48 protein-coding genes (2 of these 48 only partly in view) are annotated in these 57671 nt (G+C 39.7%); 36 read left to right on the top strand and 12 right to left on the bottom strand.

The genetic code is table 11. The features are described 5' to 3' along the window. From bsdcttw_RS23930 to bsdcttw_RS23915, 4 genes are all read right to left on the bottom strand, one after another. A protein-coding gene (locus bsdcttw_RS23930; protein ID WP_185257264.1) for an ABC transporter permease crosses the window boundary here: on the bottom strand, positions 1-913 show its start. 2378 nt of this gene lie to the left of the window's left edge; only the first 913 of its 3291 coding nucleotides appear in the window; it begins with the start codon at positions 911-913; its stop codon lies beyond the left edge, outside the window. Positions 914-1462: 549 nt separating this feature from the next. Next, the gene (locus bsdcttw_RS23925; protein WP_185257263.1) at positions 1463-2701 is read right to left on the bottom strand and encodes an MFS transporter; all 1239 of its coding nucleotides are present in this window, start codon (positions 2699-2701) and stop codon (positions 1463-1465) included. 141 nt (positions 2702-2842) lie between these two features. Beyond that, complete coding sequence (locus bsdcttw_RS23920; RefSeq protein WP_330602332.1) at positions 2843-3346, bottom strand: MarR family transcriptional regulator; 504 nt, start codon at positions 3344-3346, stop codon at positions 2843-2845. A 60-nt stretch (positions 3347-3406) separates the two neighbouring features. Beyond that, positions 3407-5035 (bottom strand): putative polysaccharide biosynthesis protein, encoded by a 1629-nt coding sequence (locus bsdcttw_RS23915; protein ID WP_185257262.1) that lies wholly within the window; start codon positions 5033-5035, stop codon positions 3407-3409. A 229-nt stretch (positions 5036-5264) separates the two neighbouring features. Here bsdcttw_RS23915 and bsdcttw_RS23910 point away from each other — a divergent pair, with 229 nt between their 5' ends. Both bsdcttw_RS23910 and bsdcttw_RS23905 read left to right on the top strand, forming a co-directional pair. Beyond that, on the top strand, positions 5265-6119 hold the full coding sequence (locus bsdcttw_RS23910; RefSeq protein ID WP_185257261.1) for a hypothetical protein: 855 nt from the start codon (positions 5265-5267) through the stop codon (positions 6117-6119). Positions 6120-6284: 165 nt separating this feature from the next. Next, positions 6285-7085 carry a helix-turn-helix domain-containing protein gene (locus tag bsdcttw_RS23905; RefSeq protein WP_185257260.1) on the top strand — a complete coding sequence of 267 codons (801 nt, stop codon included), beginning with the start codon at positions 6285-6287 and terminating at the stop codon, positions 7083-7085. A gap of 52 nt (positions 7086-7137) precedes the next feature. Here bsdcttw_RS23905 and bsdcttw_RS23900 read toward each other — a convergent pair whose 3' ends face one another. Continuing rightward, entirely contained in the window at positions 7138-7959 is an 822-nt protein-coding gene (locus bsdcttw_RS23900; RefSeq protein ID WP_185257259.1) for an AraC family transcriptional regulator, read from the bottom strand. Positions 7960-8109: 150 nt separating this feature from the next. Here bsdcttw_RS23900 and bsdcttw_RS23895 point away from each other — a divergent pair, with 150 nt between their 5' ends. Then, complete coding sequence (locus bsdcttw_RS23895; RefSeq protein WP_185257258.1) at positions 8110-9420, top strand: alpha-L-fucosidase; 1311 nt, start codon at positions 8110-8112, stop codon at positions 9418-9420. Positions 9421-9542: 122 nt separating this feature from the next. Continuing rightward, on the top strand, positions 9543-10100 hold the full coding sequence (locus bsdcttw_RS23890) for a GNAT family N-acetyltransferase (RefSeq protein WP_185257257.1): 558 nt from the start codon (positions 9543-9545) through the stop codon (positions 10098-10100). 97 nt (positions 10101-10197) lie between these two features. Here the strand turns inward: bsdcttw_RS23890 and bsdcttw_RS23885 are convergent, their stop codons facing one another. Both bsdcttw_RS23885 and bsdcttw_RS23880 read right to left on the bottom strand, forming a co-directional pair. Beyond that, positions 10198-10659, bottom strand: coding sequence for an ImmA/IrrE family metallo-endopeptidase (locus bsdcttw_RS23885; RefSeq protein ID WP_185257256.1), 462 nt, complete (start codon positions 10657-10659; stop codon positions 10198-10200). A gap of 18 nt (positions 10660-10677) precedes the next feature. Continuing rightward, on the bottom strand, positions 10678-11001 hold the full coding sequence (locus bsdcttw_RS23880; RefSeq protein ID WP_185257255.1) for a helix-turn-helix domain-containing protein: 324 nt from the start codon (positions 10999-11001) through the stop codon (positions 10678-10680). A 383-nt stretch (positions 11002-11384) separates the two neighbouring features. Here bsdcttw_RS23880 and bsdcttw_RS23875 point away from each other — a divergent pair, with 383 nt between their 5' ends. The 20 genes from bsdcttw_RS23875 (at position 11385) to bsdcttw_RS23780 (ending at position 27812) form a co-directional block, all read left to right on the top strand. Continuing rightward, complete coding sequence (locus tag bsdcttw_RS23875) at positions 11385-11849, top strand: hypothetical protein (RefSeq protein WP_207726464.1); 465 nt, start codon at positions 11385-11387, stop codon at positions 11847-11849. Beyond that, positions 11834-12244, top strand: a complete 411-nt coding sequence (locus tag bsdcttw_RS23870) for a phage tail terminator family protein (protein ID WP_185257253.1) — start codon at positions 11834-11836, stop codon at positions 12242-12244. The genes bsdcttw_RS23875 and bsdcttw_RS23870 overlap by 16 nt, the downstream gene beginning before the upstream one ends. Position 12245: 1 nt before the next feature. Next, the gene (locus bsdcttw_RS23865; protein ID WP_185257252.1) at positions 12246-13289 is read left to right on the top strand and encodes a phage tail sheath C-terminal domain-containing protein; all 1044 of its coding nucleotides are present in this window, start codon (positions 12246-12248) and stop codon (positions 13287-13289) included. 17 nt (positions 13290-13306) lie between these two features. Then, entirely contained in the window at positions 13307-13783 is a 477-nt protein-coding gene (locus tag bsdcttw_RS23860) for a phage tail tube protein (RefSeq protein WP_185257251.1), read from the top strand. 133 nt (positions 13784-13916) lie between these two features. Then, positions 13917-14318 carry a phage tail assembly chaperone gene (locus tag bsdcttw_RS23855; protein ID WP_185257250.1) on the top strand — a complete coding sequence of 134 codons (402 nt, stop codon included), beginning with the start codon at positions 13917-13919 and terminating at the stop codon, positions 14316-14318. Between the two features lie 184 nt (positions 14319-14502). Then, positions 14503-16437, top strand: a complete 1935-nt coding sequence (locus tag bsdcttw_RS23850) for a tape measure protein (RefSeq protein ID WP_185257249.1) — start codon at positions 14503-14505, stop codon at positions 16435-16437. Continuing rightward, positions 16437-17111, top strand: coding sequence for a LysM peptidoglycan-binding domain-containing protein (locus bsdcttw_RS23845; RefSeq protein ID WP_185257248.1), 675 nt, complete (start codon positions 16437-16439; stop codon positions 17109-17111). The genes bsdcttw_RS23850 and bsdcttw_RS23845 overlap by 1 nt, the downstream gene beginning before the upstream one ends. After that, positions 17108-18049 (top strand): XkdQ/YqbQ family protein, encoded by a 942-nt coding sequence (locus tag bsdcttw_RS23840; RefSeq protein ID WP_185257247.1) that lies wholly within the window; start codon positions 17108-17110, stop codon positions 18047-18049. Before bsdcttw_RS23845 ends, bsdcttw_RS23840 begins: the two co-directional genes overlap by 4 nt. After that, positions 18046-18276: a DNA helicase gene (locus bsdcttw_RS23835; protein WP_185257246.1), complete on the top strand. Its 231-nt coding sequence runs from the start codon at positions 18046-18048 to the stop codon at positions 18274-18276. Before bsdcttw_RS23840 ends, bsdcttw_RS23835 begins: the two co-directional genes overlap by 4 nt. Next, a complete protein-coding gene (locus tag bsdcttw_RS23830; protein ID WP_185257245.1) occupies positions 18273-18668 on the top strand; it encodes a DUF2634 domain-containing protein in 396 nt (131 codons plus the stop codon). Before bsdcttw_RS23835 ends, bsdcttw_RS23830 begins: the two co-directional genes overlap by 4 nt. Continuing rightward, positions 18668-19723: a baseplate J/gp47 family protein gene (locus tag bsdcttw_RS23825; RefSeq protein WP_225903741.1), complete on the top strand. Its 1056-nt coding sequence runs from the start codon at positions 18668-18670 to the stop codon at positions 19721-19723. Before bsdcttw_RS23830 ends, bsdcttw_RS23825 begins: the two co-directional genes overlap by 1 nt. Before the next feature lies 1 nt (position 19724). Then, positions 19725-20252 carry a putative phage tail protein gene (locus bsdcttw_RS23820; protein WP_185257244.1) on the top strand — a complete coding sequence of 176 codons (528 nt, stop codon included), beginning with the start codon at positions 19725-19727 and terminating at the stop codon, positions 20250-20252. A 4-nt stretch (positions 20253-20256) separates the two neighbouring features. After that, positions 20257-22581: a pyocin knob domain-containing protein gene (locus tag bsdcttw_RS23815; RefSeq protein ID WP_185257243.1), complete on the top strand. Its 2325-nt coding sequence runs from the start codon at positions 20257-20259 to the stop codon at positions 22579-22581. A gap of 9 nt (positions 22582-22590) precedes the next feature. Beyond that, a complete protein-coding gene (locus bsdcttw_RS23810; RefSeq protein ID WP_185257242.1) occupies positions 22591-22932 on the top strand; it encodes a hypothetical protein in 342 nt (113 codons plus the stop codon). 3 nt (positions 22933-22935) lie between these two features. Continuing rightward, complete coding sequence (locus tag bsdcttw_RS23805) at positions 22936-23076, top strand: hypothetical protein (protein WP_185257241.1); 141 nt, start codon at positions 22936-22938, stop codon at positions 23074-23076. Positions 23077-23115: 39 nt separating this feature from the next. Then, a complete protein-coding gene (locus tag bsdcttw_RS23800; protein WP_185257240.1) occupies positions 23116-23427 on the top strand; it encodes a hypothetical protein in 312 nt (103 codons plus the stop codon). Between the two features lie 20 nt (positions 23428-23447). Next, a complete protein-coding gene (locus bsdcttw_RS23795) occupies positions 23448-23717 on the top strand; it encodes a phage holin family protein (protein ID WP_185257239.1) in 270 nt (89 codons plus the stop codon). A gap of 4 nt (positions 23718-23721) precedes the next feature. Further along, on the top strand, positions 23722-24435 hold the full coding sequence (locus bsdcttw_RS23790) for a glucosaminidase domain-containing protein (protein WP_185257238.1): 714 nt from the start codon (positions 23722-23724) through the stop codon (positions 24433-24435). A 136-nt stretch (positions 24436-24571) separates the two neighbouring features. Next, the gene (locus tag bsdcttw_RS23785) at positions 24572-25642 is read left to right on the top strand and encodes an N-acetylmuramoyl-L-alanine amidase (RefSeq protein WP_185257237.1); all 1071 of its coding nucleotides are present in this window, start codon (positions 24572-24574) and stop codon (positions 25640-25642) included. A gap of 241 nt (positions 25643-25883) precedes the next feature. After that, positions 25884-27812: a substrate-binding domain-containing protein gene (locus bsdcttw_RS23780; RefSeq protein ID WP_207726463.1), complete on the top strand. Its 1929-nt coding sequence runs from the start codon at positions 25884-25886 to the stop codon at positions 27810-27812. Between the two features lie 101 nt (positions 27813-27913). Here the strand turns inward: bsdcttw_RS23780 and bsdcttw_RS23775 are convergent, their stop codons facing one another. Further along, positions 27914-32809: a sugar-binding protein gene (locus tag bsdcttw_RS23775; protein WP_185257235.1), complete on the bottom strand. Its 4896-nt coding sequence runs from the start codon at positions 32807-32809 to the stop codon at positions 27914-27916. Between the two features lie 1025 nt (positions 32810-33834). Between bsdcttw_RS23775 and bsdcttw_RS23770 the strand changes: the two genes are divergently transcribed. From bsdcttw_RS23770 to bsdcttw_RS23755, 4 genes are all read left to right on the top strand, one after another. Beyond that, positions 33835-34929, top strand: coding sequence for a metallophosphoesterase family protein (locus bsdcttw_RS23770; RefSeq protein WP_207726462.1), 1095 nt, complete (start codon positions 33835-33837; stop codon positions 34927-34929). A gap of 12 nt (positions 34930-34941) precedes the next feature. Beyond that, positions 34942-37062 carry an ATP-binding protein gene (locus bsdcttw_RS23765; protein WP_185257233.1) on the top strand — a complete coding sequence of 707 codons (2121 nt, stop codon included), beginning with the start codon at positions 34942-34944 and terminating at the stop codon, positions 37060-37062. 83 nt (positions 37063-37145) lie between these two features. Beyond that, the gene (locus tag bsdcttw_RS23760; protein ID WP_185257232.1) at positions 37146-39542 is read left to right on the top strand and encodes a transglycosylase domain-containing protein; all 2397 of its coding nucleotides are present in this window, start codon (positions 37146-37148) and stop codon (positions 39540-39542) included. Positions 39543-39701: 159 nt separating this feature from the next. Beyond that, positions 39702-40523: a MerR family transcriptional regulator gene (locus bsdcttw_RS23755; protein ID WP_185257231.1), complete on the top strand. Its 822-nt coding sequence runs from the start codon at positions 39702-39704 to the stop codon at positions 40521-40523. Between the two features lie 1068 nt (positions 40524-41591). On the opposite strand, the gene bsdcttw_RS23745 is transcribed toward bsdcttw_RS23755, so the two are convergent. The 4 genes from bsdcttw_RS23745 to murC form a co-directional block, all read right to left on the bottom strand. After that, the gene (locus tag bsdcttw_RS23745; protein WP_185257229.1) at positions 41592-42761 is read right to left on the bottom strand and encodes a ribose-phosphate pyrophosphokinase; all 1170 of its coding nucleotides are present in this window, start codon (positions 42759-42761) and stop codon (positions 41592-41594) included. Positions 42762-42894: 133 nt separating this feature from the next. Further along, positions 42895-43881 (bottom strand): ATP-binding protein, encoded by a 987-nt coding sequence (locus bsdcttw_RS23740; RefSeq protein WP_185257228.1) that lies wholly within the window; start codon positions 43879-43881, stop codon positions 42895-42897. Positions 43882-43986: 105 nt separating this feature from the next. Next, entirely contained in the window at positions 43987-45225 is a 1239-nt protein-coding gene (locus tag bsdcttw_RS23735; protein ID WP_185257227.1) for a DnaD domain protein, read from the bottom strand. 289 nt (positions 45226-45514) lie between these two features. Then, positions 45515-46927: a UDP-N-acetylmuramate--L-alanine ligase gene (murC, locus tag bsdcttw_RS23730; RefSeq protein WP_185257226.1), complete on the bottom strand. Its 1413-nt coding sequence runs from the start codon at positions 46925-46927 to the stop codon at positions 45515-45517. A gap of 443 nt (positions 46928-47370) precedes the next feature. Here murC and bsdcttw_RS23725 point away from each other — a divergent pair, with 443 nt between their 5' ends. The 8 genes from bsdcttw_RS23725 to mfd form a co-directional block, all read left to right on the top strand. Beyond that, a complete protein-coding gene (locus bsdcttw_RS23725) occupies positions 47371-48645 on the top strand; it encodes a glucose-1-phosphate adenylyltransferase (protein ID WP_185257225.1) in 1275 nt (424 codons plus the stop codon). After that, positions 48642-49763, top strand: coding sequence for a glucose-1-phosphate adenylyltransferase subunit GlgD (gene glgD, locus bsdcttw_RS23720; protein WP_185257224.1), 1122 nt, complete (start codon positions 48642-48644; stop codon positions 49761-49763). The genes bsdcttw_RS23725 and glgD overlap by 4 nt, the downstream gene beginning before the upstream one ends. A 64-nt stretch (positions 49764-49827) precedes the next feature. After that, positions 49828-50109, top strand: a complete 282-nt coding sequence (spoVG, locus tag bsdcttw_RS23715) for a septation regulator SpoVG (RefSeq protein WP_033164022.1) — start codon at positions 49828-49830, stop codon at positions 50107-50109. Between the two features lie 307 nt (positions 50110-50416). Continuing rightward, positions 50417-51283 (top strand): transglutaminase domain-containing protein, encoded by an 867-nt coding sequence (locus bsdcttw_RS23710; RefSeq protein ID WP_185257223.1) that lies wholly within the window; start codon positions 50417-50419, stop codon positions 51281-51283. Positions 51284-51375: 92 nt separating this feature from the next. Next, positions 51376-52323 (top strand): hypothetical protein, encoded by a 948-nt coding sequence (locus tag bsdcttw_RS23705; RefSeq protein WP_185257222.1) that lies wholly within the window; start codon positions 51376-51378, stop codon positions 52321-52323. A gap of 135 nt (positions 52324-52458) precedes the next feature. Beyond that, a complete protein-coding gene (locus bsdcttw_RS23700; RefSeq protein ID WP_185257221.1) occupies positions 52459-53859 on the top strand; it encodes a class D beta-lactamase in 1401 nt (466 codons plus the stop codon). 267 nt (positions 53860-54126) lie between these two features. Then, on the top strand, positions 54127-54690 hold the full coding sequence (gene pth / locus bsdcttw_RS23695) for an aminoacyl-tRNA hydrolase (RefSeq protein WP_185257220.1): 564 nt from the start codon (positions 54127-54129) through the stop codon (positions 54688-54690). Positions 54691-54702: 12 nt separating this feature from the next. Beyond that, positions 54703-57671: the 5' portion of a transcription-repair coupling factor gene (gene mfd / locus bsdcttw_RS23690; protein ID WP_185257219.1), read on the top strand. 571 nt of this gene lie beyond the right edge of the window; the window shows 2969 of its 3540 coding nt (coding positions 1-2969); it begins with the start codon at positions 54703-54705; its stop codon lies off the right edge, out of view.

Genomic DNA, 57671 nt, shown 5'->3' with positions numbered 1-57671 from the left:
CTATTTCTGTCTTGGCGTTCTCAAGCTTTTGCTTATTAGAGTCAAGACGGTTTTTAGCATCTGATTGCTGAGTAAGGTATGTGTTATAGGAAGAATCGTATTCTTTCTCAGAGTTATTTATCTTCTCGTTAGCATCTTGGAGGATATCTTTGTAGCGTGAGTCAGCCAGACAGTTAAGAGCATCCGTCAGAGGCTGCTTCATAGCAGAGATGGCATCCTTATAACCCTTGCTGTATATTTTTTGGCCGGCTTCCTTCAGAGTAACAAAGATTTCACTATAGTAATCAAAAGAAAATCCGCCTTCCGGCAGATAGACAAAAGCACGGACAAAACCGCCGGCGAGCTTGGTGGTGCTGCGATCACTGCGGTACATATAGTTGACGGAGTTACCTACACCGACTATAGTGTATCTCCGATAGGTCAAGCTATCAGAGGTAGCTGTATCATTCTTTTCAGAAACAGATATTTCCTTGCCTATATCATCTTTTGTAAAGCAAAGATCATCAGCAACACATTCATTATTCGCCTCAGGCATCCTTCCGGCAGTTAAATGTATCTGATTTATTTGACTTGTTATGGAATGGGCCTTTAGAATAATATCCTTCTGATCGTTATAATCAGCTATAAAGTCAACTGATACAGCACCTTCTGCGGCTTTAATATCATCCAGCATATCAATATGGCTCACGTCATCACTTGTGAACCCAAGGGTGGACAATAAACGATAATCATACATATTGGTCTCTTTAATATAAGAATCACCGGTTTGTATCATTGCTTCCTTGGTTATCTTTAACCCGGAAAAAAAGCCCACACCAAGAGCAATAATGATAAGGATTGCAATAAAGCGTCCCAGAGTATGCTGTATTTCACGGCGATTATTCTTATTCCATGCGGAAGATTTCGCAGCCATTTCGTCTCCTTCACCGGTACCATAATAGGTGTTACCGATATCAACTGTACATAATTAGCTCCCTTTTAAGGGAAAACAGAGAGCAGTAAGATAACCATATTATACCATTTTGTCCTATGCACAACAAGAACATTCCCTATTTATAATTACGTCTAAACTAAACTCTAAAATAAAAAACAAATTCCAGATTACATGATTGCTAGAGCTTAACCGTACTTTTTTATTTAATGTAAACAGAAACGAATGAGCAACATTTAGTAATATTTTAAACACATGAATTTTTTATGACCATACACAGATGGCAGCTGCTTCCCTTCAAACATTTTCCATTGAGGGGTTTCGTATGACACTTAAATGCCGGCAGTTGTGACTAGGATAAATTATGCCATGTTTGAGCAAACAGCGTTACATAACCAAAGAACAAGAAGCGAGTTTGGTATAATTTATCCTGCCAGGAACAACTGCCGGCATTTTAGTGGAATTCGAAACTCCGAACCAGAGAATGTTTGAAGGGAAGCAGCTGCCATCGTCCGTCCCCCAATCATGAAATTATTTCAAGCTAACAAGTTTAACCTTATACAAAACCGGTATCGCAGCCGTTATCAGTACAATACCCATAACAACAGGTGCGGTATGGCCAAGCAGTACATAGATTTGCCCGCCAACAATTGGCCCGATTATTCTTGCCAAAGCCTGAATAGATTGGCTGCCGCCCTGAATCCTTCCCTGTTCACCGGCATCCACAGACTTAGAGATCATTCCGTTAAAGGAAGGTCCGAAGATGGAATCACCGAAACCAAACACAAACATTCCTGCGATGATAAGAGGATAGTAGGAAAATAAAGCAGAGGCTCCAATAAGAAGGTAACCTATAATCTCAGAGGTCATACCAAGAATAGCAATCTGTGAATCACTGAGTTTTAACAGCAGCCTTGGCATTATAAGACTTTGGGAAAGGATGTCCTGTATACCAATAATTGAAAACATAAGCCCGATGATAGCAGGTTTCCAATTAAAAGTATCAATTGAAAATTGTGAAAAGATAGCCTGCAGGGACCCGTTTGGTACCCAGATCAAAAAAGCTGAGATAAGTATTCTTCCAACGTTTTTCATAGAAAGCACGTTTAATAGCTGCGTAAAGGGATTCAGTCTTACAAGAGGAATCGCCTCCAGCCGGTTTTTCTTCTCAAGACTCTCAGGGATAAAGAAGAAGCCGAAGATAACATTTAGCATAGTAATAATCGCTGCCAAAAACATGGGTGCAGAATAACCAAACCTGTCGGCTATCAAGCCCCCCAGTGTCGGTCCAAGAGCAGTTCCGATACCTGTAACCGCACTTACCCATCCAAAGATCTTAGTTCGCTGTTCTCTGGGGGTAATATCTGCGAAGTATGCAAAAATAGTACTTATATCGCCGCCTGTAATGCCTTCAATGATACGGCCGGCAAATAATACCCAGATAGCTCCGCCGATACCAAAAACAGTGTATCCGATGGCAGAACCCAAAAAGGAAATTAAAAGCACAGGACGGCGCCCGTATCGATCGCTTAAAGCGCCAAGTCCCGGTGCCGCGAAAAATACGCAGAAGGCGTAGACGGAGGTTAGCAGTGTAACGAAGATAGCTTGGTTACTGGAATTTGTGTAAGGCTGTACTAAAAACGGTACGACAGGTGTTATGATAGTGAAGCCTATACCAACAAGAAATACAGACATAAGACCAAATAGCAGTGCTTTTTTATCTATGGTTTGTTCCTCGTTCTTTTCATTGTTCGATTTGAGTTTTAACATATGAATTCTCCTCTCATGGTGATGATTTTGTTTCCTGGTCAACAATTACTATAATACGGTTTTGTTTCCTTGTCAACAAAATAATGAATAAAAAAATACAGCCGGCTCTAATTGAGCCTGGCTGCCTGCAGTTTGACTTGATTATTCCATGTCTTGCGTTTCATTATTCATATCCAGCTTCTTTATTTCTGCATCCAGGTGACTGCTGTATCTTTCTGCAAAGCGAAGTACCTGGTCAAATTGTTGGTCGGTTATCTGGTCAAATACGACTTTATCCCGATCCCTGAATTCCTGGTGTAATTTCTCATGGATATGGAAAACTTTTTTACCCTGTTCCGTCAGACGAAAATAGATTTCTTTTTTATTATCCGGCTTCTGATAACTTTCAATGATACCCTTCTTCTCCAGCTTCTTGGTCATTTTGCTTATAGCGCCTCTGGTCATATAAAGAGACTCTGCAAGTTTTGTTACATTAGAATCTTCATTTTTTCCGATACATTCGATGTAGTGTACCTCAGAGGACTTAAACCCCTTCAGACTTACTTCCATCTTTAATTTATTAAGCCAAGCCATCTTGTTATAGATGTCTCTGAAATTCATTAAGACCTGTTCTTCTTTGTTCATGGGTTGTTCTTCTTTGCTCATAATATCCTCTCACTTTATAGCAAAAATTATTATAGGGAATTTGTTTCTATTTCAACAATATTAAAATAATTTCAGCCATTTTGCAATAGCAGCAAGGATTTTTCCCTGGGGAAGGGCAGTTATTTCGCTCTCACTGATACCCCCAAGCCAGATAACCGCAACAAAGTAAACCACAGCGGATACGGTTATTGTCAGTATAAGGGACAGGATGTTACTGTGGCAGGTGCTGTGGAGAAAATCATACAGAAAACCTGCCAGGATTCCCATAAATACTGCAGCTGTCAGAGGAATTACAAAGCTTTTCTTAAGATCCATCTCAAACTTCAGACAGTTAGTCATGGAGCTTGCGTTTAAAACGCACATCAGGAAGGAATGAATAATCGCTGCAATAACAAGAGCATATAAGTTCAATCCGGTATAAGATAATAGTACTGCCAGTACAGCGGTCTGAATAAATAAGGATAGCAGGGCATTTTTCGTTGTAATCTTCAATTTCCCGATACCTTGCAGAACACCGTTTGAAATGGTAGACAGACCATATAGAATGGAGGTGATGCTAAGGCAACGCAATAAATCGGAGGCTTCTTTAAGGGTGGACTTTAATGGGAACATAGCATATATTATCGGTTTTGATAATACGAAGAGACCTACGGCAGCGGGAATACATATTAACATGGCAAATCGAATGGCCATATCAACTCTTCGTTTGGTTTCTTTGATATTTCCCAGGGAAAAAGCACCTGCGATATCCGGTAACATAGCAGAGGAGATAGAGGAGGCTATGGCAATCGGTATAGTGGTGAATATAATTGCTTCTCCGGAATAGATACCATATCCGGCAGATACGGTATCTGCGGATATCCCTTTGCCATAAATTAATATCTTTGTGTAAAGTGTCTGGTTAAAAATAGCGGTCATGTTATAAATGCAGGTACTGATAATAAATGGTGTAATATAAAAGAAAATATTCCTAATAATCTTGGCATAAGGCTCCGGTTGTTTCTCGGAACTATTAAGATATGAATTTCTTCTGGGCTTTCTACCGGACAAATATATCAGCACCATGAAGATAAGGCCAAATAAAACCCCGGCAGCAGTGCCTAGTGCACTTCCCATAGCACCATAAACTGCCCTTTTCGTAGTATCAGCCTGTGAGACAGATTTTATAAAAAATCCGGCTGCCAAAAGACTGAAGACCGCATTAAATATTTGTTCTAATATCTGGGAAAGAGAGGAGTGAACCATATCATTATGTCCTTGAAAATATCCTCGAAACACTCCTAAGAAGCCGGATAAAAAAATGGCAGGAGCGAGGAGGCGAAGAACAAGTACGGAATTGTTCTCCACGAAAAGACCTGCGCCAAAATAAGTAAAAGCACTGAAAATTCCGCCGACGATTAAGACATAAAGAAGGGAACAATAAAATATCCGCTGGGCATTTTTATTTTCGTGAATTATCAGCTTTTTTGCTATTTCTTTCGAAACAGCAGAGGGGATGCTATAGGAGGATATTAACAGCATAATCAGATAGACATTTCCCGCATAGTTATAGTAAGCGATACCTTCCACTCCAATTAATGCAATCAAAGGGCTCTTATATAAAATCCCTATAATACGGGAAATAATTCCGGCTATAGCAAGAACTCCGGCCTGCCGGACAAAATTATTTTTTCTATTTTGATTTTCCATAGACAGGACCGGCTTTCACAGAGATTTCTTAATAGTAGCAATTGGTATGATTATAACATACAATATCTATATTTGATAGAAAATATTTACAATTATTTAAGGCTTTATTATATGGAGATGTCTAAAATAGAACATTGTAAATAGATTTTATTAATTTACATATTTTCTTGAAATCCAAGAAGAGGATATTTATAATAATATTAAATAAATCGGTGAGGAGTAATGTGATATGAAAAACTACGTAACATCTTATATTAAAACCTTTTTGTTTTTTAGCATCCTGGCTGCTGCACTTTTGTTAAAATCAGGGGAATATTCCGCTGCTGAGGGCAGTAAGCTGGAGGGAGTTAAGGCCTTAGATCAGAAAACCGATTACCAATATGATTTAAACGGTGACGGAAAAGTGGAAACACTCCGGTATCAGGTAACGGAAAATGATGAAAAACATGAAGCGACACTAAAGTTATATATTGATAAAAAACTTTGCCTTACAAAAACCAGTGACGGACTGCTCTACAGGGTATATGTACTGGACTTGGATGCCAATGATAACCATCTGGATCTCTTCATTCATGCGGTATTAGAATCGGATGGTGTGAAGAATGCTTTCTTTGTACAATTTGATGGTAAAAAGTTCATTCACAATGTACCCTTTGAAATCAATAAGCTGACAAAGAAATATAGTACTTATCGTTATTCTATTGAAAAAACAGACGGAAAGGGTAATTTTACCGCTTTACTTGATACACCAATCTATTCCCCGGCAATAGGCTGTTACCTCTGCTACGTTTCCTTCCGTATGGAAGACGGGGAGATATCGATAATACCCTCAAGCACCTATGATTTGTTTAAGTTTTCGAAAGAGTATAAATATAAGACAGTAAAAGCATTTACAGTCTATGAGAAAGCAGGCTCAAAGACTGCGGTATATAAGGTGAAAAAGGGAGATATCGTTACCTTTGATAAGATGTATCTGGCAAAGAGCGGTAAGGTATACTTCCGGACAATTAACAGCAAGGGAAGTAAAGGCTGGATTTTATCTGATCAGGAAGGCCTCTTTGCGGAACAACCCGCCTGGGGTTAAGAAATACAGGAAGTTAAGGCTGCCGCTTCACGGTATTAAACACGAAAGCGGCAGCCCTTTTTGTATGTATATGGATACAAATAATCAAGTAATATTCTTACACTTGTGTTAGGATGTTAGTATACGGTACCGTTATAATCAAGAATAATTAGGGCAGGTGATACCTTGAAGAACTTCTATTTACTTACGGAGGCAATTAATTATATTGAAGAAAATCTTTGCAATGAGTTTACCTTAGAGGATGTGGCAAAGGCCTGCCATTCTTCTCTATCCGGACTGAAAAAGCTGTTTGGTTATGCCTTTCATATGGGTTTAAAGGAATATATCCAGAAAAGAAGGATTACCCATGCCGCAAAGGATATACTTGAGGGCAGCCTTACCATAACCGACATTGCTCTCAAATACCAGTATAATTCTCCTGAGGTTTTTACAAGGGGGTTCTTCAAAGTTTGGGGAATTACGCCCTCTGCCTTTAAGAAGCAATGGCGTTTTGCTGGGATATTTCCCAGAATACAATTCGAATATGACGGAGGAATGCGAATGAGCAGGAGAAAAGTTGATATTTCTGAGCTCTATGATTTACTAAGCAGCAGAAATGACAGTTATATTATATGTTTTGACATGGTTCATATGATGGATATTAACAGAGAGTACGGCCATGGTGGCGGTGACAAGGCAATTGTAGAGTGTCTTCGAAGGATTGAAACCCTCTCAGATGATAGCTGTCTGTTGTTCCGCATAGGCGGAGATGAGTTCGCTCTTGTTACAAATCTGCAGGAGGAGAGAGCAGCAAAAGAACTGATAGAGAGAATTCTGGCCTGCAACGGGCAAACAGTTACATACAATGAGGAAGAGATTCCTGTCAGCATGTATGCGGCATGTACAAGAATCACCGGAAAGAATCTTCGTTATTCAGAGCTTTTTCAAGACCTGGATAAAACCATAGAGAAAGCACATTATTTATAGTAAATACCAAAGTATATACAATAATCGAATTCAGAATCCATAGATAACCGGATTAAGGCTTCAAGCCAAAGCTCTTTCGAAAGCTCTGAGGATTATAACCGGTATAATGCTTAAAAAAATTTGAAAAGGAGCTTAAATCTTCACAGCCCACCTGCAGCATGACTTCAGAGACGGGGAGCATGGTGTTTTCCAGAAGAGACTTTGCCCGCTCGGTCTTAAGGGTATTGATGTAATTTAGCGGAGTAGTGCCCATTTTACTCTTAAACAGGCGGATAAAATAGTTCGGATGCATATGCATTCTGGCTGCCAAATCTTCCAAGGTTATTTTTTTCTCCAGATTGTTATTGATATAGGCTATAATTCCATTAAAATCGGAATTATTCTCCGGATAAAAGGCTTTCGGAATTAAACCGGAAGCTTCGATATAATCGGAGAATAAGGAGAGTATGGCAGCTTTTAGCCGGAGAATAGATGAGAGGGAATTGTCTTTGGAATATTGGAAGATATCCAAAAAATTATGTACAATGCCGCTGTCCTCAGCTACATCAATATAAAAAGGCAGGTTAAGGTGCTTTAAGAGATTGCCCTCGTTGGATTTGATATCAAAATGAATCCAATATTTTGTAATAAAATTATCATTGATATGATAGAAGGAATGCTTTACCTGGGAAGGGAGGAAGAACATGCGCCCGCGTTTTCCCATATAAGGCGTTCCTTTTATTTTAATTTCGCATTCTCCTTCTATGATATAGTAGATTTTACAAAAAGGGCATATAACATCATAGTCCTTCCAGGACCTTCCCAGATGAGAATATCCACCGTAGTAGTAATCAATGGATAAATTGGATAAAGAGCTTATGCAGGATGTGTCCATGGAAATACCTCTCTTCATACAGGTTAATTTTTTTCAAGTTTTCGTTTGTATTTTGCATTACATAAATAGTATAGTAATGATAAACTGACCTTGTCAAGAAGGATTATATGAGTTGGTAAAAATATAGAAAAAAGAGAAGGAGATCTGTGTATGGGATTGTTTGAAGAAAGGGCAAAAAGGACAGAATGGTTTTTGGAAGCAAGGTTTGGGATGTTTATACATTGGGGACTGTATGCAATTCCTGCCAGAGGAGAATGGGTAAAAAGTAACGAGAAAATCACAGCAGAGGATTATGACAGCTACTTTGAAGAATTTAACCCGGTAAGATATAATCCCAAAGAGTGGGCGAAGCTTGCCAAAGAAGCCGGAATGAAATATGCAGTGCTTACTACCAAGCATCATGACGGTTTCTGCTTGTTTGATTCAGCTTATACGGATTATAAGAGCACTAATACCAAATGCAAGAGAGATCTGGTAAGAGAATATGTGGAGGCTTTTCGTGAAGAAGGCATTAAGATTGGATTCTATTATTCTCTTCTTGACTGGCATCATCCGGACTATCCTCATTACGGTGACAGGCAGCATCCAATGAGAGATGAGGAGAGCTTTAAAGGAGCAGAGCACAATTGGAAGAACTATGTGGAGTATTTTCATAATCAGGTCAGGGAACTCCTTACCAATTACGGCAAGATTGATATCATGTGGTTTGACTTTTCGTATGACAATGAAAGGTTAAAAGGCACAGAGTTTGAACATATGTCAGGTGAGACCTGGAAGGCGAAGGAATTAGTCACAATGATGAGAGAGCTTCAGCCGGATATTGTAATCGATAATCGACTTGGAGGAGATGCAAGGAAGGAAGAGCCGGATTTACATGCCGGAGACTTTGTATCACCGGAGTGCATGATGCCGGACGGAGACGCTCTGGATGTGCTTGGAAGGTCGATTCCCTGGGAACTGTGCCTTACTCTGAATGAGAACTGGGGTTATGTAAGGAATAAAGCCTGGGAATATAAATCGGTGGAAAATGTCATTCATATGCTGGTGGAATGTGTAAGCAAGAATGGAAACATGCTGATTAATGTGGGACCTAATGCCAAGGGAGAAATCCCGAAAGAAAGTATTGGCATCTTAAGAGAAGTCGGTGAGTGGATGAAAGGTAACTCCGATAGCATATACGGCTGTGGAAAGAGCGAGCTGGAAAAACCGGAGTGGGGAAGATACACACAACGGGGGAATATGTTATATGCCCATATTTACGATAGGAGGGTCGGAGCATTTCGTTTCCCGGGTCTTGAAGGGAAAGTGAAAAAGGTTCGATTCTTAGAAGATGGATCCGAATTAAGACTGGTAAGGCCCTGGAATGGGGAAGATCATAAAAAGGATGCCTTTGTAGAGCTGGAAAATGCAAAACTCTACGATGAAAGAGATACGGTAATAGAGATAGAATTGAAATCCTGACGTCTAAGGAATATAATGGTTATTACAAGACCGTTATGCAGGAAAAATTCCGGATAAAGAAGGTTTCATACACTTTCCAATTAGCGGCTTTGCAGCTTCAATAGAATATTGCGGAGGTAATAATGAAACTGATTGGTACAAAGGTATTGGAAACAAAAAGATTACTGCTTAGACCTTTCCGGGTATCAGATGCAGAGAATATGTATAAGAACTGGGCAAGTGATGGGGAAGTGGTAAAATTCCTGACTTGGCCACCCCATGAGAGTGCCAGAGCAACCAGAGCACTTCTTGTATTGTGGGAAGAGGAGTCCAAAGCGCCTGGGACCTACCAATGGTGCATCGAACTAAAAAGCATAGGTGAAGCTATCGGAAGCATTGGGGCGGTTCATATATTTGAACATATCAATGCTGTTGAAGTTGGATACTGCATTGGAAAGAATTTCTGGGGACAGGGCATTATGACGGAAGCGCTTACGGCAATCAGAGATTATTTTTTCGCTGAAGTGGAGGTAGGCCGGCTGGAGGCCAGGCATGACACGAAGAACCCTGGGTCCGGAAAGGTTATGGAGAAGTGCGGTTTCATTTTTGAGGGTATCAGACGCCAAGGCGGTAAAAATAATACCGGAATTTGTGATCTGGCGTGCTATGGAATAGTAAGGAATGATTGGAAAAAACTATAGAATATGAAAAGATGCAGTCTGTTTTCTTCGCTACTCAATTTAATGGTGAAAGAAATACAGATTGCTTCTTTTTTAATAACATATCGGTGCTCCCTTCTTATTCAAAACACTTTAAGACTCCGAGGCAGGGTGAAAAATATATGATATAATTTCTGCAGGCAACGTAGATGCCATATTTACTTTCATAAGCACTAAGTGCTTCCTGCAGATAGTCTTCTGTTACTTCCAGATACTCTGCCATGGTATAAAGATTGTTACAGCCGGCTTCATAGGAACGAATAATGCCTTCTAAACCTATTTGAATATCGTAAGCGGCAAGACGTGCGCGGTATTCCTGTTTTCTGTTGGCAGTTATAGACTGATCAAGAATATCGCCTGCCGTAGTAAGATGATGCCCTATCTCTTCAGCCAGGACACAGCTCTTTTCAACAGTGCTGAGGTTCTTGTCTATCGCGATGCAGCCGTCAACATATAGACCCTTTAGACCTTCTACCTCATAAAGATTCATTTCTTTTATATACAGATAATCATATTTTGTCTGTAAGTCTTCGTATGTCATTCACATCTCCCCTTACTGTTACTGCTTTCCTGCCCTTGCTGCCAGAAGCAGCTTCTTATATTCTTCAATCTTGTGAAGTTCCTCTTCCGTCCAATGTTCATTGTCTTCCTTATGGGCCGCAACGGTCGGAACGATATTATCTTCCCACCCCATGAGATAAGATGGCGAGCAATGGAATATCTTTGCCAGATTGACTACTGTTTCATGCTTGATATTCTTAATCTCTCCGCTCTCATAGCGCTGCATAGTGGCTTCCTTAATCCCTAACTGGTCCGCCACTTCCAGCAAAGTCAATCCCAAGCTCGATCTTCTTTCTTTTATTCTTTCCTGCAAATTAGACATAAACTCAACTCCTGTTAATAGTTTGTACAACTTATCCGATGTTTGATAAGCTTATTATAGCACAATCTTACGTGTTAAGCAATAAAATATAAAATATTTTTAAAAAACTTACGTAATACGTATTGACAAGAAAAAAAGAACGTGTTATTATGAACTTACGTAATAAGTAAGAAAGAAGTACCAGCAAGCTATCTGATTTGAATAGATTTATGATTTGGGAAAGCTTCATACAACTTTTTAACATATAACAAAGGAACGGAGCTTGCAAAGGGAGTAGTTTATCCTTAACTTACGTATTACGTTAGAATAAATCGTCTTTTCAGAAATTCAGACGTAAAAGAAAATATCAATTACCTTGGACTAAACCATGTGAAAAAATGTATTTGAGAGGGTCATTTTATGAAAAAGAAGCAATTGATGCAATAAAAGTTTTGGCATTATTCAAAGCAGAACAGAATGCTTTTATTCCAAAAATCAGATTTGACGAGATTAACCAAAAGAGAAAAGAGCTGGAGTGGCAGGTTATGCACCAGAAATCACAAGTTGATGAAATGAGAGGTAATAGTCTTATCAATCAGAAGTTAAAGGAAGAAATGCTGAAGCTATTATGGCAGGCAGAACAGGATAAGAAGAAAGAAGAGGAGAGGTATAAAGAATTATTCATATATTCGATGTTATCAGAAATGCTTTCTTCCTATAAATATGCAGAGCTTATTTTTGAAAAAATGAACACTTCTTGGGGCAGAGGAAGAAGTACAGAGAGTACAAAAAGCCTATCAGGAGCTGTTTCACTAGAACAGCTCCTGAAAATAAGATATGGAGGAGGGCAGTCATGGGCGAAGATTTAAAGAATGCTATAAAAGCAAAACTTGCAGAGCTATTCCCGGAAGTTATGGTGTATGAGGAGGATTTGCCTGAGAATTACCAGAAGCCTGCTTTTTTAATCAGTACAATAAGTGCGGCAGAGGGAAGGGGACTGGGAGGAAGAAAGGGTTATCTATTATCCTTTGACGTTTCCTATTACAGTGACCTAACCGGACAGGCAAATAATGACTGCTACCAGAAAGGAATGGCGCTGTTAAAAGGTTTCCAGCTCTCAGGCTATCGGCTTAAGGGAAAGAAATCCGCTACAGCCCAAAACATACTGCATTTTACATTTGAAACACAATATACGGTTGCAGAGGAAGTTGCAGATTTAAAGATGGAACAAAAAGAATTATCAACCAATATAAAGGAGGATTAACATGGCAGGAACATGGAACAACCAAAATAAAATATTACCTGGTGCATATATTAACTTTTTAACCAATGCGCCTTTATCCATTACACCGGGGGACAGAGGGACGGTTCTGTTATTACAGGAACTAAGTAAAGGTACAAAGGGAGAAGTCTATACCGTAACAGCTACAGACAATGATTACCCTGACGGAATCACAAGTCAGGACAGCTTCTTAGCAGGAGAAGCCCTAAAAGGAGCAAGTACCGTGAAGGTGTACAACCTTGGAACCGCCCATACCGGTACGGAGATGGAGGAAGCACTTAAAGCAGCTAAGACCATGGATTTTGATGTACTTGTTTACCCCTATGACGGAGAAGGTTATGACACGATTAAGACTTCCATTGCAGCCTGGGTAACAGCAGTAGTAACCAGTGAAGGCAAAGGAATCCAGGCGGTGCTTGCTAACTTCGCCGGAAACTCAGAAAACATCATCAATGTTGCCCATGGCGTGAAGTTATCCGATCAGACGGTTCTGACTCCGGCTAAAGCCACCGCCTGGGTAGCAGGTGTCACCGCAGGCGCAAAGATCAGCCAGTCCAATACCGGTAAGAAATACGTCGGTGCCATTGATGTGGTACCCCGTATGACAAAAACAGAAATGGAAAGTGCTATTACCGCCGGAAAGTTCATCTTTAAGGTGGATACCGTGCAGAATGTAACGGCAGTCTACGATGTTAACTCCCTTACTACTCTGACAACAGATAAGGGAAAGGCATTTACCAAGAACCGTGTTATCCGCACATTGAACGGTATCAACAATGATATTACAGAGATTTTCGAATCCAATTACGTAGGCACCATGAATAATAACAATGACGGAAGATCTCTTCTGCGTGCCACATTAATTCAGTATTTTGGAAGACTTGAGGAGCTTTCCGCTATCAAGAATTTCACCCCGGAAGATGTGGAAGTAAAAGAAGGTACCGATGCCGATGCCGTTGTAATTAACTGTTATATCCAGCCGGTCGACAGCATCGAGAAGATGTATATGACCGTTAGCTTATCATAAGAAGGAGAGGGAAAATCATGGCAGATAATAAATATTTAAGATTAGCAGATACAATTTCTGCAAAGGAAGGCAGTGCTTTTATTATAATTAATGGTGTTTCCAGGCCGCTCTTTGAGGTTTCTACTTTGAAGGCACAGCTGGATTTAACTGTACAGACAAGAAAAATGCTTGGTAACCGCATGACTCAGCACAAGATAGTAGGTGCGGAAGGAACCGGCAGTATGACTATGTATTTTATGAATTCCGATATGTTGAAACTGGCAATAGGGTATTTAAGCAATGGGAATTTTGGAACTATTAGTATCAGAGTGGTTAATGAAGACCCTCAGTCCAGTGCTGGCAGACAGGAAGTAATGTTAAATAATGTACTGTTAAAGACTATACCGGTTGCCAGTCTTGATGACCAATCCGATGACCCTATAACGGTTGACACAGATTTTACCTTTGACAGTATAAGCAATATGAAATATTTTAATAATCCGGAAGGCTTTTAATAGACCGATATGGTTTACATATACAGGCTGCAGCAGGGAATTATGCAGCCTGTGAGAAAGAATTATTGAGAAGTGTTTCGCTTATAAGCATAAGTAAATTATATGCCTCATAGATGGCAGAATGGAGAAAAATATGAGTTCATTAAAAGCATTTTTAAATCCCGTACAGGTTGAGAATAAGGAAGTAGTAGTATCCAATCGATTTATGGAAGAGGGAAAGGTAATTCCTTTCATCATCCGTCCCATTACCCAAAAAGAAAATGAATTTCTTATCAAAAAATATACCAGAAAAGATAAAAAAGGAGCAGAGAATTTCAACCGTACGGAATATGTACAGGCTCTTACCGCCTGTGCGGTAGTGTTTCCTAACCTAAATGATGCGAAACTTCAGGAAAAGTATGGTCTTGGTGATACGGAAGTCTTAAAGAACATGCTCTTGGTGGGAGAATACGCTACTCTTGCTTCTGAAGTACAGACCTTAAGCGGACTGGACACGGACATCAATGAGGATATTGAAGAAGCAAAAAACGAATAACGCAAGGTGATGCTGAATTTAATCTGGCGCACTTTGCACTTCAAAAACTCCACATTCTGCCCTCTGCTCTGGATGCCATGAGTCAGAGGGAGAAGGCCTTCGTCTATGCCAGCATCCTAGCCAGGGTGGAATCGGAGAAAAGAGAAGCGGACAAAATAAAGATGAAAGGAGGGAGGAGCAGGTAATGGCAGATATAAATACAATGCTTGCAACAATAGATAATAATTTTGAAATAATAGGAAAAATAGATAATAATTTTGAAGTATTAGAAAGAACGATGAGAAATTATAATAATGTCACAAATAATTTTTTGGCTGTTAACGTTCTAATAGAAGAGTCTTTGAATGATGTAGAAGACAGTGCATCAAAAGCAGGAAGCAAGTTCAAAGATTTAACCGGAAAGATGAAAGTCTTAGTTGGAGCGGTTAAGAACTTAAAGAGTGTAACAAAAGTTCTTGACCTGTCAGATAGTCTTATTATATCAAACAGAAAACTAGATAATGTTAACGACGGTAAACAACCTAATGAAGAACTACATTCTAAAGTCTCAGCAGCGGCGGGAAGTTCGGGAAGCTCTTATAAAGACATGGCAGGCTATGTTTCAAAACTATCGGCATCCGGTGATACCTTTAAAAATAATAATCAAGCAATTGCTTTTGCAGAATTAATGCAAAAAGCCGTTGTGGCAGGAGGAACGGATGACCATGGGGCAGCGATGAATCAAATGATTAGCAGTGTAGCAAAAGGAAATGTTGGAAGCAGTGATTTGAAATCCGCAGCAGGTACATCACCTTTTGTTATGAAAGCTCTGACAAGTTATACGGGGAAATCGGAAGCAGAACTGTATAAAATGGCAGATAAGGGAGAATTAACAGCAGATAATATAAAAAACGCTATGTTTTCTATGAGTAAAGATATTAATACTCAATTCAAAAATACTAAGATGACCTTCGAAGAGACGTGGGATAAGTTAAAAGAAGGGGCATTGCAGGCTGCCTCAGGCATTCTGGAAAAAATAAATGAAATCGTTTCAAATCCTCAAATACAGCAGTTTGTGGATAATCTAATTGCTTCTATGAACATATTTGGGGATGCAGTATCAAGTATATGCGGTTTTATCATAACAAATTGGAGTATCATTGGACCTATTTTGGGTTTTATTGGAGGAGTAGTTCTTGCATCGATGATGAAGAGTATATGGGAGATAATACCTGAACTTTGGGCCATGGTTCCGCCAATATTAGCACAGGCAGCGGCATGGATGGCCGCCAATTGGCCAATTCTTTTAATGGTTGGAGCTTTGACGGCAGTTATAACAATATTATTGCAAATGGGAGTTTCTTTTGAACAGGTATGCGGTGTTATTGGTGGTTTTATTGGTGTAATTGGTGCAATCTTCTTTAATACTTTTGCTTATATGTCAAATATGGTGGCCACATTTGGTAATTCTTTTCTCAATTTTTTTAGAAATCCGATAGCTAGTGTTAGAATTATGTTTTTAAATTTGGCGATTGACTCCTTAAAATTTATAGAGAGTATAGCAAAAGGAATTTCGGGACTTATTAATAAACTAACTGGGAAAAAGATTAATTTAACAGCAGGGATGACAACAATGATAGATGGTCTATCTGCGGTAAATGATCAGTTTAAAACTAAATCAGGATATAAGGATTATGTTCCAAAAATAAAATTAGTGGATTATGGTGATGTTGCTACTAAGAGTTACAATTTTTCTGCAAACTTGGGAACAAAGGCGAAAAAAGGTTTGGGTAATATGTTGGGTAATAATACAGTAAAGGACCCTACAGGTAACATGGCTTATCAGCCCTTTCAGGAATTTAAAAGTTTGCCTGGAAATTCTTCCGATTCTACTCTTAAAGTAGAGGGAACCGGTGCCGATGGTTCCATGAATGTGAATCTTCCTGATGAAGACAAAGAGTATCTAAAAAATATAGCAGAACGTGATTATATTGCAAATGTTTCCACCAATTCTTTAGCGCCTAATATCGCAGTACAGTTCGGAGATGTTCATGAGACTGCCGATGCCAATAAAGTAGCAGGCAGAATCAAGAAGATACTAAGAGAGCAGATTGCAATGGCCAGTGAGGGGGTATATTAATGTACGCAATATTTTTTGACTATGGCGGAACAACTTATAGATTGCCGACGAATCCGGAGGAAATCAACGTAACCAACACCCAGTCCATTGAGAAGTATAATGTTCTAAAGCTTGGGCAGATAGCAGTTCCCACCTATATGGAATTAAAAGAATACAGTTTCGAATGCGAGTTTCCCCACACAATGTACAGTTATGTGAATGTGAAGGAAGAAAAGGATTTCCTGGATGCAAAGAGTTACCTGGATATGCTTACAAAATGGCGTAAGAAAAAAACACCGATTAGATTTCTGGCAGGCAGCGTTACGAAAAAAGGGGTTCTGTATAAAGACAGAATCAATACCCTGGTGTTGATTGAGGAGATGTCCATATCCGAAAAGGCGGGAGAAGAAAGAGATAAGTATGTTTCCTTTAAGCTCATAGAATACAGAGACTTTAATAAAACTCCATATTATGAAATCAATAAAGATACCGGAAAGGCTTCGAAAGGAAAATCGGACGAAGTAAATCCAAAGAAAAACGGATACCATATAGTAGCGGCAGGGGATACCCTATTCGGTATAGCTAAGAAATACTACGGGGACGGTACAAAATATACAAAAATATTAGACGCTAATAAGGGCATTATCAAAAGTCCCGCTCTGATTAAGCCCGGATGGAAGCTGGTGATTCCATGATAAGTTTTATTGTAAAGACCGGGGATAAAATCTATGACATCAGTGAACTGGTAACAAAAGTCTCTTTTCAGGAGACTTTGAATGAAGGCTGCAGCAAACTGGACTTTACCTACATAAAAAGGGATTTGGATATTAAGAACGGAAGTATTGTTCGCTTTACCTATAACAGTGTCGGTATTTTCCAGGGCTATGTCTTTAAAATCAGCCGGGGGCGGGATAAGGAAATAAGCATTACTGCCTACGATCAGCTGCGTTATTGCAAGGCGAAAGATACCTTGTTTCTGAAAGAAGATACGGTTTCTACGATAACCAATAAGATGTGCAATTATTTTCATTTGAGCAAAGGTACCATAGAGGATGCGAAATTTGTACTTCCGGTAGGGGTTCAGGAAGATAAGACCTGGCTTGATATTATTTATTCCTCCATCAGCGATACCTTGAAAGCGAAGCAGAAGTGGTATGTTTTAAGGGATGAGTTTGGGAAGGTGACCCTTCGTGAGATGGGAAACCTTTATCTGAATCTGATACTTGGGGATGCCAGCCTCTGTTATGACTATAAGTATGAGAAATCCATTGATGAGGATTTTTACAACATGATTAAGCTGGTGGCGGTAGATGAGGAAGCCAGGAAAGCAAGCGTAACTGTTGCAAAGGATGATAAGTCCATTTCTTCCTTTGGATTTCTGCAATATTTTGAAAAGGTTGATAAGAAGTATACCAGTGCCCAGGTTAAGGATATGGCCGATAGTCTGTTGGGTCTCTATAACAGAGAAGCGGAAAGCGTAAGCCTTGAATGCCTTGGAAATACCAAGGTAAGGGCAGGCACCAGCTTTCAGGCAGTTATCTCTGACATCGGGCTGGACAATCGGCTTATTGTTAAAAGTGTTACCCATCAGTTTTTGCCCCTTCACACAATGAGTCTGGAGGTAATGATATGATACAGGAAATCAAAATAATAATAGAAAATTATCTAAACAATGCCAAGCTATCTATGTATCTTACCGGTACAGTAGTAGCAGATGGAATACAGATTAGTGACCGATTGACACTGCCTTTGGAGCTGATACAGGGAAATTTGAAGAAGGAACTGACAATGGGTAAACAGGTAAGGCTTCTTCGAAATCACGGTGGACAGCAATATTATCTATTGGAGGTGGTAGAATGATTCCGGCAAATTCATTTACAGAGGATGGGATAGTTCAGGCGGAAGCAGAGGTCAGCAGAACATATGCTCTCTATCCCGATAAAATACAAGGCTTTCTTAAAGAGGCAGAAGCCCTGCAACAGGCGGTATTTAAACTGCTGAATACGGAAAAGTACGAATATCCCATCTACAGTTTCGACTATGGTATTGCATTGGAGGATTTGATTGGAAAAGACCCAGATTATGTGGTAATCGAAATAGAGCGCAGAATCAGTGAATGCCTTCTCTCGGACGAAAGAATCAGTGAAGTAACCAATTTTGAATTTGAAGATAATGGGGATGAGCTTTACGTCAGTTTTCTGGTAAAAAGTATTTATGGAGATTTGAAGGTTACAAAGGAGGTGACGTATTAATGTTTGAAGCTATGACTTATGAAGCGATATTAGAGGAGATGTTAAGCCGTGTGACGAATGATGTGGATAAGAGAGAGGGAAGCATTATCTATGATGCTCTTGCGCCTTGTGCCTATGAACTGTCCCAGAATTATTTTAACATGGATAACTTTATTGATCTGGTATTTGGGGATACCGCGGTTGCAGAGTATCTGGACCGTGTGGTTTCCGATTATGGAATTGTTCGAAAAGCGGCAACCAAGGCAGTCAGGAAGGTGACTGTTAATAGAGAGGTGCCAATTGGAAGCAGGTGGGGGCTGGAAACCACAACCTACAAGATTATATCAAAACTTACAGACAATACCGGTGAAGGTGCATCGGGCTCTACAGGCACATACAGCTATGCTGCGGAATGCGAACAAACAGGAGAAATCGGAAACCATTATAGCGGCACTCTTGTGAATATTGATAACATAAATGATGTTAACGCAACTCTCACAGATATTATTACTGCCGGTGAGGAAGAGGAAAACGATGACAACCTTAGAAGCAGGTTCTATACCCTGGTTCAGTCACCCAGCACCAGCGGTAATGCTTTTAATTACCGTAAATGGGCCCTTGAAGTTCCCGGTGTGGGAGATGCTAAGATATATCCCCTTTGGAATGGGAATGGGACAGTGAAGGTAATGATAGTTGATAGCAGCCTATCCATTGATACCAGCCTGGAAGCAAAGGTGTATGAACATATCGAGGAGGTAAGGCCCATAGGAGCCGCTGTCACGGTAACCAGTCCTGCAAGTAAGGAGATTAAAATCTCGGCTAAGATAACTCTGGATGGGACCAAGCTTTTAAGTGAGGTGTCAGCGGATTTTACAGCTGCTGTAACGGAATACTTAAAAGGCACTATCTTTGAAGCTTATTCCATCAGTTATGCAAAAATCGGCAGCCTGCTTCTAAGTACAAGGGGAGTAGCAGATTATACAGATCTTTTATTGAATAATGGTGTGACCAATATACCTATTCAAGACACCCAGATACCTATAGCTGGGGCGATTACTCTGTCGGGGGTGAATTAATATGGAGTTGATGGAACATTTACCTTCCTATTACAGAGGGAACAAAACCATGGAAGAACTCCAGGGCATTCTGACAGAGGGAACGAAAGAAACTGCCGCTAAGTTTCAGGAAACACTGGACCAATGCTTTATCGGAACAGCAACCACTCTGCTTAGCAGATATGAGAAAATCTATGGACTTACGGTAGATGTAACAAAGAATGAGGGGTTTCGAAGGGAAAGACTTCTGGCAAAGGCAAGAGGAACCGGTACGGTAACCAAAAAAATGCTTGAGGATACCGCCAGAGCCTATTCCAATGGAGAGGTTAAGGTTATTGAGAATATTAATAACAACAGTTTTGTTGTAAGGTTTGTAGGGACTAAGGGGATACCAGCCAACATGGCGGATCTGACACTTACGATAGAGGATATCAAACCTGCTCATTTGTCTTTTACCTTCGAGTATACCTTTAATACCTGGTTGGATGTAAGTGATATGACTTGGGCAGAAACGAAAAACTATACATGGGAACAATTAAGAGTGAGGTGAGTAAATGGCACAACATACAACTTATTATAACCTTGAGAAACAACAAGGGAATGATTTGGTTAATATAAATGGTATCAATAATAATTTTGATATTATTGATACAGAAATAAAGGAAGCTCAGAACAGGATGCAAAAAGCGGTAGGAACCCTGTCAGAACTCAAAGCGGTAACCGGAGTTCCTGAGAATACAACAATACTGTGTAAAGGCTTAGGATTATACCGGTATGAAGCCTCAAGTGCAGCAACGCCTGATGATTTCTTTATCGTGGCACCAAGTCTTGGTACCGGCAGATGGATTCTTATGGCAGAAACGGCAATGGGATTCTCGGCAGATACAGGCAGTACAAATGCTTATGTTCTGACACTGCCGGGATTATCTGCATACTACACAGGCATGATGGTTTGGTTTAAGCCGGTTAATGGAAATACCGGAGCTTGCACAATCAATGTTAACACATTGGGAGCAAAATCACTGGTAAGACCGGGCGGAGTAGCTTTGACGTCGGGAGATATTACAGCAGGCGCTTTGATCTGTGCTGTATATGATGGTACTAATTTTCAGCTTATTAGCCTTTTGGCTGCGAATCTTGTGCATCTTACTGCAACACAGACCTTAACGAATAAGACCCTTACCAGTCCTATTCTGACAACTCCGAAATTTGCAACTGCCGGATATATTACAGATGCCAACGGAAATGAATTAATAAGGTTTCCTTCTACCGTTGCAAGTGCTGTAAATGAAATCACAGTAAACAATGCAGCAACGGGGGTACCGCCAAGCATTCAATCAAGCGGTTCTGATACAAATGTCGGCTTGGACATCAAGTCCAAGGGAACCGGGACAATAAGGAACTATGTTAATAATGTAGTATCCGTTGTATTTGATGCTGCAGCTTCTGCAGTGAACTCACTTACCATGAAATCAAATGCCACAAATAACTCACCGTCTATTGAGGCTGCTGGAAGTGATGCAAACGTTGGGATTGATGTAAAAACCAAGGGAACCGGAGTTTTTAGAGCTTTGGTTAATGGAGTGGTAGCTTTTGTTGTGGATACGGTGGCTGGTGCAGTGAATTATCTGACAGTAAAAGCAAATACAGCTGGTAATGCACCAGCAATATCAGCAACCGGTACTGATACAAATGTAGATGTGAATGTGGTTCCAAAAGGTACTGGCAGGCTTAAGGAAAATGGTACAGCAGTAGCACTTTCAACTGATTTAACATCTTATAATAGTCTAATAGGAAGAATAGTTATACCTGCTAATGCAGATTTAAATGCGGCTACATATAAGAGTATAGGCAATTATTATTGCCCTACTACTGCAGATTCACAAACTATTCTTAACATGCCCAAGATACCATCTATTATAATAAATGCATTTAATCTGAAGGTATTTTTTGGAACAGGAACTGGTTATCCAGTACAACAAGTTGAATTTTATGATTCAGGTATTGTTTATAGGAGAGTTTTTGACCCATATCTAAATTCAGGAGCAGGTGGATGGTTATCCTGGAGTTATGTTTCGGGGCCAAGTGCTGGATATGCTCCAAACATACTCATTAATGGAGACTTCCAGGTATGGCAGAGAGGAACAACATTTGCACTTCCAACTAATGGTTCTTATTCATCTGATAGATGGGGAATTTGGAATTATGTAGATTCAAATGTTAAGGTTTTAAAAGGATATAAATCATTAAGAGTTGAAGAATATAATGCGGTAGGGGGTGCCAATGCTTATACACCAATATATCAAAATGTAGAAGATTATGCAGAATATGCTGGTAAAACATTAACACTATCTTGTAACATATCTTTGGATGCTGGTGTTTCAGCAGAGATAGCCTTTTATGATGGCGTTTCCTCACATTTTTCTGGTTCTTTTTCATCAGGAGGTACTAAGGTTGTAACAGCAACTATGGCAAGCAATGCTACTCAATTACAGATAATAGTTACATTTTTCCGTAATGGGATAGCCATAGGAAAAGGTCTTAACATTAATTGGGTCAAACTTGAAGTAAATGACCATGCAACACCGTTTATTCCAAGAAGTTATGGTGAGGAGTTAGTTTTATGCCAAAGGTATTACCAAATTTTTACTGTCGTAGATATTGCCCAAAGCAATGGCAGAGTGACAATTTCTGGAGTGCTTTCTCCTCAATTGAGAGTTGACCCATCGGCGACATTTGGAACATGGTCACTAAATGCAGGAGTTACTCCTACTACAACTGAATATGTAGTTAAAAATGACTCGTTTTACATTACAGCTACAGGCGCAGTTTACCCTGCTAGATATAGCATTCAGATTAAATTGGATGCAGAGCTATAGGAGGTAATTATGGAAGGATTTTATAATAAGCATTATATTAGGTTAGATACAAATAATTGCATTATCAAAGGCTTTTCAGATGCCTTTGAACAACCGGAAGAAAATGATAATTGTATCAATCAGGAAGGTGGCCGGCATTTCGAACTGTTGGGGCAAGTCAATCCTTCCTTAATCAGTTTGTCCGGCGTTCATCTATATAAATACTCAAACGGAGTAATCGTTGAAACTACAGAAGCAGAAAGAGCCGCAGAACTTGCCGCCATGCCAAAAACTGTATCAGAAATCGATACACAGACAGAGTACCTGATAGACTTGGATTACCGCATATCAAAAATAGAATTGGGGGTGTAAAGGATGACCTATACATACTGCAAAAAGATTATACAGTCGGGCAATTATGAGAAAGAGGACATGCAGGATAAGCTGGATATATTTCTGTTGAATAATCGTATCAGCCAGGAACAGTATTCGGAGCTGAAGGAGTTAATGAAATAGGAGGGATTGGCTCTCCTTTCATAAAATGAGGGGTGATATATGTTAATTGAAGAAAAAGTAACAGAGCTTGAAAAATCGCTCATTAAAGTCGATGAACGATCCAAGTCCAACAAGATTCGTCTCGATGAGATGGAAGCAGAGATAAAGGAGACTAACTCCCTGGTTACAGCTATCAAAGAGCTGGCAATCGAAACCAAATATATGCGCTCCGACTTAAATGAAACGATTCAGAGGCTTTCCAAGCTGGAATCCAGAGATGCTGACAAATGGGATAAATTCAAATGGCTCTTGGCAGCCGGAATGATAACAATTATTTTAGGCTTCCTTGCTCTGCAGATCGGCCTGAGATAAAGGAGAGAGGAGTATAACAAATGGAAATTACATTTCTACTACAATATATTAACTTGGTTACCTTAGGAATATGCTTGTGTTTAGGCTACGCCTTTAAGAATATCAAGAACTTTAACAACCAATACATACCCGCAGCCATGCTGGTTATTGGCACCATTATCAATATACTTGCGAATCTTCCGGCAATTAATATGTCCATAATCCTTGGCGGTATGATTAGCGGCCTTGCAAGTACCGGACTGTATGAAGCTATGCGCAATCTGATAGAGAAAGACGGTAAGGAGATATGAGTATATGAAGAAAGAGGAGTTTCTAAAAGCTATTGCAGCTGCAGCCATTCAATATTACCCCGGTTACCGCATCCTTCCAAGTCTTACCATAGCCCAGGCAAGCCTAGAATCACGATGGGGAGATTCGGGCTTGGCAAAGGACTGCTATAACTATTTTGGTATGAAGTGGTCCAGCACCTGTGGTACCGCCTTTAAGGAATACACCACCGATGAACAGACAACGGAAGGGGTACCGTATACTATAAAAGCCAGATTTCGCAAATACTCCGGAATAAAAGAAGGTATTAAAGGTTACTATGATTTCCTTCAGTACCCAAGGTATTCCAATTTGAAAGGAATCACAGATTATAAGGAAGCCTGTAACCTTATCAGAAAAGACGGCTGGGCAACAGATATCGCCTACACTACCAAGCTCGTCAGCTTGATTGAAACCTATGAACTGTGGAAATATGATTTGCAGGTGGTATACGGTAGTGGACCGGAGGAAGCTATAACACCGGGAACAGATTGTCTGGCAATTATCTGGCTTCAATACAAACTTAATAGCTGTTTGAAAAATAAAAGCGGCTTTACAGAATTAGTAGTAGATGGTATCTTTGGGGCAAAAACCAGAGGAGCACTGCTGCTGTTCTGGAAGTATCTTGGGTGGAATAAGGATGGACAAAATACTGGATGGGAAGCAGGAAGCAAAACCAAAGCAGCCTTGGCAGCAGGATAAATAATTCATATGAGAATGCCCTGAAAGCAGCGAAAGAGCAGCAGCTTTCAGGGCATTCTTATTTTCGGTGAAAAATGAACTTTTTTGTCAGGGGTAAATATAATAATATATCCGCTTATTATAAAAGGTGCCGGAAATGAGGCACGAAGTCTATAGGAGTAAAAGAAAATATAAAAGAAAAGGTGCCACAAGACTTCTTTTACTCTGTGAAGCTTTTTCACGAAAATGTGGCGGTACCCGGGAAATGCCTAAAAGAATAAGAAGATCCTCTTTAAACAAGACTCTGGTACTTATGGTAGATTCAATGAAAATAGCAGTAGATGCAGGACATGGTTATAACACTTCCGGAAAACGAACACCTCCGGTTCCCACGGATGTTGATTTTAATAAAGACGGAAAAGCCGATGTAAAAAAAGGTGATAGTATCAGGGAACATGTGGCAGCAGTTGGTGTTGCTTACCTACTTGTGCAAGAGCTTAAGCGCTGTGGCTTTACCACAGTTATGACGGGTTTTGACGATGACAATCCAAAAGATGACCCGGATACTCCTTTAACGGAAAGACAGGTAACTATCCGTGATGCCAAATGTGATTATTCTGTCAGCATACATTATAATGCATACGGTGACGGAACCTCTTTTAATTCGGCAGAAGGAGTTGAAATCTATATTCACAACGCCTACAACGGGAAATCCGAAAGTCTGGCTAGGAGTGTGTTAAAATACCTGGTTCAAGGCACGAAGCAAACGAACAGGGGAATTAATAAGCAGGCACTGGCTATGTGCAATTGTAAGAATCTCGGCACAAAAGCGTCTATATTATGTGAGCTGTGTTTTATGACAAATGAAAGAGAGGCTCTGCAGATGATGGGAAGCAGTGCTTACTGGAAGGAAGCCGCCCAGGAAATCTGCAAAGGTATCTGTGAATATACTAAAGTAAAATATGTTTCAGAGATTTATACACCGACGAAGACGATTAAAAGAACCTCTTCGACTACCGATATCAAATGGCTCCAGGAAAAACTAAATGCTGTTTTGGCAGGAGAGAGCTTCATTCCTCTTACCGTTGACGGAAACTATGGAAATAAAACCAGAATTGCCGTACTCATTTACTGGGAGAAGCTCGGCTGGAATCAGACTGGCAAGGATACCGGCTTTAGTGCAGGCAGTAATACCATAACTGCACTATCCAAAGGAAGAAAGAATTAGGAGAGGAGCCGGCAGAAAACCCAACGAAAAGTTTTCAGCCGGTTTTAGATAAAATATACAAGAAAAAAATGATAAAAGTAAAATAAATACAAAACGTTTGTGCAAATACATCATTTTATGACAAAATATTTGGTAATAAAAACGCAAAATCCCGTTAAAAAAGATACAAATTCAAGAAAATAATTGAAATACCACTAAGTTGGTGCTACAATAAATAATATCAAAATAGAGGGGGACTGACATGTTAAAGAGCAGCAGGAAGTTACAAAGCCCAATTTTAATTCAGAGGATGCTGAATTGGGATTTTGAAAATGAATTTATCAGCAGCGAAGATAAGGACCAGAATGATATGTATCATAATTACAGGAAATATTTTACCCGGTTCCGTAATGATTTTGATAATGTGAAATCAATATCCGGTCAGTTGGAAGGCGTAGTTGAGGAAATTGTTGATGCTTCCAAGAGTGTCAGACATTCCTCCGAATACATAGCCCAGGGGGCACAGACCCAGGCAGAAGATGTCGGAAGGTGTATGGGAGTTGCCGATCATCTCTCAGAGAAAATCAATGAGATGGACTTAAAGTCAAAGGAATTGATAGGACTTGCCTTTGATATGAGTAAAGTAAATGCAGAAGGGAAGGATGCTATCCATAACCTGTCTGTAAATCAGGAAAAGAATGAAAGGGTTATGAAAGAGATTTCTGAGTCAATATATACCCTTTTAAATAAAACCCAGAACATAACAGAGATTACTAAAGTATTATACGGTATTGCCTCTCAAACTAATCTGTTGGCTTTGAATGCTTCCATTGAAGCTGCCAGAGCCGGCGAGGCAGGTAAAGGATTTGCCGTTGTAGCAGAGGAAGTACGGAAATTATCCGAGGAGAGCAGAAGAGCCAGCGAAAATATCAGCAGTTCTTTATCGGATATAACCAGCCAGTTGGATAACTTAAGAGGTGTAATGACATCCTCTACCGCAATCTTTGGTGAGCAGAATAATGCTGTCGGAAAAGTAATTGAGTCTGTTGAACAGGTTAATAATACAGCGGATATCTTTATTAAGAAGCAGCAGGATTTTGGTGAAGAAGTTGGAAAGCTTACAAAGGAAAAGAGTACTTTAATAGAAGCCCTTGGCAGTATTGCTGCCGTAGTAGAGGAATCTTCCGCTACCACCGAGGAAGTCGCTTCTCTTACAATCAGCCAAAATAGTATGGCTGACATTCTTGTTAAGATGACAAGGGAATTATGTGATAAGGTTTCGTTAATTGAACGCAGTTCCTCTTCCATAAAAACCTCTGCGACAGTGAAAAAGAAGAAAAAGATTGCGCTGGTGTGGGATTTGGATGATCCTTTCTGGGAACCAGCTGCCAAAGAAGCACAAAAGACAGCTAAAATACTGGATATGGATGCGGAAGTATTTGCTCCGAAGGCTAGAGGCGAACAGGGCACAAAGGAAATGATTGATATCCTGAAGAGGATATCCGTAGGCGGTTTTGACGGAATTGCAATTTCGCCTATTGAAGATGAGGGCGTAGCAAGAGAAATGAAAGCACTTACGGATAAAGGGGTGAAGGTAATCTTTATCCAGTCTCCTGTTAAGGGAATTCCCCATGAATCGGTTATCGGTACCAATACCCTGCAATGCGGAAGAAGTGCCGGAAAGATTGTAAACCAGATTCTTAACGGCAGGGGAGAAGTAATTGTAGGCATGTGGACCGACTATAAACTGGCGTCCATTGAAGAAAGAGCAGAAGGCTTTGTAAAGGAGCTCAAGGAGAATTCGAACATTACCGTACATCAGGTCGGTGTTATGGGAGAACCTTCGAAGGAAGAATCAGAGAGGGTAATATCGAAGATGTTAAAGGATTATCCGAATACGAAACTCTTCTTCTCCACCAATGTCGGCTGGGGACTTGCCTACGCCAGATATGTGGAAAGTCATAAACTGGATGTTAAAGTTGTCACCATAGATTTTACCAAGGAAGTAGCAGAACATATGAAGAAAGGCAGTATCAATGCAGCAGTTGCACAAAGGCCTTTCGTATGGGGAAGTGTTCCGCTTGAATTATTCGTAGACGTCTTTGCCGGCAAACAAGTCCAGAAGTCAATGGATACCGGAACCTACGAAGTGAATGCAGGCAACCTTAAGATCTTTGAACAAAGAGTCTAAAGGGGTATAAGAAATACTGATTCTCAAAAGGGCAAGAACCGCGCATTCCTGATTCTTGCCCTTATAGTTGCTGCAATTAACTATTCTGATATTAATTTGCTTTAATTTTTTATCTTCAGCAGTACTGGATCACTAATAAGAATTTTACTGCCTGCACCACTGCTTATGCGAACATATATATTTCTGTCCGTTGAAGCAGAATCAACCGTTATTGTTTCTGTAGATAATACATCTTTCCAGATAACACTGCTCAAATCGCTTACAGTCACATCAACTGCTGCATACTGGATGACATAATTGGCTGTAACGTTGCTGACGCTCTTCGTGAAATCCAATGTAAAGTCCGCACCTGCATTTGCTACGATAACACCGCTTGAAGGTTCTACTGTTATTGCAGAGCCGGAAACTACTACTCCAAGCTTAATATTCTGAGGTGCTGTTGTGTCTACGGCGATCGCTCCTCCGGATACCACACTTACTACGGACGGCTTACTCCATTTCCAAACTGCATATAAGGTAGTATTATTTGCTGCTTTATAGGTTCCGTCTGATTCAGGAACTACAGGAGTTATTGAATCTGCAGTTGTGCTCCACCCTGCAAGCTCTGCCCCGGGTAGTTTAATCTCATTGGTCGGAAGCTTAACATATCCATCTGCATTTGCTTTTCTTGTACCTATAACTCCTGTACCGTCATTCTTGTCAAAGTCAACATAAGTCCTTACAGGAATGATTGCTGTATCAATCTTCTTGGTATTAAATAAATCAGGAAGCATATTATAAAGGTATCTGTTTACGCAGTTCCAGGTATGTGTTCCACCTGTTAATGTCATGAAATAGAAGTTACCCTTATTTAGATCAGCCGTATAGATGAATTTGTCATCCACCTTCTTCATAGCTTCTATCTGACTTACCATACCGCCATAAGCCATATCCTCGGTACCGGTAGCACAGAATATGCTTACGTCATTGGGTCCATAGCCGGCTTTTCTCATAACATTTGCCAGATATTCTGCTTTCCTTTCATCTGCGGACCCTTCATATACATCAACATTAACACCTTTTATAAAGGATAAGCTCATCGGCATATAATATTTAAAATAATCAATTTGGCTCGCAAAGGTATTCCAGGTCGTGGAGGAACCCATAGAGAACCCGGCTAATGCCCTGTGTTCTCTGACAGCTTTCAAAGCTTCCGGAGAAGTTGATGCTGCATAAGTATTATACATACCTTCAACCTTAGGAATGATATTGTTAACAAGCTCATTGTGGAAATACTCTGTCTGCTGGAAGATTACACTAAAGTCTCCCGAATTTCCGTTATATGACCAGGTAGGAGTTACAACAATCAATGGTTCAATCTGTTTGTTATAAATCATGTTATCCAGGATCTTCATCATCTCGGTATTCTCACCAGGACCTCCGAATACTGTATTCTGGTTCTCGCCCATGCCATGAATCAGGTATAAGACATTATATTTCTTTGTCTTATCCTCCTTATTATAGCCGTTTGGCAGATATACAAGGAAATCCTTGGTTACATTTTTGCCGTCAAATGTGACGGTATCATAATCTATTCTTTCGATTGTGCCCTGATGATCATCAACAAGCTTGTAACTCTGTAGAATCCTTCTGCATTCTTTATCTGTATAAGAATTACCGTCAGGAATCAGTCCATCAATGGCTGCTCTTAATTTAGCGTACAGATCATTAATTACTTTCTGAGTAACCTCATTATTCTTAAGAACATCCTCTGCCTGGGCAATTAAATTCACTACAGCTGCACCATTTGTATAGCGTTCCAGCTTAATCTCTTTACCTTCTTCAACCACATTCATCAAATCATAAGGATTCAATCCGGAAACTGCACCTCTTGCTCTTCCTGATAAGATGATCGCACCAAATTTACTGGTATCCTTATATGCTTCGTTATTCTGGTCAAACACACCTAGCTGACCGATCTTTCTGCCGGCTACTCCGTCATTTACCGATAGATCAATGCCATATATGGTGTTGTTTGCCGGCTTGCCTGTAAGTGCTAATCTGGCCTCAACAATATATCCGCCCTCTACCACGGAGGTCTTAGTATAAAATCTTCCCAAATCCCCATTATCAGCAGATTGCTTATTGTCATAGCTTACTCTGAAATGTAAATCATCTTTGTTATAATTAACAGTTCTGTCATGATTCTCATCAAAGAATAATTCCATAGAATCTCTGTCATACACATTTCCGGAAGAAAGGTCAAGATTGCTGTCTTTTACCTCAGCCAGTACGTAAAGTGCTTTTTCATCCCAAAGCATTCTAAACTTAGCTGATGCGGGAGAGGTAGCAGAGGGTTTTGCTGAGAACTGTGCTGCCTTACTCCATACCTGATCGATGGTTCCGTCAATACTGGGAGTTCCAAAATTAGCAACGATACGTCCGGATTCATCAAAGCCATTTTCATCAACTGCAATGGGAGCAGGATCAGTTATTGCAATTTTCTTGTTGTTGAACAAGTCCGGCAGCATATTATATAAGTATTTGTTTACGCTGTTCCAGGAATGGGTACCACCTTCACCGTATAGGAAGTAGAAATTACCCTTGTTTAAATCGGCCGAATAAATAAAGGTGTCTCCGACCTTCTTCATGGCCTCAATTTGCGCAAGCAAACCGGCCCTTGCTGAATCTGCTGTACCTGTAGCACTGAAGATGCTGACATCATTCGGTCCATAGCCGGCATCTTTTACTACGCTCTCAAGATACTGTGCCCGTCTTTCCTCTATTGTGCCCGTAAAGTTTTCTGTGCCTGTGTTTTTTGAATAACCGGCACTGATAGGCATATAATACTTGAAGTAATCAATACGGTTTGCTAAGATGTTCCAGGTTGTAGCTGAACCCATAGAGAAGCCGGCTACCGCTCTGTGCTCTCTGGCAGCTATCAAATCCTTCTCGGAGGTTGATGTAGCATAAGTATTATACATACCCTCAACCTTAGGAATGATATCCTTCACAAGCTCGTTGTGGAAGATTTCCGATAAAGAGCCTATTACACTAAAGTCTCCTGAATTTCCGTTATAAGACCAGGTAGGAGTTACAATAATCATCGGTTCGAGCTTTTTATCATAGATCATATTATCGAGGATCTTCATCATTTCCGTATTCTGGCCGGGTCCGCCGAATACCGTATTCTGATCCTCGCCCATACCGTGAATAAGGTATAATACATTATATTTCTTTGATTTATCTGCTGCATTATAGCCATTTGGCAGGTATACAAGGAAATTCTTCGTACGGGCCTCATTTTTACCATCATAAGAGACCATATTATAGGTTACTCTCTCAATTGTTCCCTTATGATCATCAACAGTCTTATACTTTAAAGGAACCTGTCGGCATTCCTTCTCATCGTAACCCTTGCCATCGCTGATCAGGTTTTCTACGGCCTTATTAAGTGCTGCGTACAAATCATCAATCTTCTTTTGAGTAATATCTGAACTCTTTATAGCCGCTTCTGATTGGGCGATAAGATCCTTAACTGCATCTCCGTTGATATAGCGCTCCAGCATGATCTTTTTGCTGCTTGCAACCAAGTTCAATAAGTCATAAGGATTTAAACCGGATACGGCGCCTGATTTCTTCCCTGCCAGCAGCAGATTGCCAAAGAGACCTGTGTTTGCATATGCCATGCCTGTCTTGTCAAATACATTAAGTGCAGTAATTCTTTTGCCGCCTTTTGCATCATTGAGGGACAGTTCAAAACCATATACCGTATCATTCTTGGCAAGTTTGTCTGCCAGAGCAATTCTGGCCTCAATAACATATCCATCGCTTACTGTCTTTGCCTCTGTGTAGAGTCTGCTCAGATCTCCGTTATCTGCAGACTGTTCATTCTTATAATTTACCCTGAAGTGTAAATCATCCTGACCGTAGTCCTTTGTCTTGTTGTTTTTTTCATCCAGGAAAATTTCTATGGAGTCCTTTTCATAAACATTACCCGCCGCGGAATCCAAAGCACTGTCCTTTACCTTTGCAAGAATATAGAGAGCCGAATCATCCCACATTACCCTGAACTCTGCTGCAGTATCTGTCTTTCCTGCAGTGTCCTTTAATGTTACCGGTACTGCATCCTCCCATACCTTATCTACTGTTCCGTCGATACTTGGAGATCCGAAATAAGCAACCATACGGCCCTTTGCGTCAAAGCCTTCCGAATTCACAGGAACACGCCCGGTGCTCGGATCACTGGGAGTGCCTGAATTATTTCCGGAATTACCGCCGGAAGGTGCTGTTGTAGGCGTTGGTGTTGTCGTAGGTTTAACAGTAGTTCCCGGCTTCTTTGTCTCCTCGCCTTTGCCAATACTTATGGTACCTTCCATTGTTACCAGCTTTATTTCTTTATTTGTCTCATTCTTTACTGATACCTCTGCATTTTTATCAGAGGATTTTAGGGTCGAGCCTTCTGCGCCTGCCTTCAGTGTAACGTCTATGGTTGCTTTTGTATCCAGCTTAATAGCAGTGCTTGCTTTTAGCACGGTTCCTTCGGCTTTCTTATCAACAATAACAACGGTGGTCTTTGCCTTACCGCTTAATGATATATCAGCCTTAGCCAGAACGTTAATCGCAACCTTTCCGTTCGCAACGATATTTACTTTGGCACCCTTCTCTTTAATTACTATAGTATTACCTTTTGCATTTTCAGTGAATTTTTTGGAAGCCTCAATAGTAATTGTCTGAAAGCCTCCATTATTCACAAGTGTTGCGTTCGCTGCTTTAACAACTAAGCTCTTCTTACTGCTTCCCGTACTTTTTGGAATTGTCAAAGTCACTTTGCTCTTAGTGGAAATAATAACTTTACCTACCTTCTCATTCTTCATTGCCGCTTCTAATTGCTTCTGTGTGCTAACAGTTACTGTCTTAAGCTTGGCCGCCTGTGCTTTGGCGGGAACTTGACCCACAGAGGTTAAAAGTATTACGAATACCAATAGAAGCGCGAACCACCTTTCTCCTTTTTTCATTGCTACCTCCATAATATTTTTTAGGAATCCTTGCTTTTAATGCTTCCGATTCCATTTATAAAATCACCTCCCTCCTTCAGTTCGGTTTTCCTGACTTAAATACCAGAGTAAACAATTCGTGGTCTGCCGGAACTTCCTGTTGGGAGTTAATTTTCAATATCATGATTATCTATGTACTATACTATGTAAATTCTGCCTTGATGGAAATATCTGTTCATACCTGATAGAACTATAAATTAGAGACTGTTACAGGACAAATAATATGAATAACTAAAATATTAAATATTGAGGTAAATCGTTAAACAATATATTTAAAGCGGTAATCATTTTATTACCATGTGTCAATGCTTATACTCATTTTATATGTGCATAATTTTTATATAATATAAAAAACAATATAAAATCATGTACGATATATACATATTTTAATCAAGTATGTTTATTTATATTCCATGATTTTTAAATTTTATCGTTTAACTAATATTGTAAAAATTTTTTGTCCTAAATATTTAAGCTCCATTTGTATATATATGATTTAACAATATATACAGATATACTGTAACTGATTTTCTATATAATTTCTGTAATCAGTCAAAAACAATGAGTATAGATAGCTGTTTTGAGACAATATTCTATTGGTATATCTATTTTTTGACAATACGGTGGGGGCTGTATATCTAAATTTTTAAAGTTGAACAGAAAGCTATTTTAGCCATGACGCCTAATAAAAACACGTTTTTTGTAAATCGTTAAACTAAACATTTTCTATCAATATATAAATTTTCAAACATGCCCTAGTGACAAAGGTGTAGCTACAACAGATCATATGTTCGATTGTCCTCGACTTTTCTGCTTTTTTGTAGTATAATTCTCTGCAAAATAGAAAAATTTAAAGATACTGCAATAGAATCTTAAATATTCCTCCCATTTATTTCATAGTTTTCACTAAGAGCCTGTGTTATAATAAAATAATTGCAGTGGATAACAACTATATTTGCTGCCTGCCGCCAGAAGCGGCAGGGTTCATGAAAGGCATGGTAACTAATATGAAATTTATTCATATAGCAGATGTGCACCTTGGTGCCAAACCCGACAGAGGATATTCCTGGTCAGAAGAGCGAGGAAAGGATATCTGGGAAAGCTTTTTCCATATAACAGAAGAGTGTGAAAAAGAGGAAGCAGACCTGCTCTTAATTGCGGGGGATTTGTTTCATAAGCAGCCGCTTATAAGAGAGCTAAAGGAAGTGGCCTATGCCTTGGGGAAGCTTTCCAGGACACAGGTGGTACTAATCGCCGGAAATCATGATTATATCAACGAGCGCTCTCCCTATTTGAGTTTTGCCTGGCCTGATAATGTACATATGCTGTCAGACCGTGATATGGACAGCATATATCTTGAGAATATCAATACCGAGGTTTACGGTTTCAGCTATCATGCAAGAGAGATAAGAGAACCGCTGTATGACAGGATAACTCCTGGTTGCAGGGAAAGAATCAATATACTTCTTGCTCACGGGGGAACCCCGGATAATATACCAATCGATAGAAATGCCTTGATCCGCTCTGGCTTTGATTATATTGCCCTGGGACATATCCATAAGCCGGAATATCTGTCGGAAAGAATTGCATACCCCGGCTCCCTGGAACCTATGGATAAGAATGAGACCGGAGAGAGGGGATATATAAGGGGAGATATTGTAAAAGAAGATGAAAAGAGCAGTAGTATATCCTCCTCCTTTATTTCCAGTGCCAGATGCCAGTACAAGAAGCTGGCGCTGATGATACATCCGGGCATGACAAATCAGGAGATACGTGATAACATTCGTGAAGCCATTTCTGCGCAGGGAAAGAATCATATATATCAATTTTCTCTTACAGGAAAGCGGGCAAGGGATATGATATTTGATATGGATAGCTTCTTGAACCATGGAAACATCCTGGAAGTGGTGGATGGAACGCTTCCGGATTATGATTTTGCTGCATTAAAGGAAGAAAACGAAGATAATATCATAGGTTTTTATATAAAAGCAATTGAAGAAGGGGATTTTACGAAGGAATTAGGCGAAAAAGCGTTGTATTATGGTATGGAAGCCCTTTTGGAAGCCAAGAATTACAAGTAAGGAGAGATACAGTTGCAGATTAAAGAGCTTAAGATAATGGATTTCGGAAAATTTCATCAGAAGAATATTTCCCTTAAGACAGGTATAAACCTGATTTATGGAGAAAATGAGACAGGCAAATCCACGGTTCATGCTTTTATCAGGGGAATGCTCTTTGGAATTGAAAAGGCCAGAGGAAGAGTATCAAAGGACGATACCTACACCAGATACCAGCCCTGGGACAGTCCTCTTACTTACCGGGGAAGTCTGGATTATACCATAGAGGGAAAGGACTACCGAATTATCCGCAATCTGGAGAAGAACCAGAAAAGTATAAGCCTTCTTGACCTTGAGACGGGAAGAGAGCTTGGAAGTGACAATGGAAGTATAAGAGATATGCTTGGGGGCCTTACGGAATCCGGCTATGTTAATACTGTGAGCATCTCTCAGCAGAGCATAAAAACCGGAGCAGAGCTGGCAGGTGAGGTCAGAAATTATATAACAAATCTGTCTTTGGCTAAGAATAATGAGGTAGATGTTAATAAGGCACTGGCGTTCCTTCAGGGAAAGAAGAAGGAGTTAGAGGGAAAAAGACCACTTCAGGAGTTAAAAGAAATAAAAGAGCTGATAGAAAAAGGAAAGCTTGCGAGTCAGCGCGGAGATAACCTTGTGAACCAGCTGAATAAGGTATCTGGCGAACTTCGCCTTGTAGAAGAGAAACTGGAACAGCAGGCGGGGGACAGCACAGGTATGGAAGACAGCTTTCCATATGAAGAAGCCTTGGGCAGGTATCCTGTTATGGAGGATAAGCTTCGTCAGTACGAGGCAAGGAAGAAACAGATAAAAGAACTTGCAGAGAAAGAGAACACCTTAAGGGAAGAAATATCTAAGAACAGTTACCCAAAGAGCAGTGAGTTAAAGCTGGACATGGAAGACTTCAGAAACTCCCGAAAGGAAAAGGAAGCAATCGAAACTGAGAGAGAAAGTATAGCAGCACGAGCCTCTGCAATAGAAAAGGGCAGGAAAAAGAAAGCACTGACCTTAATATCCCTCTTGCTGCTGGTTAGTATAGTGATTTTTTTTGCAGGTTTGGTAAGCCATAGTTTGCTTTGGCTGGCAGCCATTCCCTTACTGCTCGGGACAGCTGCTGTCGGGATATATACAAATAGAAAAAAACCTGAGGATGGGTTTGGCGAGAGGTTGAACAATCTAGAAGCCAGGTATCAACAGGGTCAAAAGCACAGAGAAGACATTCTAAAAAAATACCGCATTAATAGTGAAGATGAGCTTATAGCACTACAGGAAGCTTCTATAAAAGCCGAACTTCAGAATAATTTTAAAGAAGAGCAGATCAAGGGTTACATAGGGCAGGAGAGATTATTAGAAGAGAACTTAATAGAAGAAAAGAAGGACCTCCTGATGTATCTGAGGCTGATACCGGAAGAGGCTGAGAAATTGATTCCAGTGGACTACGAACCGGGAGAAAAGGACCTTCTGAAAGTACGGACGTATCTGACAGGGAAAAAGGAAGAGCAGAAAAGGGCGAAAGCGGAGCTATACAAAGAAAGAGACCGGCTTAGTCTACTTGCAGAGCAAATTAAATGGGAGCTTAATTCCTTAGCAGATAACGAAGAAAATCTCTTGTTCTATCAAGAAAAAGAAAAGAAGCTTCTGGAAAGGGAAGAGGAGCTTCGTATTGAGCTGGAAGCAGTGGGAGCCGCCATGGAAACTATCAGGTCACTGTCCCAGAAGATACATGATTCCTTTGGAACCATCCTAAACCGCAAAATTTCTTCTCTTGTGGCAGAGTTTACGGCAGGCAGATACAGTGATATCAGGATAGATGAGAATTTGGATATAAAAGCTGAGATAGGAGAGGAATACCGGCTGTTTGATAAACTAAGTATCGGAACGGTAGAACAGTTTTTATTTGCTTTAAGGCTTGGTGTTTCTGATGTTCTATATGACAAAGAACTTCCGCTGCTTCTGGATGATTGCTTTGCTTATTATGATGATAAGAGAACAAAAGCAGCACTGGCCTATCTTGCTGCCTGTAACAGGCAGATACTTCTCTTCACCTGCCACGAAAGAGAGAAAGCAATACTTGACGAACTTGGAGTATCTTATAACTATATTAACCTGGGAGAAATATGACCCTAATAAATCAAAATCGGTAAGGCCTTACACAGTTAAGTCTTATACTAGAACCGTTTATTATGCGGTATGACGAGGTATATATGGAAAATAATAAAAACAATTCACGAAATGGCAGTTCTGTAACAAATAGCCGTTCTGCTGCAAGTCACAATGTTTCTAAAAGTAACAATAGTGTTGCAAACAATAATGGCAAAAAGGATAGTGAAAAAATGACAACAAGCAAGAAACCCAAGAAGAAGAAAAATAAACGATTAAGGCAAAAAATCAGACTGACATTTTTAGCAGTATTCCTGGTGTTTTCTCTGCTCTTTCTGGCGGGGTGTCTCTTCTTTGATTACAAGTATGGAGATGCCTTTGTGGAATATCAGAAAGAGGCAAATAAACTGGTGGATGAATCCACCCCCGAAACCTTTCGGCAAATGGAAACCAGTTTGGTATACGATAACAACAAAAAGCTTCTGTCCGTCTTAAAGGGAGAGAAGGATGTTTATTATCTGGACTATGAGGATATCCCTGAATCTGTTGTGCAGGCAATGATCTCTATTGAAGATAAGAAATTCTTACAGCATGGCGGAGTGGACTTATCGGCAAATATCCGTGCTGCCATAGCACTGATTAAGCATAAGGGACATATAACCCAGGGAGCCAGTACCATAACCCAGCAGTTAGCAAGAGGTATCTTCTTATCCAACGAAGTAAGCTATGAAAGAAAGCTGAAGGAAATCTTCATTGCAGTGGATTTGGAGAAAAAGTATAACAAGAAACAGATCATGGAGTTCTATTTAAATAACATTTACTTTGCCAACGGCTATTATGGAATCCAAGCTGCCAGCAAAGGCTACTTTAATACAACCGTGAACAAGCTGAGTCTTTCACAGATAGCATTTTTATGTGCGGTTCCGAATAACCCGACTATATATGACCCCCTTGATCATCCGGAGAATACCCTAAAGCGCAGGGACCGTATACTGTACCAGATGTATAAGGACGGAAATATCAGCGAAGCAGAATATGACCAGGCGGTAGCTGAAAAAATTAAGTTAAAATCCAAGAAATTGGACCGTAATAATTATGTTGAGACCTATATTTTCTACTGCGCTACCAGAGCCCTGATGGAGCAGCAGGGATTTGTCTTTAAGACACAATTCTCATCGGACAAAGCAAAGGATGATTATAACAAAGAATATAGTGAGATTTATGCTAAATGCCAGAAGTCTCTTTACTATGGAGGCTATCGAATTTATACCTCCATTGATATGGCGAAGCAGGAGGAACTGCAAAAGGCGGTGGATAATACCCTTGCTGATTTTACAGAAAAGAATGATGAGGGAGTTTATAAATTCCAGGGGGCTGCCGTATCGATTGATAACAAAACCGGAAGAGTAATTGCAATTGTAGGCGGCAGATATCAGGAATCACAGGGTATCACTTTAAATCGTGCATACCAGAGTTTCCGTCAGCCAGGAAGTTCCATAAAGCCTTTGATTGTGTATACACCTTCCTTTGAGAAAGGCTATTATCCCGATTCCCAGGTAAACGATCATAAATTTGACGGCGGGCCTTCCAATTCAGACGGTGTTTATCTTGGCAAGATACCTTTAAGGCAAGCTGTAGAAAAATCCAAGAATACGGTTGCCTGGCAGTTGTTCCAGGAGCTTACTCCAAAGGTTGGCTTATCTTATCTGTTAAATATGAACTTCAGTAAGATTGATAAGAATGATTATTATCCCGCAGCTTCCCTAGGTGGACTTACAAATGGTGCAAGTACATTAGAGATGACTTCGGCCTATGCGGCTCTTGAGAATGACGGAGTTTTCAGAAAGCCTACCTGTATCATTACCATTAAGGATTCAGAAGGAAATGTCATTGTTGATAACAAGATGATTAAGAAGCAAATATATAGTCAAAATGCTGCCCGGATGATGACGGATGTCCTTACCGGCGTTATAAAGAATGGTACCGGAAGGGGTCTTGCCCTTGATAATATGATATCCGCAGGTAAAACAGGAACCACCAACGATAAGAAAGATGGTTGGTTCGTAGGCTATACCCCATATTATACAACCGGTGTGTGGGTAGGTTATGATATACCGAAGACCAGCAGTAATTTAGCTGGTGCTACCTATCCCGGAACCATCTGGAAGACTTACATGAACCAGATTAATAAAGGTCTTGATAATGTTCCCTTCCCTTCCTATACCGATACCAGATCAGAGGAGGAAAAAGCAGAAGACCAGGGAATTACTCCGACACCAACTCCAACCCCGACGGATACTCCGACCCCGACAGCAACCCCGACGGAAACTCCTACGAATACTATCACAGAGGAGCCCACGGAGCCTGATGATGGCGGAGATACCGAGATTACAGAGACACCAACGGAAGAACCAACGGAAATTCCAGACGATGGCAGTGATACTGGAAATAACGGCGACAATCCGGAAACAGATAACGGCTGGGATATAACCTCGCCGTAAATAAATATAAAATTGCTATTGACTCTCCTGTTACAATAGGGTTTACACTCTCTTTATCGAGGCCCCGATAAAAGCTTTAAATGAGGTAAGAGTGAAAAATAAATCTTTCACTCCACCTGATTTTGTACGCGTGCTAAAGCACGCAGATGGGATCCAAATATGTTCAAAATCGGTGAATTTGCAAAATTAAACAGGATAACCATAAGTACCTTAAGGCATTATGATGCCATCAACCTGCTAAAACCTGTGCGAATAGAGGAGGCAACAGGATACCGTTACTATTCTGCAGAGCAGATGCCGTATCTTAGCCGGATTTTTAGATTAAAGGAGATGGGATTTTCTTTAGACGAAATCACCCTAATTATGGAGGGCGATGGGGACAAAGATGGTTTAATGCGACTTCTAAGCTTAAGACAGGCACAGATACGAGATACCATAGCCAGGGAAGAAGGTAGGTTAATTAACCTAAAGGACTTTATGCGTGACCTGAATCAGGAGGGCAATGCAATGGAATACAATATACTTTTAAAGAAAACAGACAGCATAAAGGTAGCAGGGTTAAGGGATTTTATTCCCGGTTACACAGAGCAAGGACCTTTATGGGAAGAACTTGTCAGTTATATTAAAGAGAATCATGGAAAGATAGTACCGCCCTGTATCGCTATTTATTATGACAACAAAGGTCCTGAAAGTTTAGTGGATGCAGAAGTCTTGGAGAGTATCTCAGGAGACTTAAAGGGAAATGAGAGGATTACTGTAAGGTATCTTGAATCGGTTGAAGCCGCCTGTGTGGTGCATAAAGGCTCCTACGGAAAACTAGGGCAGGCTTACAATGCTCTTTCTGCCTGGATAGAAGAAAAGGATTTAAAGATTGCCGGACCTCAGAGGGAACTTTATCTGAAGGGAGAATGGGATTCTGACAGTGAAGAGGAGTATATTACTGAGATACAAATCCCGGTAGTTAAAAAGGATGCTTTTTAAAAGCTGAAAAGAAAGGGTATGCACCTATAGGATGCATACCCTTTATCATTTGTAAATTAAGTTCTTTATCCGATGTAATTCAAAATTTAATCATGCGTATTTCAATTCTGTATCGCATGTTTTTTCAAAGCTTTATCATGTGTAATTCAATTCTTTATCGCTAGTAATTCAAAGTTTTATCATAGGTAATGAAAGCTTTTTATTATTCGTGTTGATACTCATTTGTCTTAGGTGATTTAAGCTTTTATCATTTGTACTTTTAATCATTTATCATATGTACTTCAAATGTTATCATTTGTAGATTATGTTTCTAATCACTTGTACTTTGTTACTTTATCTTTGGTATTTCTGTTTTCTTATGTACAGTTACTATATCGGAATACAAATATCAAAACATTATAGTTAATTACAAGATTAATTTTATTTTGACATAATTCTTTATGGATGACTATGCATGGAGTTGATAGATGTTATTGGAGAATACTTTATGTAGATTATTTTTGAAAGAGAGAACGATGAGATTAACAAATCAGCATGCTGAAATTAACAAAACAGCACCTTTATTTATCCAAATAGCACATCAATATTGTTTATGACAAATACAAATGTTAAATTATAGAAAAGAATTAAAGTACAATTATCTTAATTTCTACGATATGTGAGGAAAAAAAATGAAAAATTATAATATAGTTACATTGATATTTAAAGTGCTTCTATTATGTGCTGCCATATATATCTTTTATACAGGAGCAAATGCGGGTTTGGTCGTAATACCTATCCTTTTTTTCTTGCTATTTCAGCAATTTGGAAATACCACACACAAGAGAGACAAATAAATGTGCTTTTTGGCCTGCTGATGCAGTAATTCCTTCATCTTACTATACTCCAAGCCATTCATCCGGCGGTTCAAAATTCTAACCGTCTCATTGATATTATAGGATTTAATAGTGGGAATAAGCTTATTAATCATAAAGGGGATGAAATATATAACCTCATCCCCTTTTGTTATTATAATTTAATTATATCTATCCAAAGCAATAAAAATCTTTCGATATTTCTTTTAAGAATCTATTTTTTTACCTTAGCCAGAATGTTCTGGATTCTTTCAGTAGGATTTAACAGCTTGCTGATAGAAGAATCATGGTTTAAGGTATCGATTAAAAGAGCAATGTATTTGCTCATATCTACATTAATATAGTAAGGCTTAGATAAGAGCTCTTCTGTCTGGTAAACCAGATTCGTAGTTAATACACGGTAGATTAAGCCCTGTTCGTAAGCTTCGTCGAATTTGGAAAGGCCGTTGGTAAATAAACCGAAGGTGGAAGCAACAAAGATTCTGCCGGCTTTTCTTCTCTTTAATTCTTTGGCAACATCAATCATACTCTCACCGGAGGAAATCATATCGTCGATGATGAGCATATCCTTGCCTTCAATATCAGAACCTAAAAATTCATGGGCTACAATTGGATTACGTCCGTTTACGATAGTTGTGTAATCACGGCGTTTATAGAACATACCAAGGTCTACACCCAGTACGTTAGCAAAATAGATGGCACGGTTCATGCCGCCTTCATCGGGGCTGATAACCATCATATTATCGGAATTAATCTTTAAATCCGGAACATGGTTAACAAGTGCCTTGATAAACTGGTAAGTGGGCTGAACGGTCTCGAAACTCTTTAAAGGAATAGCATTTTGTACACGAGGGTCATGAGCATCGAAAGTAATAATACTCTCTACTCCCATATTGGTCAGTTCCTGTAAGGCAAGAGCACAGTCAAGGGACTCTCTGGAACTTCTTCTATGCTGTCTGCTTTCATAAAGAAAAGGCATAATAACGGTAATTCTTCTTGCTTTTCCGCCTACTGCCGCAATAATTCTCTTTAAATCCTGGTAGTGGTCATCGGGTGACATATGGTTGGTATGTCCGCATACCGTGTAAGTTAAACTGTAGTTACAAACGTCCAGAAGCAGGTAAAGATCAGAACCACGTACAGATTCTTTGATGACACCTTTTGCTTCACCGGTACCAAATCTGGGGCAGAAAGCATCAATCAGGTAGGAATCACGCTGATATCCGGCAAAAGCAATGTTTGAAGTGTGCTCACTTTCTCTTGCATTACGCCAGTCTACAATGTAGTCATTCACCTTATCACCCAGAGATTTACTGCTTTCCAGTGCAATAATCCCCAAGTTACCGACGGGAATCGTTTCTAATATTTTTTCTTGCTGCGGCATTTCGTTTGACCTCCAATTAATTTTAGGGAGTTGATAAGTATCTTAAACCCCGTTGTTTACGATATAGAAAATGTCCATTAACGTTATACCATTATCACGAAAGTTAGTCAAGGCTAAAAGGAGATTTTAGACCCTAAAAGAGTTTTTTTAGTCGAATATCCTCGCCTACAATTTTTAACAGGGAAAAATTGCTGGCAATTCTTGAGAAAACACGTTCGCTGTATAAGCTGTTGATATTGTCTAGGGACAGGTTGGTAGAAATAATAGTGGACTTGTTTCGGAGCAGTCGTTCATTGATACACAGATAGAGCTGGACGTTGACAAAAGAGTTATTCAGTTCTGTACCAAGGTCATCGATGATCAATAGATCACAGTCTAAAATATATTCAAACTGACTCTGTGATTCAAAATTATCCTCACCTCTTCCGAATTTGTTCTTCTCTAAGATATCAAAAAGCTGGAAGGCAGTAAGATAAATTACAGTAAAGGCTTTGTCCAGAAGTTCCTTCGCAATGCAGTTGGCAAGGAAGGTCTTACCGACACCCGTATTTCCATATAGCAGGAGGTTTCCTCTGTTGGATTCGAAGTCGTTAATGTAACGCTTGCATTCCTCAACTACCCTTACAATATTCTCTCTGGGGGTCATATTGAGGGAGGGTTCAATATAAGTCTCGGCATAAAAATCCAGGGAAAAATTGCTGAAGTTCTCTCTGGAAATGGCCTCCTTCATGTTAGACTGGGAGTAGACGATATCCACAATAGCCTGTTTAAAGCAATGGCACTTTTCGTTACCTATGTAGCCGGTGTCTTTGCAATCAGGGCATTGATAGCGAAGTTTTAAAAAATCCTCAGGATAACCATTTGCTTTAAGCAGCTCAGAGCGTCTTTTTTCTGCACCTCTTGCGACTTCTTTTAAGGTATTCAGAGCATCCTCATTGCCGGTAAGCATTTCTCTTGCACTGTTAATAGCGCAGGTAACAATCTCGTCATCAATTTCTTTTAAAGCAGGAATTTTCCCATAGGCATTTTCCATACGAAGATCAAGTTCATGCTTGGCTTCCAGCTGTCTGTTATCATAATCCCGTAAGATTTTATTATATTGATAATTTTTAAGAGCCATAGAGTGAATTTCCTTTCAGGGTACCAATTTAATGATTACCAGACAAATGAATAGCCAGTTTCAATAAGATTACAGGCAATTTGTCGGGTCAATCATTTGATTTGCTTAATTCATTTTCTTTTGCAAGAGCTTCTGCTCCATGGAAGAATAATCAGCTTCCGTGTAGGACCGCTGAGGGAAAGCGTTAAAACGGTTCTGGGAAGAAGGGCGGGTTGTAACATCTTTTTTGAAATCCTTATTGGACCTGGCGTTAGCAGCAGCGGAACCGGCAGCCGTATCTTTCTGATGTTCTTCATCCAGCTTGCTGATCTGTGCCAGTTCTTTGACCCCTTTTTTATGCCAGTTCTCTAATATCTTATCCGTGTATTTAAAATCCGGCTTCTGCGTCAGAAGAATTGTCCGGTTGCAGGCTTCTACGATTATCTCAATAGAAAACCCAAATTTATTCAGCCATTTTTCTATATACTGTCTTTCAATCTGTCCGGGGGAACGGTTTAAGCCAAAGGCCTTGTTGATGGCACTGTAATTGCTGTTATACTGGGTGGATCTTGCCTCTGCCTTTTCTACCGTATCGATACCTTCTTCAGCCCAGGAAAGGGCAACGGCTTCTATGTAGGATGGATTCTTTTTATTCTTGGAAATACAATATTCGTATAAATACATGATAAGCTCGGTAGAAAACCCAAGGCTTTCATAGAGATACAGAATTAACTGCATATCCATAGGTTTTATTAAGCGTTCCAGGTATATTTCAATAATATTTAGCAGCCATTTCACTTCGTCATTTTCTGTAAGTTGTTTAATCTGAGCTTCAGAATAAGTGGGTTTTTCGAATAAGTGAGGCTGTAAATGGGATTGCAGCTGAGGTTCCGTTTGTTCGGGTTCGGCACTTTTGGAAGAAGCCAGTTCTTCATAGGATGCCTGGTCTAAGCTATTATATTCCTGCATTGCAGGTGATGGGGCAGTCTCCTCTTGAAAGGCAGGATGAGTATTTACCTGACTGTCTTCGCTGCTTACAGAAGGAGCAGTGTCTGAAAGACTGCTGTCCGGTTCGTGCACAGTAATGGATATAATATCTTTCTTATCATTTCTCTCCAGTGTAACAAGACTGACCTTTTCCCAATAACACAGAGCACGAATAATATCCTTTTCTGTCTCGTCCAGATGGTCAGCTATAGAGGATATTGTAATTCCAACGTCAGAAGAACTGTTCATGCAGCGAAGCAGATAGAGATATACTTTTACATAAGAACCACTGGCAACGGGCATGTATTCATCAATAAAACAGTCAGGCACAAGGGTAACACCCCTTCTCCGGCTGGAATTCAACAGTATTGTACTCATATTTGTTAACCTCTCATTTCCTTTGTAAAACTATTGTATCATAGACTATAGCTCTTGAAAATAGGTTAAATTTTGAGAGGAAAAATCTAAAATGAAATGTGGATAATGTGAATATTGTGGATAACTGCGTGTATTATTATGTAAATAAATGTAAAATATGCAAGATGCCTGTAAAATATGCAGGTTTAGAATTAGTCTAAGAGGGGGAGCACTTTAATCACAGAGAATAAAAAAATCCACAGCCTTATCACAGTGGAATTGTTGATAAGGTTGTGGATAATGTGGATAACTATAGTCCTAAAAGGTCATTTCCAATGGTTACAACGTCTCCGGCGCCCATAGTTATCAACAAGTCACCGTTAGTACAATTTTCTAATAAATAATTCTGAACCTCATCAAAAGTCTTAATGTGGATAGCATCCACTCCTTTTTCCTTAAGAGCCGCCTCTAAATCTTTTGATGAAATATCCCCGGGGTCTTTTTCTCTTGCGGCATAGATATCTGTTAGTACAACTTTATCTGCCAAGGCAAGGCTATCTGCAAAGTCCGCCAGAAAAGCACGTGTTCTGCTATAGGTATGAGGCTGGAATACACACCAGATGCGGCTGTGAGGATAATTTTTCGCAGCTTCCAGGGTGGCTTTTACTTCACTTGGGTGGTGTGCATAATCATCAATGATAGTTACGCCTCCAAGGACTCCCTTTTTCTCAAAACGCCTTTTGGTGCCGGTAAAGCGGGAGATGGATGCAGTTATGACATTCATCGGAATCTGATAACTTCTTGCCAGTGCAATAGCAGGCAGGGAATTAGAGATATTATGGCTTCCTACTACATGAAGGCTGATATCTGTAATAAATTCACCGTCTTCATAAAGGCTGTACTGACCAAAGCCCTCCTCGTCATAGCGGATATTTCCCGCATAATAATGATGCAGAGCATTGCTCTGGGAAGCATCCCTTGAAGTTTTACTGGTTATGCTGTAAGTAATAAAGGGGCAGGCAAGGTCTTTTGTGAAATAAGAGATATTATCGATATCACTGTTTATAATTAAAAGACCATATTTTGGAAGAAGCTGCGTAAATTTATGAAAAGAATTACGTATATCCTCAATATCCTTAAAGAAGTCCAGATGCTCTGCCTCTATATTAAGAATAACTCCGGTAGTAGGGCTGAATTTTAAAAAGCTGTTGGTGTATTCGCAGGCTTCCACTACAAAATGATCGGAGCTTCCGATTCTGATATTACCGCCGATGTTATCGAGGATGCCTCCAACGGATATGGTAGGGTCCAGACCGGCATCCAATAATATAAGAGATATCATGGAGGTAGTGGTGGTTTTTCCATGGGTACCGGATACGGCTATTGCATCACTGTAGCGTTTCATAACCTGGCCCAAAAGCTCTGCTCTGTCTATGACAGGAATTGCAAGCCTTCGTGCTTCCATTAGCTCCGGATTATCTTCTTTTACAGCCGTAGTATATACGACCAGATTTACATCAGAGGTAATATTTGAAGGGCGTTGACCATAAAATACAGTAATGCCAAGCTCCTCCAGATGGTCTGTTGTGCTGCTGGTCTTTGCGTCAGAGCCGGTTACTGAAAAATGCATGGTATGTAAAAGCTCTGCCAGACCACTCATGCTGATGCCGCCAATACCAATGAAATGAACCTTGATGGGATTGTTAAATTCAATATTATACATAAGACACTTCCTATTCTCTGTGATTGCTTTTTCTTGAACGAAAATTGCATTGATATACAGGTGATAGTATTTTACCTATTTGTAATTATAATCAATTCCCCTGAAAAAACAAATCCTTTTTTCGCATACACCTATGATATGAATGGTATCCAGGTTAGGGAACTTGGTTAAAAGGTAAGTTTATGATATGCTGCTGCCAAAAAGATAAAATGTGACAGGTTTTAGATGTTATATTTTGATTAGCTAAATAGAAATAAGAGCGGAAGAAAAGGTGGTTTTTAACTTTAAAGTAATAAATAATACCAAAAATGGTAAAAATAAACAGTACATTAGATATAATGCTATAAAAATTATATATTTTAATAAAATATTTGTAAAATTCATTCACAAACCTGTAAATGAATGGTATAATAATGTCAAATTAAACAACGAGAGGTGATTGCATGATAAAGAAAGAAATGATAGCAATGCTTCTGGCAGGAGGACAAGGTTCCAGACTTGGCGTATTAACCTCTAACATTGCGAAGCCCGCAGTAACATTCGGCGGAAAATACCGAATTATCGACTTTCCGCTTAGTAACTGTATTAACTCAGGAGTTGATACTGTCGGGGTACTGACCCAATACCAACCCCTTCGTTTAAATACTCATATAGGGATAGGAATTCCGTGGGATCTTGATAAGAACATCGGAGGCGTATCCATCCTGCCGCCTTATGAGAAGAGTACCAGCAGCGAATGGTACACGGGAACTGCCAATGCAATATATCAGAATATGGAGTACATGGAGTACTATAATCCGGATTATGTTTTGATTCTTGGCGGAGATCATATTTATAAGATGGATTACGAAGCAATGCTTGATTTTCACAAGCAGAAGAATGCAGATGTAACACTGGCTACCATACCGGTTCCCTGGGAAGAAGCCAGTCGATTCGGCGTTGCAATCACAGATGAAGACAGACGTATTATGGACTTTGAGGAGAAACCCAAAGAACCCAGAAGTAACCTGGCATCTATGGGAATCTACATATTTAGCTGGAAAGTCTTAAAAGAAGCGTTAATAACCCTCTCAGAGCAAAAGGGCTGTGACTTTGGTAAGCATATTATCCCTTACTGTCACAATAAAGGGGACAGGATATTTGCTTATGAATACAATGGCTATTGGAAGGATGTAGGAACACTGGGGGCTTACTGGGAAGCAAATATGGAATTAATTGATTTGGTTCCGGTATTTAACCTGTATGAAGAGTTCTGGAAAATATATACCAAGAGTGATATTATTCTACCCCAGTTTATCGGAGAAGAGGCTGTCATTGACAAAGCGATTATCGGAGAAGGCGCCGAAGTATATGGTGAGGTACATAATTCCGTTATCGGCTCCGGTGTATATATCGGACTAGGTGCTGTTGTCAGAGATTCTATTATTATGAAATCCACTGTGGTGGAAGACGGAGCAAAGATCTATAAAGGAATTGTTGCTGAAAGTGCCACCATCGGAAAAGGAACAGAGCTTGGAATTGGTGAAGATATCCCCAATGTAGTAGAGCCCTCTATCTATTCCTTCGGACTGGTAACAGTGGGGGAAGGAACAGTAATACCACCTGGAGTCAAGGTCGGCAAGAATACAGCTATTCGAGGTATTACCACACCATCCGATTATCCGGAAGGGTATCTCGCAAGCGGAGAGACATTGATAAAGGCAGGTGAGAGAGTATGAGAGCATTAGGCATTGTTTTAGCTGGAGGAAACAACAATAAGATGAGGGAACTATCCCATAAGCGGGCAATTGCTGCAATGCCCATTGCGGGAAGCTACCGCAGTATTGATTTTGTTTTAAGTAACATGAGCAATTCCCACATCCAGAAAGTGGCTGTTTTTACCCAATATAATGCAAAGTCCTTAAATGAACATTTAAATTCCTCTAAATGGTGGGATTTTGGAAGAAAACAGGGTGGATTGTTTGTTTTTACACCTACCATAACCGCAGATAACAGCTTCTGGTACCGTGGTACTGCAGATACCATGTATCAGAATATTAACTATTTAAAAAGCAGCCATGAACCCTATGTCATAATTGCATCCGGGGATGGAATCTACAAATTAGACTACAATAAAGTACTCGAGTACCATATTGATAAAAAAGCGGACATAACGGTGGTATGCAAAGATATTGAAGAGGGTGAGGATACCAGTAGATTCGGAGTTATAAGAACGGATGAAGATAACAGAATAACTGATTTTGAGGAAAAACCATTGCGAAGCTCCAACACAAAGGTATCCATCGGAGTTTATGTTATCCGCCGAAGACTCTTAATAGAGCTGCTTGAAAGGTCTGCCGAGGAAGACCGGTATGATTTTGTAAGGGATATTGTTATTCGTTACAAGAATGTAAAGAAAATCTATACCTATCCCATGGAGACTTATTGGAGTAATATCGCCTCCGTAGAGTCTTATTACAAAACAAATATGGACTTTTTAAACAAAGAAGTCAGAGATTACTTCTTTAAGCAGTATCCGGATGTCTATTCCAAGATTGATGATCTGCCACCCGCAAAATATAATCAGGGCTCTCTGGTGAGAAACAGTATTATTTCAAGCGGCTGCATCGTCAACGGAAGAATTGAGAATTCCGTAATATTCAAGAAAGTCTATATCGGGAATAACTGTACCATAAAGAATTCTATCATTCTTAACAATGTACATATCGGAGATAACACCTACATCGAAAATTGTATTGTTGAGAGCCGCGATACTATCCGGGCGAATTCTACTTATGTTGGCGATCCTGACAATGTTAAGATAGTAATAGAAAGAAACGAAAGATATTTAATGTAGATGGCAAAAGGATTAAACCTTTTAGCATAAAAATCAGACAAGAATTTAAAGGGGGCTATACAAAATGCAAATTACAGATGTTCGTGTACGTAAGGTGAGTAAGGAAGGGAAAATGAAAGCTGTAGTATCCATTACGATGGATAATGAATTTGTCGTACACGATATTAAAGTTATTGAAGGGGAAAAAGGTTTATTTATTGCAATGCCAAGCAGAAAAGCCGGAGACGGTGAATACCGCGACATTGCACATCCCATTAATTCAGAAACGAGGGATAAGATTCAAAAAATAATTCTTGAAAGCTATGAAGTAGCTGCCGAGGAATACGATGAGAAGATAGAAGCCTAAATAGAGGGGGTTTCTTTTCATCCATAGAAAGGGGGGTGCCGCAGGAGGAACATTCATATCAATGTCCCCTGCCGCAGCCCTTCTTCCTTTTATTGGATAGTACATCCTGCACTTGGAAAGTGATTGCATGAGATTAGCTGTATATTGTATAATATTAATAGCAACAGAAAGAATGTAATAGTAAATAAGAGTGAAAGATAAATCTTTCACTCCCCCTGATTTTGTACGCGTGCTAAAGCACGCAGATGGGAGCCAAATATAAAAATAAGAACGGCTTATCGTGGATAACCGGGAAAGGAGCCATCCTATGCGAAAAATTACTAAAACCTTATTGTGGATTGGAATTATTGCATTTGTGCTGTTTGGGGTTAATTTTCGTTATCATATCAGCAGTAATGTAAGTATGGGAGTTTTGAGTGAGAAACCGGATAATGAGGATTTTGTCCTGCAGGTAAGAGAAGCAATGCTAAATGGGGATGAGAAGAAAGTAGTTACCTATAAGGGTAACGTTAAAAGCATGGAATGGTTTACCGAAGATGTGATCGACCAGGTATATGCTATAGATGATAAAAGTACTTCCGATGATTACGATTACTTAAAGTACAAAGTAAACAGCATTTATGCCCATATAGTAGGAATTGGCAGCAAGCTTACAGTGACCTATGAGTTTAAATATAACGAGGATTATGAAGAAACCAAATTGGTGGATGAAACTGTCAAACACCTTTTTAAAAAGTGGCAGATAGATAACCTAAGTGACTTTGAAAAAATAAAGAAGATTCATGACTATATTATAAATAACGCTTCCTACGACACAAGTGCTAAAAACTATTCGGCTTATGATAATCTTATCGGAAAAAGTTCCACCTGTCAGGGGTATATGAGTATTGCCTATAAAATGTTTACAGAAGCTGGAATTCCCTGCCGTATAATAACCGGCACCGGTAATGATGACAGCCATGGATGGGACATCGTAAAGCTTAACGGGCTTTGGTATAATATTGATTGTACCTGGGATGATCCTTTAACCAGAAGTAAAAAGAATCTGTTACTCTATGAGTATTTCCTGAAATCCGACAAGGACTTCACAGGGCATATCAGAGATAAAGAGTTTAATACCCTTCAATTTTATGAAGCCTATAAGATGGCTCCTACTTCTTATGAATGGGAATAATTATAAGGAAACTTCTTACAAAATTGTTAAGATTATAAAGTTCCTGCCAATGTCACCGATAATAATAATAAAGACGAAAACGAGGTGGAAATATGAAGGTGGGAAAAACCATTATACCAAATAACAACAGGTCGACTGACAGAAAGTTGACAGAGCTTACACAGCAAAAGAGAGAGAAACAGGGACATAAGAAAGACAGTAAGACCATATTTGCTGGTGGTCTGAATGGGAATCAGGATCTCATCACAAATAAGAAGGCGCTGGGAAACAAGCAGGCTATCAAAACGATACTAAATACCTTTACAAATGAAATGAACGTAGATGATGGCATTAATAAGTTAAAAAATAAACAGGAAGAATTTTTGGGAAATATAAAGGATTACAAGGATAAAATTAAGTCTGTTCAAGGTATGAAGGCTGATATACAAAAAGCCTACAATATATCTGAAGATTCGGATGAACAAAAAGATACAGAACTTCTTATCAAAGCTCAAAATAGTTCAGGAGACTTAACCAAAGAAGAGATGGAGCGGCTTAAAAACATTGGACCGCTTACGGATTACCAGAAGGAAATACTTGAAGTTAACAAAATGGAAACCGACTGGACCAAAAGAATGGAGTCTGCTTCCATGGGTATAACGAGCATTGATCAAGCGATAACAGGAATTAGTTTGGAACGCTTAAAATCCAACCCAGTTCTGGAGGCTAAAAAACAAGCGGAAGCAATCCTTGAAAATACATCAAAGGAAGTAGCAGGCTTACTTCTCGATGAAGCAGTAGAAAATACGGATAAGAAAATAGAGGATAATGATAAGAACAGCGATTCTGAGAAAGATAATACGCAACCTAAGACAGAAGAAGAAAAACCAAAGGCAGAGGATAAATCAAAGGCAGATGATAAATCAAAGGCAGATGATAACTCAATAGAAGACCTTTCAACGAAACATGAAAAACTTCTAAGGGAGATTAAGAAACAAGCTCAAAAGGATAATCTGTCACTGGAAGACCTCAAAGGTCTGATTGTAGATGCTCAGTCTTAGTAAAAACGGTCTGTTCAAGTTATAATAGATATTATTAAGGACGCAAGTCATAATGATGGGGTGAAATTCTATGGATTTCACCCCGTATGCTTTTAAAGGTTTCATAAGTCTTATTCAAGATGGGGAAGAGAATGCATGAAGAAAAATGTATTGTATATAGCTATAATTTTCATATGTATCAGCTTAATCGGGTGTAATAAGTCAAACACTTCACATACAAAGAGTTTGGATAAGGATGAAGTCATATCCGCTACCTCTAAACCGGAAGAGGTTCCCAATACTAACACACAAGGGAAGGGATTAACTGGTAATGAAAATTTACCTACAGCAGATGTAATGATAGAAGAAGTCGATTATAGCGATTGCTTTGATGGAATAAAAGGATGTGCAGTATTTTGGGACAGTACAGATAAATTATATAGTGTGTATGATAAGGCATCCTGTGAAGAGAGATCATCTCCCTGTTCTTCCTTTAAAATCATCTCAACTTTAATGGGGCTAGACAGTGGAGTTATAGAATCAGCAGATTCTACAATGAATTATAATGGGACAGTTTATCCAAACGTAGAATGGAATAGTAATTTGAATTTAAAAGATGCTTTTCAAAAATCCTGCATCTGGTATTTTAGAAAAGTCATTGACAGTATAGGAAAAGCAGATGTCCAAAAGTATCTCAGCCATTTGGAATATGGCAATGCGGATATCAGTGAATGGAACGGCAGTGGTATAAATCAGTTGGCAGGGGAGAAACCTGCAAAGGATTTGAATGGATTTTGGCTGGAATCCTCCTTGCAGATATCACCTAGAGAACAAGTAGAAGTTCTGGGAAAAATCTTTGATGGAAAAAGCCAATTCTCTCAAAAGAATATTAACATTCTAAAAGAGATAATGCTGGTGCAAAAGAATAAGGAAGTTACGATATTTGGGAAAACCGGTACCGGTAAAAATACAAGTACAGGTAACAGTGATAATGCATGGTTTGTTGGGATGTTTGAGACCAAAGATCAAAGATATTATTTTGCAGTACGCCTTAAGGATGAAAGCCGAAAAGATATAAATGGGTTAAAGGCAAAAGAAATAGCACTTGCTATAATTAATAAGTATTATCTGGATAAGAAAAAAATATATAAAAAAGATTATTCGATTAAAATACCCAGAAGCTGGAGCCTAAAGAATGTTAATGATTATGAAACCGACTGCTATATGAAAGAGAAAAAGATTGCAGTGATAACAGAATTAAAAGACTGCAAATATTCTTCAACCACATCTTCCATCATTACGAACCTGTTAGGCATGCATGCAGCCATTGTAGGGAATACAGTAGAAATTCAACGACAGGGTTATAAACTTACCAAAGTAAATATAACCTATGAACAATCTGCAGCTGAGAAAATAAAGAAAGAAAGCAGTCCATCTGATGAGCTGCATTATTTTTACACAAATAACAAAAATATAATTATAGACTTTGTTGTTTATGATACTGAACTTATAAATAACACGGACGAAATTGCTGAGTCACTTATAATTAATTACTAAAAAATCTTTCGTCATTCACCATCAATACCCCATTTGACCAGCCATTAATTAGATTCTTCCCTTGCCATTACCCACACCTTCGTATATAATAAATTCATATATACAATAATAGTAATAACGGCTGTAAACTTTTGATTAAGCAAACAGCCTCCTTTATATCAGGGCGGATCGCAAGATGCGTTCTATTGTTGTATGCGGAAAAATATGAATATAAGAAGTTGATGCGGGGTAGTTTAACCGCTTATACCGGAAAGGGTTTAAATTGAAATGTACATTATAGTAGGACTTGGAAATCCAACCAGAGAGTATCAGGCAACACGCCACAATATTGGATTTGACGCCATAACAAGAATTTCTGATGAATATAGAATACCGCTGGATTTCAAAAAACATAAAGCACTATGCGGAAAAGGTATGATAGCTGGGGAGAAGGTGGTGCTGGCGCAGCCTCAGACCTATATGAACCTTAGCGGAGAGAGCGTAAGGGAGTTAAAAGATTTTTATAAGGTGGAACCAGAAAATATTATTATTATTTATGATGACATCAGCTTAGAGCCCGGTAAGCTGCGTTTGCGTACCAAAGGAAGTGCCGGAGGGCATAATGGGATTAAGAGCATCATTGCACACCTTGGAACAGAGAATTTCCCAAGAATCCGGATAGGTGTCGGTGATAAACCGTCCGGCTGGGACTTGGCGGATTATGTACTGTCCAGGTTTCCGAGTGATGAGCAGCCTATCATCAGAGAAGCTCTAGGGAAGACTTCCGAGGCAGTAAGGGCCATTCTGACAGAGGGAATGGAAGCGGCTATGAATCTATATAACAGAAAATAAGGAGGCACTTTCTTGAAAACCTTTATTAACCCATTGAGGGAACTGAAAGAATTTAACGAAATAAAGGATAGTATAAAACTGAAAAATACCCCCATTCAGATAACCGGGTGTATTGATTCACAGAAATGCCACCTCATCTATGGTCTGGGAGAGGAGTACTCCCAAAAACTGATTGTTACCTATAATGATTTAAAGGCAAAAGAAATTTGCGAAGATTATAAGCTCTATGATAAAAATGTTTATTTCTATCCTTCGAAGGATATTATTTTCTATAGTGCAGATATTCATGGTAATGCCATTGTCAGAGAAAGACTTAAGATATTAAAGAGATTATTGAACAAGGAACCGATTACCGTAGTAACCACCGTAGACGGCGGAATGGATAGAATACTTCCTTTGGAGTTCTTAAGAAAAAATATCATCACCCTAAAGGAAGGAGAGCCCTGCGATTTATCAAAGCTGCAGGCGGCTTTAGTTCACCTTGGCTATGAGAGAGAAGCACAGGTGGAAGGCACAGGCCAATTTGCTGTAAGAGGAGGAATTCTTGATATCTTTCCCCCTGCGGAGGAATGCCCTTACCGTATCGAGTTCTGGGGGGATGAAATTGATTCCATCCGCTCCTTTGACGTGGATAGCCAGCGTTCTATTGAACGTCATGAGGAGCTTTCAGTATTTCCTGCAGCAGAGATTATCTTAAGTGATTCAAGGCTGGCAGCAGGACTTAAAAAACTGGAGGAAGAGAAGAAATCCCATGTTAAGAAATTAAGAGATCAGAGAAAGACAGAAGAAGCCTTTCGCATTCAGAATATTATAGATGAGTTTAAAGAGAACATAGAGAGCTTTCAGGGGTCTGTGGGGCTTGACAGCTATATTCGCTATTTCTATGAGGAAACCGTATCCTTTTTTGAGTATTTTACCAGGGAAAATTCTTTGGTATTCTTGGATGAGGCCGTAAGAATTCAAGAGAGAGGCGAGGCTGTTGAAACCGAGTTTCGGGAAGGTATGATAGGAAGAATTGAAAAAGGTTATATTCTTCCCGGTCAGAGCGATGCCGTATATAGCTACAAAGAGCTATTAGCAGGCTTAAATCAAAAGAATCTTCTGCTACTTAGCACCATGGATATGAGGATTCCTTCCTTTACGGTTAAGAGAAAATGGGATATGACGGTTCGTTCTGTCAATCCCTATAATAACAATTTTGACATTCTGGTGCAGGATTTGCTGAAATGGAAGAAGAGCGGATATAAGGTCTTGCTGCTTTCGCCCTCCAGAACCAGGGCAAAACGTCTGTCTGAGGACTTAAGAGAGCATGAACTGAATGCCTTTTACAGTGAAGACATGGACAGGGTCATTCAAAAAGGTGAGATTATGGTAGCAGGGGGGAACCTTCACAAAGGATTTGAATACCCCCTTATTAACCTTGTTGTTATTTCTGAAAGCGATATCTTTGGTGCCGAGAAGAAGAAAAAGAAAAAGGTCAGAGAGTATGACGGAAATAAGATTCAAAGCTTTGCGGACCTTAATATTGGTGATTATGTAGTCCATGAAAATCACGGCCTTGGAATATACAGAGGTATCGAGAAAATAGAAGTTGACAAGGTGATAAAAGATTATATTAAGATTGAGTACGGCGGAGGCGGTGTTCTCTATATTCTTGCCACAGGTCTTGACGTTATCCAAAAATATGCCGGTGCGGATGCGGGAAAACACAAGCTGAATAAGTTGAATTCCGTGGAATGGAAGAATACCAAGACGAAGGTAAAGAGTGCCGTAAAAGAGATTGCCAAGGAACTGGTTGAGTTATATGCCAAGCGGCAGCAGAAGGAGGGATATGCCTTTAATACAGATACCGTATGGCAGAATGAATTTGAAGAAATGTTCCCCTATGAAGAAACGGATGATCAGTTAAGAGCTATTGAAGAGACCAAGAGGGACATGGAAAGCAATAAGATAATGGATAGGCTTGTTTGCGGAGATGTAGGCTATGGTAAAACAGAAATCGCCATAAGAGCTGCCTTTAAAGCAGTTGCGGATGGGAAACAGGTGGTGGTTTTAGTTCCTACAACCATATTAGCCCAGCAGCACTATAATACCTTTGTCCAGAGAATGATGGACTTCCCTGTAAGTATAGATATGCTCTCCCGCTTTAAGACTCCTGCCCAGCAGAAATCTGTCATAGAAAGAGTGAAAAAAGGAAGCCTTGATATACTTATCGGAACCCATAGAGTTCTATCAAAGGATATTCAGTTTAAAAACTTAGGTCTTTTAATAGTAGACGAGGAGCAGCGCTTTGGTGTTACTCATAAAGAGAAAATTAAGCAGATAAAGGGAGATGTGGATGTCCTTACACTGACTGCCACTCCTATTCCAAGAACTCTCCATATGAGCCTGATCGGTATCCGTGATATGAGTGTCCTGACAGAACCTCCGGTAGACAGAATGCCCATTCAGACCTTTGTCTTAGAGCATAATGAGGAAATAATCAGAGAAGCTATCCACCGAGAGCTGGCAAGGGACGGACAGGTTTACTATGTGTATAACCGTGTTAACGGCATTGATGAAGTAGCTGCCAAGATTGCCAATCTGGTGCCGGAAGCCAATGTATCCTTTGCCCATGGACAGATGAGTGAAAGAGAATTAGAGCGTATTATGTTCAGCTTTATCAATGGAGAAATAGACGTATTGGTATCTACTACAATTATTGAAACCGGCCTTGATATCTCCAATGTAAATACTATGATTATTGATGATGCAGACCGGCTTGGACTATCCCAGCTCTATCAGTTAAGAGGAAGGGTAGGCAGAAGCAACCGTACCTCCTATGCATTTTTAATGTACCGAAGGGATAAGATGCTAAAGGAAATTGCGGAGAAAAGGCTTCAAGCTATTAAGGAATTCACTGAGCTTGGCTCCGGCTTTAAGATAGCAATGAGAGACTTAGAAATCAGAGGCGCAGGTAATCTTTTAGGAGCCCAGCAGAG

Origin of the sequence: Anaerocolumna chitinilytica, from assembly GCF_014218355.1 — a bacterium.
GTDB classification, from domain to species: domain Bacteria; phylum Bacillota; class Clostridia; order Lachnospirales; family Lachnospiraceae; genus Anaerocolumna; species Anaerocolumna chitinilytica.
The sequence above is the reverse complement of the archived record's forward strand: the minus strand, read 5'-3'. Positions and strand labels throughout refer to the sequence as shown.

Bases quoted from the DNA above. Each gene is read 5' to 3' on its own strand.
- bsdcttw_RS23925 (WP_185257263.1), bottom strand. From the start codon at position 2,701: ATGTTAAAACTCAAATCGAACAATGAAAAGAACGAGGAACAAACCATA.
- bsdcttw_RS23920 (WP_330602332.1), bottom strand. From the start codon at position 3,346: ATGAGCAAAGAAGAACAACCCATGAACAAAGAAGAACAGGTCTTAATG.
- bsdcttw_RS23915 (WP_185257262.1), bottom strand. From the start codon at position 5,035: ATGGAAAATCAAAATAGAAAAAATAATTTTGTCCGGCAGGCCGGAGTT.
- bsdcttw_RS23910 (WP_185257261.1), top strand. From the start codon at position 5,265: ATGAAAAACTACGTAACATCTTATATTAAAACCTTTTTGTTTTTTAGC.
- bsdcttw_RS23900 (WP_185257259.1), bottom strand. From the start codon at position 7,959: ATGGACACATCCTGCATAAGCTCTTTATCCAATTTATCCATTGATTAC.
- bsdcttw_RS23895 (WP_185257258.1), top strand. From the start codon at position 8,110: ATGGGATTGTTTGAAGAAAGGGCAAAAAGGACAGAATGGTTTTTGGAA.
- bsdcttw_RS23890 (WP_185257257.1), top strand. From the start codon at position 9,543: ATGAAACTGATTGGTACAAAGGTATTGGAAACAAAAAGATTACTGCTT.
- bsdcttw_RS23885 (WP_185257256.1), bottom strand. From the start codon at position 10,659: ATGACATACGAAGACTTACAGACAAAATATGATTATCTGTATATAAAA.
- bsdcttw_RS23880 (WP_185257255.1), bottom strand. From the start codon at position 11,001: ATGTCTAATTTGCAGGAAAGAATAAAAGAAAGAAGATCGAGCTTGGGA.
- bsdcttw_RS23870 (WP_185257253.1), top strand. From the start codon at position 11,834: ATGGGCGAAGATTTAAAGAATGCTATAAAAGCAAAACTTGCAGAGCTA.
- bsdcttw_RS23865 (WP_185257252.1), top strand. From the start codon at position 12,246: ATGGCAGGAACATGGAACAACCAAAATAAAATATTACCTGGTGCATAT.
- bsdcttw_RS23860 (WP_185257251.1), top strand. From the start codon at position 13,307: ATGGCAGATAATAAATATTTAAGATTAGCAGATACAATTTCTGCAAAG.
- bsdcttw_RS23855 (WP_185257250.1), top strand. From the start codon at position 13,917: ATGAGTTCATTAAAAGCATTTTTAAATCCCGTACAGGTTGAGAATAAG.
- bsdcttw_RS23850 (WP_185257249.1), top strand. From the start codon at position 14,503: ATGGCAGATATAAATACAATGCTTGCAACAATAGATAATAATTTTGAA.
- bsdcttw_RS23845 (WP_185257248.1), top strand. From the start codon at position 16,437: ATGTACGCAATATTTTTTGACTATGGCGGAACAACTTATAGATTGCCG.
- bsdcttw_RS23840 (WP_185257247.1), top strand. From the start codon at position 17,108: ATGATAAGTTTTATTGTAAAGACCGGGGATAAAATCTATGACATCAGT.
- bsdcttw_RS23835 (WP_185257246.1), top strand. From the start codon at position 18,046: ATGATACAGGAAATCAAAATAATAATAGAAAATTATCTAAACAATGCC.
- bsdcttw_RS23830 (WP_185257245.1), top strand. From the start codon at position 18,273: ATGATTCCGGCAAATTCATTTACAGAGGATGGGATAGTTCAGGCGGAA.
- bsdcttw_RS23825 (WP_225903741.1), top strand. From the start codon at position 18,668: ATGTTTGAAGCTATGACTTATGAAGCGATATTAGAGGAGATGTTAAGC.
- bsdcttw_RS23820 (WP_185257244.1), top strand. From the start codon at position 19,725: ATGGAGTTGATGGAACATTTACCTTCCTATTACAGAGGGAACAAAACC.
- bsdcttw_RS23815 (WP_185257243.1), top strand. From the start codon at position 20,257: ATGGCACAACATACAACTTATTATAACCTTGAGAAACAACAAGGGAAT.
- bsdcttw_RS23810 (WP_185257242.1), top strand. From the start codon at position 22,591: ATGGAAGGATTTTATAATAAGCATTATATTAGGTTAGATACAAATAAT.
- bsdcttw_RS23805 (WP_185257241.1), top strand. From the start codon at position 22,936: ATGACCTATACATACTGCAAAAAGATTATACAGTCGGGCAATTATGAG.
- bsdcttw_RS23800 (WP_185257240.1), top strand. From the start codon at position 23,116: ATGTTAATTGAAGAAAAAGTAACAGAGCTTGAAAAATCGCTCATTAAA.
- bsdcttw_RS23795 (WP_185257239.1), top strand. From the start codon at position 23,448: ATGGAAATTACATTTCTACTACAATATATTAACTTGGTTACCTTAGGA.
- bsdcttw_RS23790 (WP_185257238.1), top strand. From the start codon at position 23,722: ATGAAGAAAGAGGAGTTTCTAAAAGCTATTGCAGCTGCAGCCATTCAA.
- bsdcttw_RS23785 (WP_185257237.1), top strand. From the start codon at position 24,572: ATGAGGCACGAAGTCTATAGGAGTAAAAGAAAATATAAAAGAAAAGGT.
- bsdcttw_RS23780 (WP_207726463.1), top strand. From the start codon at position 25,884: ATGTTAAAGAGCAGCAGGAAGTTACAAAGCCCAATTTTAATTCAGAGG.
- bsdcttw_RS23775 (WP_185257235.1), bottom strand. From the start codon at position 32,809: ATGAAAAAAGGAGAAAGGTGGTTCGCGCTTCTATTGGTATTCGTAATA.
- bsdcttw_RS23770 (WP_207726462.1), top strand. From the start codon at position 33,835: ATGAAAGGCATGGTAACTAATATGAAATTTATTCATATAGCAGATGTG.
- bsdcttw_RS23760 (WP_185257232.1), top strand. From the start codon at position 37,146: ATGGAAAATAATAAAAACAATTCACGAAATGGCAGTTCTGTAACAAAT.
- bsdcttw_RS23755 (WP_185257231.1), top strand. From the start codon at position 39,702: ATGTTCAAAATCGGTGAATTTGCAAAATTAAACAGGATAACCATAAGT.
- bsdcttw_RS23745 (WP_185257229.1), bottom strand. From the start codon at position 42,761: ATGCCGCAGCAAGAAAAAATATTAGAAACGATTCCCGTCGGTAACTTG.
- bsdcttw_RS23740 (WP_185257228.1), bottom strand. From the start codon at position 43,881: ATGGCTCTTAAAAATTATCAATATAATAAAATCTTACGGGATTATGAT.
- bsdcttw_RS23735 (WP_185257227.1), bottom strand. From the start codon at position 45,225: ATGAGTACAATACTGTTGAATTCCAGCCGGAGAAGGGGTGTTACCCTT.
- murC (WP_185257226.1), bottom strand. From the start codon at position 46,927: ATGTATAATATTGAATTTAACAATCCCATCAAGGTTCATTTCATTGGT.
- bsdcttw_RS23725 (WP_185257225.1), top strand. From the start codon at position 47,371: ATGATAAAGAAAGAAATGATAGCAATGCTTCTGGCAGGAGGACAAGGT.
- glgD (WP_185257224.1), top strand. From the start codon at position 48,642: ATGAGAGCATTAGGCATTGTTTTAGCTGGAGGAAACAACAATAAGATG.
- spoVG (WP_033164022.1), top strand. From the start codon at position 49,828: ATGCAAATTACAGATGTTCGTGTACGTAAGGTGAGTAAGGAAGGGAAA.
- bsdcttw_RS23710 (WP_185257223.1), top strand. From the start codon at position 50,417: ATGCGAAAAATTACTAAAACCTTATTGTGGATTGGAATTATTGCATTT.
- bsdcttw_RS23705 (WP_185257222.1), top strand. From the start codon at position 51,376: ATGAAGGTGGGAAAAACCATTATACCAAATAACAACAGGTCGACTGAC.
- bsdcttw_RS23700 (WP_185257221.1), top strand. From the start codon at position 52,459: ATGAAGAAAAATGTATTGTATATAGCTATAATTTTCATATGTATCAGC.
- pth (WP_185257220.1), top strand. From the start codon at position 54,127: ATGTACATTATAGTAGGACTTGGAAATCCAACCAGAGAGTATCAGGCA.